This window comes from Streptomyces sp. NPDC001100, from assembly GCF_053598575.1.
The window spans coordinates 224,001-280,752 of record NZ_JBSFKO010000001.1; the positions used below are offsets into that span (position 1 = coordinate 224,001).

The 56,752-nt window shown below is 70.7% G+C and carries 47 protein-coding genes and 1 pseudogene (2 of these 48 only partly in view); 21 read left to right on the plus strand and 27 right to left on the minus strand.

The window, feature by feature from the left end; genetic code table 11:
- The 4 genes from ACWDEW_RS01050 to ACWDEW_RS01065 form a co-directional block, all read left to right on the plus strand.
- On the plus strand, window positions 1-213 hold the 3' end of the coding sequence (locus ACWDEW_RS01050; RefSeq protein ID WP_019071248.1) for a nitrilase-related carbon-nitrogen hydrolase. Its footprint begins 630 nt before the window's first position; the window shows 213 of its 843 coding nt (coding positions 631-843); the start codon falls outside the window, past its left edge; the stop codon is at window positions 211-213.
- A gap of 137 nt (window positions 214-350) precedes the next feature.
- Window positions 351-1,754: a dihydropyrimidinase gene (hydA, locus tag ACWDEW_RS01055; protein WP_450508352.1), complete on the plus strand. Its 1,404-nt coding sequence runs from the start codon at window positions 351-353 to the stop codon at window positions 1,752-1,754.
- An 11-nt stretch (window positions 1,755-1,765) separates the two neighbouring features.
- Window positions 1,766-2,785: a TIGR03842 family LLM class F420-dependent oxidoreductase gene (locus ACWDEW_RS01060; RefSeq protein WP_450508353.1), complete on the plus strand. Its 1,020-nt coding sequence runs from the start codon at window positions 1,766-1,768 to the stop codon at window positions 2,783-2,785.
- A gap of 128 nt (window positions 2,786-2,913) precedes the next feature.
- The gene (locus ACWDEW_RS01065) at window positions 2,914-4,461 is read left to right on the plus strand and encodes an NCS1 family nucleobase:cation symporter-1 (protein ID WP_450508355.1); all 1,548 of its coding nucleotides are present in this window, start codon (window positions 2,914-2,916) and stop codon (window positions 4,459-4,461) included.
- Between the two features lie 27 nt (window positions 4,462-4,488).
- Here the strand turns inward: ACWDEW_RS01065 and ACWDEW_RS01070 are convergent, their stop codons facing one another.
- Together ACWDEW_RS01070 and ACWDEW_RS01075 are read right to left on the minus strand one after the other, a co-directional pair.
- Window positions 4,489-5,160, minus strand: a complete 672-nt coding sequence (locus tag ACWDEW_RS01070) for a hypothetical protein (protein ID WP_450508357.1) — start codon at window positions 5,158-5,160, stop codon at window positions 4,489-4,491.
- A 163-nt stretch (window positions 5,161-5,323) separates the two neighbouring features.
- Window positions 5,324-6,319 (minus strand): carboxymuconolactone decarboxylase family protein, encoded by a 996-nt coding sequence (locus ACWDEW_RS01075; protein WP_450508359.1) that lies wholly within the window; start codon window positions 6,317-6,319, stop codon window positions 5,324-5,326.
- Between the two features lie 166 nt (window positions 6,320-6,485).
- On the opposite strand from ACWDEW_RS01075, the gene ACWDEW_RS01080 reads away from it, so the two are divergent.
- From ACWDEW_RS01080 to ACWDEW_RS01090, 3 genes are read left to right on the plus strand one after another with little or no spacing between them, the layout of a single operon-like run.
- Complete coding sequence (locus ACWDEW_RS01080) at window positions 6,486-7,601, plus strand: sensor histidine kinase (RefSeq protein WP_450508360.1); 1,116 nt, start codon at window positions 6,486-6,488, stop codon at window positions 7,599-7,601.
- Window positions 7,598-8,305 carry a response regulator gene (locus ACWDEW_RS01085; RefSeq protein ID WP_450508362.1) on the plus strand — a complete coding sequence of 236 codons (708 nt, stop codon included), beginning with the start codon at window positions 7,598-7,600 and terminating at the stop codon, window positions 8,303-8,305. Before ACWDEW_RS01080 ends, ACWDEW_RS01085 begins: the two co-directional genes overlap by 4 nt.
- Window positions 8,302-9,129: a class I SAM-dependent methyltransferase gene (locus tag ACWDEW_RS01090; RefSeq protein ID WP_450508363.1), complete on the plus strand. Its 828-nt coding sequence runs from the start codon at window positions 8,302-8,304 to the stop codon at window positions 9,127-9,129. Before ACWDEW_RS01085 ends, ACWDEW_RS01090 begins: the two co-directional genes overlap by 4 nt.
- Here ACWDEW_RS01090 and ACWDEW_RS01095 read toward each other — a convergent pair.
- The 7 genes from ACWDEW_RS01095 to ACWDEW_RS01125 form a co-directional block, all read right to left on the minus strand.
- Complete coding sequence (locus ACWDEW_RS01095) at window positions 9,104-11,335, minus strand: alpha-galactosidase (RefSeq protein ID WP_450508365.1); 2,232 nt, start codon at window positions 11,333-11,335, stop codon at window positions 9,104-9,106. The two genes, ACWDEW_RS01090 and ACWDEW_RS01095, sit on opposite strands and share 26 nt — an antisense overlap.
- 94 nt (window positions 11,336-11,429) lie before the next feature.
- Complete coding sequence (locus ACWDEW_RS01100) at window positions 11,430-12,791, minus strand: ABC transporter substrate-binding protein (protein ID WP_450508367.1); 1,362 nt, start codon at window positions 12,789-12,791, stop codon at window positions 11,430-11,432.
- Complete coding sequence (locus tag ACWDEW_RS01105; RefSeq protein ID WP_450508369.1) at window positions 12,788-13,825, minus strand: acetylxylan esterase; 1,038 nt, start codon at window positions 13,823-13,825, stop codon at window positions 12,788-12,790. Before ACWDEW_RS01105 ends, ACWDEW_RS01100 begins: the two co-directional genes overlap by 4 nt.
- Window positions 13,819-16,236, minus strand: coding sequence for a glycosyl hydrolase family 95 catalytic domain-containing protein (locus ACWDEW_RS01110; RefSeq protein WP_450508371.1), 2,418 nt, complete (start codon window positions 16,234-16,236; stop codon window positions 13,819-13,821). Before ACWDEW_RS01110 ends, ACWDEW_RS01105 begins: the two co-directional genes overlap by 7 nt.
- A gap of 32 nt (window positions 16,237-16,268) precedes the next feature.
- Window positions 16,269-17,207 (minus strand): carbohydrate ABC transporter permease, encoded by a 939-nt coding sequence (locus tag ACWDEW_RS01115; protein ID WP_450508373.1) that lies wholly within the window; start codon window positions 17,205-17,207, stop codon window positions 16,269-16,271.
- Window positions 17,208-17,218: 11 nt separating this feature from the next.
- A complete protein-coding gene (locus tag ACWDEW_RS01120) occupies window positions 17,219-18,244 on the minus strand; it encodes a carbohydrate ABC transporter permease (protein WP_450508375.1) in 1,026 nt (341 codons plus the stop codon).
- 71 nt (window positions 18,245-18,315) lie between these two features.
- On the minus strand, window positions 18,316-20,385 hold the full coding sequence (locus tag ACWDEW_RS01125; protein ID WP_450508377.1) for a fibronectin type III domain-containing protein: 2,070 nt from the start codon (window positions 20,383-20,385) through the stop codon (window positions 18,316-18,318).
- A gap of 368 nt (window positions 20,386-20,753) precedes the next feature.
- On the opposite strand from ACWDEW_RS01125, the gene ACWDEW_RS01130 reads away from it, so the two are divergent.
- Window positions 20,754-21,908 carry an ROK family protein gene (locus tag ACWDEW_RS01130; protein ID WP_450508378.1) on the plus strand — a complete coding sequence of 385 codons (1,155 nt, stop codon included), beginning with the start codon at window positions 20,754-20,756 and terminating at the stop codon, window positions 21,906-21,908.
- Window positions 21,909-22,905: 997 nt separating this feature from the next.
- Here the strand turns inward: ACWDEW_RS01130 and ACWDEW_RS01135 are convergent.
- The 7 genes from ACWDEW_RS01135 to ACWDEW_RS01165 all read right to left on the minus strand — a co-directional run bounded on the left by ACWDEW_RS01135 (window position 22,906) and on the right by ACWDEW_RS01165 (window position 33,320).
- Window positions 22,906-24,111 carry a globin domain-containing protein gene (locus tag ACWDEW_RS01135; RefSeq protein WP_450508380.1) on the minus strand — a complete coding sequence of 402 codons (1,206 nt, stop codon included), beginning with the start codon at window positions 24,109-24,111 and terminating at the stop codon, window positions 22,906-22,908.
- Between the two features lie 335 nt (window positions 24,112-24,446).
- Window positions 24,447-25,214, minus strand: coding sequence for a respiratory nitrate reductase subunit gamma (narI, locus tag ACWDEW_RS01140; RefSeq protein ID WP_450508381.1), 768 nt, complete (start codon window positions 25,212-25,214; stop codon window positions 24,447-24,449).
- A complete protein-coding gene (gene narJ, locus ACWDEW_RS01145; RefSeq protein ID WP_450508383.1) occupies window positions 25,211-25,876 on the minus strand; it encodes a nitrate reductase molybdenum cofactor assembly chaperone in 666 nt (221 codons plus the stop codon). The genes narI and narJ overlap by 4 nt, the downstream gene beginning before the upstream one ends.
- A complete protein-coding gene (gene narH / locus ACWDEW_RS01150) occupies window positions 25,873-27,588 on the minus strand; it encodes a nitrate reductase subunit beta (RefSeq protein ID WP_450508385.1) in 1,716 nt (571 codons plus the stop codon). Before narH ends, narJ begins: the two co-directional genes overlap by 4 nt.
- On the minus strand, window positions 27,588-31,277 hold the full coding sequence (locus ACWDEW_RS01155) for a nitrate reductase subunit alpha (protein WP_450508387.1): 3,690 nt from the start codon (window positions 31,275-31,277) through the stop codon (window positions 27,588-27,590). Before ACWDEW_RS01155 ends, narH begins: the two co-directional genes overlap by 1 nt.
- Before the next feature lie 295 nt (window positions 31,278-31,572).
- Entirely contained in the window at window positions 31,573-32,049 is a 477-nt protein-coding gene (locus tag ACWDEW_RS01160; RefSeq protein ID WP_450508389.1) for a hemerythrin domain-containing protein, read from the minus strand.
- A gap of 53 nt (window positions 32,050-32,102) precedes the next feature.
- Entirely contained in the window at window positions 32,103-33,320 is a 1,218-nt protein-coding gene (locus tag ACWDEW_RS01165) for an MFS transporter (protein ID WP_450508740.1), read from the minus strand.
- A gap of 752 nt (window positions 33,321-34,072) precedes the next feature.
- Between ACWDEW_RS01165 and ACWDEW_RS01170 the strand changes: the two are divergent.
- The 5 genes and pseudogenes from ACWDEW_RS01170 to ACWDEW_RS01190 form a co-directional block, all read left to right on the plus strand.
- Window positions 34,073-34,327, plus strand: a pseudogene (locus ACWDEW_RS01170) (tyrosine-type recombinase/integrase); the annotation flags it as partial.
- Window positions 34,328-34,382: 55 nt separating this feature from the next.
- On the plus strand, window positions 34,383-36,182 hold the full coding sequence (locus ACWDEW_RS01175; RefSeq protein ID WP_450508391.1) for a gamma-glutamyltransferase family protein: 1,800 nt from the start codon (window positions 34,383-34,385) through the stop codon (window positions 36,180-36,182).
- A 121-nt stretch (window positions 36,183-36,303) separates the two neighbouring features.
- Complete coding sequence (locus ACWDEW_RS01180; RefSeq protein ID WP_450508393.1) at window positions 36,304-37,146, plus strand: inositol monophosphatase family protein; 843 nt, start codon at window positions 36,304-36,306, stop codon at window positions 37,144-37,146.
- A 112-nt stretch (window positions 37,147-37,258) separates the two neighbouring features.
- Window positions 37,259-38,668 (plus strand): phytoene desaturase family protein, encoded by a 1,410-nt coding sequence (locus ACWDEW_RS01185; RefSeq protein ID WP_450508394.1) that lies wholly within the window; start codon window positions 37,259-37,261, stop codon window positions 38,666-38,668.
- 5 nt (window positions 38,669-38,673) lie between these two features.
- Window positions 38,674-39,183, plus strand: a complete 510-nt coding sequence (locus tag ACWDEW_RS01190; RefSeq protein WP_450508742.1) for an O-acetyl-ADP-ribose deacetylase — start codon at window positions 38,674-38,676, stop codon at window positions 39,181-39,183.
- 38 nt (window positions 39,184-39,221) lie between these two features.
- Here ACWDEW_RS01190 and ACWDEW_RS01195 read toward each other — a convergent pair whose 3' ends face one another.
- From ACWDEW_RS01195 to ACWDEW_RS01215, 5 genes are all read right to left on the minus strand, one after another.
- Entirely contained in the window at window positions 39,222-40,256 is a 1,035-nt protein-coding gene (locus tag ACWDEW_RS01195) for a 2Fe-2S iron-sulfur cluster-binding protein (RefSeq protein ID WP_450508396.1), read from the minus strand.
- Entirely contained in the window at window positions 40,253-41,506 is a 1,254-nt protein-coding gene (locus tag ACWDEW_RS01200) for an aromatic ring-hydroxylating oxygenase subunit alpha (RefSeq protein WP_450508398.1), read from the minus strand. The genes ACWDEW_RS01195 and ACWDEW_RS01200 overlap by 4 nt, the downstream gene beginning before the upstream one ends.
- Window positions 41,507-41,556: 50 nt before the next feature.
- The gene (locus ACWDEW_RS01205) at window positions 41,557-43,611 is read right to left on the minus strand and encodes an oxidoreductase (protein ID WP_450508400.1); all 2,055 of its coding nucleotides are present in this window, start codon (window positions 43,609-43,611) and stop codon (window positions 41,557-41,559) included.
- A gap of 162 nt (window positions 43,612-43,773) precedes the next feature.
- The gene (locus ACWDEW_RS01210; RefSeq protein ID WP_450508402.1) at window positions 43,774-44,559 is read right to left on the minus strand and encodes an IclR family transcriptional regulator; all 786 of its coding nucleotides are present in this window, start codon (window positions 44,557-44,559) and stop codon (window positions 43,774-43,776) included.
- 106 nt (window positions 44,560-44,665) lie between these two features.
- The gene (locus ACWDEW_RS01215) at window positions 44,666-46,525 is read right to left on the minus strand and encodes a M1 family aminopeptidase (protein ID WP_450508404.1); all 1,860 of its coding nucleotides are present in this window, start codon (window positions 46,523-46,525) and stop codon (window positions 44,666-44,668) included.
- A gap of 292 nt (window positions 46,526-46,817) precedes the next feature.
- Between ACWDEW_RS01215 and ACWDEW_RS01220 the strand changes: the two genes are divergently transcribed.
- Genes ACWDEW_RS01220 through ppk2 form a run of 3 tightly spaced genes read left to right on the plus strand, consistent with a single transcriptional unit; the run spans window position 46,818 to window position 49,154 of the window.
- Window positions 46,818-47,972 (plus strand): anion permease, encoded by a 1,155-nt coding sequence (locus tag ACWDEW_RS01220; RefSeq protein WP_450508406.1) that lies wholly within the window; start codon window positions 46,818-46,820, stop codon window positions 47,970-47,972.
- Between the two features lie 17 nt (window positions 47,973-47,989).
- The gene (locus ACWDEW_RS01225; RefSeq protein ID WP_362984257.1) at window positions 47,990-48,223 is read left to right on the plus strand and encodes a hypothetical protein; all 234 of its coding nucleotides are present in this window, start codon (window positions 47,990-47,992) and stop codon (window positions 48,221-48,223) included.
- 40 nt (window positions 48,224-48,263) lie between these two features.
- Window positions 48,264-49,154, plus strand: coding sequence for a polyphosphate kinase 2 (ppk2, locus tag ACWDEW_RS01230; protein ID WP_450508408.1), 891 nt, complete (start codon window positions 48,264-48,266; stop codon window positions 49,152-49,154).
- A 24-nt stretch (window positions 49,155-49,178) separates the two neighbouring features.
- Here ppk2 and ACWDEW_RS01235 read toward each other — a convergent pair whose 3' ends face one another.
- A complete protein-coding gene (locus tag ACWDEW_RS01235) occupies window positions 49,179-49,565 on the minus strand; it encodes a luciferase domain-containing protein (RefSeq protein ID WP_450508410.1) in 387 nt (128 codons plus the stop codon).
- A gap of 113 nt (window positions 49,566-49,678) precedes the next feature.
- Entirely contained in the window at window positions 49,679-50,965 is a 1,287-nt protein-coding gene (locus tag ACWDEW_RS01240; RefSeq protein ID WP_450508412.1) for an aminotransferase class I/II-fold pyridoxal phosphate-dependent enzyme, read from the minus strand.
- A 147-nt stretch (window positions 50,966-51,112) separates the two neighbouring features.
- On the opposite strand from ACWDEW_RS01240, the gene ACWDEW_RS01245 reads away from it, so the two are divergent.
- The gene (locus tag ACWDEW_RS01245; RefSeq protein ID WP_450508414.1) at window positions 51,113-52,591 is read left to right on the plus strand and encodes an AlkA N-terminal domain-containing protein; all 1,479 of its coding nucleotides are present in this window, start codon (window positions 51,113-51,115) and stop codon (window positions 52,589-52,591) included.
- Between the two features lie 31 nt (window positions 52,592-52,622).
- Entirely contained in the window at window positions 52,623-53,108 is a 486-nt protein-coding gene (locus tag ACWDEW_RS01250) for a methylated-DNA--[protein]-cysteine S-methyltransferase (protein WP_450508416.1), read from the plus strand.
- Here ACWDEW_RS01250 and ACWDEW_RS01255 read toward each other — a convergent pair.
- Together ACWDEW_RS01255 and ACWDEW_RS01260 are read right to left on the minus strand one after the other, a co-directional pair.
- On the minus strand, window positions 53,105-53,833 hold the full coding sequence (locus ACWDEW_RS01255; RefSeq protein WP_450508418.1) for an SIR2 family NAD-dependent protein deacylase: 729 nt from the start codon (window positions 53,831-53,833) through the stop codon (window positions 53,105-53,107). The two genes, ACWDEW_RS01250 and ACWDEW_RS01255, sit on opposite strands and share 4 nt — an antisense overlap.
- A gap of 43 nt (window positions 53,834-53,876) precedes the next feature.
- Entirely contained in the window at window positions 53,877-54,188 is a 312-nt protein-coding gene (locus ACWDEW_RS01260) for a hypothetical protein (protein ID WP_450508420.1), read from the minus strand.
- 66 nt (window positions 54,189-54,254) lie between these two features.
- Here ACWDEW_RS01260 and ACWDEW_RS01265 point away from each other — a divergent pair, with 66 nt between their 5' ends.
- Entirely contained in the window at window positions 54,255-54,455 is a 201-nt protein-coding gene (locus tag ACWDEW_RS01265) for a type II toxin-antitoxin system VapB family antitoxin (protein ID WP_019071284.1), read from the plus strand.
- A gap of 27 nt (window positions 54,456-54,482) precedes the next feature.
- On the opposite strand, the gene ACWDEW_RS01270 is transcribed toward ACWDEW_RS01265, so the two are convergent.
- Window positions 54,483-54,980, minus strand: coding sequence for an NUDIX domain-containing protein (locus tag ACWDEW_RS01270; protein ID WP_450508423.1), 498 nt, complete (start codon window positions 54,978-54,980; stop codon window positions 54,483-54,485).
- Between the two features lie 132 nt (window positions 54,981-55,112).
- On the opposite strand from ACWDEW_RS01270, the gene ACWDEW_RS01275 reads away from it, so the two are divergent.
- The gene (locus tag ACWDEW_RS01275; RefSeq protein WP_450508425.1) at window positions 55,113-55,430 is read left to right on the plus strand and encodes a hypothetical protein; all 318 of its coding nucleotides are present in this window, start codon (window positions 55,113-55,115) and stop codon (window positions 55,428-55,430) included.
- Here the strand turns inward: ACWDEW_RS01275 and ACWDEW_RS01280 are convergent.
- On the minus strand, window positions 55,427-56,500 hold the full coding sequence (locus tag ACWDEW_RS01280; protein WP_450508427.1) for an ADP-ribosylglycohydrolase family protein: 1,074 nt from the start codon (window positions 56,498-56,500) through the stop codon (window positions 55,427-55,429). The two genes, ACWDEW_RS01275 and ACWDEW_RS01280, sit on opposite strands and share 4 nt — an antisense overlap.
- Window positions 56,501-56,690: 190 nt before the next feature.
- On the opposite strand from ACWDEW_RS01280, the gene ACWDEW_RS01285 reads away from it, so the two are divergent.
- Window positions 56,691-56,752 carry the start of a glycerate kinase gene (locus tag ACWDEW_RS01285; RefSeq protein ID WP_450508744.1) on the plus strand. 1,057 nt of this gene lie beyond the right edge of the window, so 62 of the gene's 1,119 nt are visible here — the first part of the coding sequence; the start codon lies at window positions 56,691-56,693; its stop codon lies beyond the right edge, outside the window.

Here is a 56,752-nt window from a genome sequence, read left to right on the forward strand (position 1 = left end):
GTCGGCGTAGAGGAGTTGGGCGACAACGACTTCTACGGCACGACCTACTTCGTCGACCCGGAGGCCCAGTTCGTCGGCGAGGTGGCCAGCGACAAGGAGCCCGAACTGGTGGTCCGCGACCTGGACTTGGCCAAGCTCCGAGAGGTCCGCGACCGCTGGCAGTTCTACCGCGACCGCCGCCCGGACGCGTACGGCCCGCTGACCGCACCGTAAGACAGGCAGGGCTTTCGCGCCCCTGGGGAGCGCAGCTCCCTCAGGGGCGCGGGGCAGCGTCCATTGGCGGCTTCGCCGCGGGGCGCGCCCAGCCCCCACCGACCCGCACCAGACCACAATCCAGCGGAGTCAAAACAATGAGCACCCGTACCGTTATCCGCGGCGGCCTAGTCATCACCGCGTCCGACGAACTCCACGCCGACGTCCTGATCGAGGGCGGCCGCATCGCCGCCCTCGCCACCTCCGGTACGCCGACGGCCGACGCATGGACCGCCGACCGGGTCATCGACGCCACCGGGAAGTACGTCATCCCGGGCGGGGTCGACGCCCACACCCACATGGAGATGCCGTTCGGCGGCACCAAGGCCGCCGACACCTTCGAGACCGGCACCCGGGCCGCCGCCTGGGGCGGTACGACGACCATCGTCGACTTCGCCATCCAGAGCGTCGGCGGAGCCCTCCGCGAGGGTCTCGACGCCTGGCACGCCAAGGCCGAGGGCAACTGCGCCATCGACTACGGCTTCCACATGATCGTCTCCGACGTCAACGAGGACACCCTCAAGGAGATGGACCTGCTGGTCGAGGAGGGCGTCACCTCCTTCAAGCAGTTCATGGCCTACCCGGGCGTCTTCTACAGCGACGACGGCCAGATCCTGCGCGCCATGCAACGCGCCGCCGACAACGGCGGGTTGATCATGATGCACGCCGAGAACGGCATCGCGATCGACGTCCTCGTCGAGCAGGCGCTGGCCCGCGGCGAGAGGGACCCCCGCTACCACGGCGAGGTCCGCAAGGCCCTCCTCGAAGCCGAGGCCACCCACCGGGCGATCAAGCTCGCGCAGGTCGCCGGAGCACCCCTCTACGTCGTGCACGTTTCGGCCATGGAGGCAGTGGCCGAGCTGGCCAAGGCGCGCGACGAGGGCCTGCCCGTCTTCGGCGAGACCTGTCCGCAGTACCTGTTCCTCTCCACCGACAACCTCGCCGAGCCCGACTTCGAGGGCGCGAAGTACGTGTGCAGCACGCCCCTGCGCCCCAAGGAGCACCAGGCCAAGCTCTGGCAGGGCCTGCGCACCAACGACCTCCAGGTGGTCTCCACCGACCACTGCCCCTTCTGCTTCGTCGGTCAGAAGGAGCTCGGCCGGGGCGACTTCTCGAAGATCCCCAACGGCATGCCGGGCGTCGAGAACCGTATGGACCTGCTCCACCAGGGCGTCGTCGACGGACACATCAGCCGCCGCCGCTGGATCGAGATCGCCTGCGCCTCCCCGGCGCGGATGTTCGGCCTCTACCCGAAGAAGGGCACCATCGCCCCGGGCGCCGACGCCGACGTCGTCATCTACGACCCGCATGCCGAGCAGACCGTATCCGCCGAGACCCACCACATGAACGTCGACTACTCGGCCTACGAGGGCAAGCGCCTCACCGGCCGCGTCGAGACCGTCCTCTCGCGCGGCGAACTCGTCATCACCGAGCGGGAGTACACCGGGCACGCCGGCCACGGCGTCTACACCCCGCGCTCCACCAGTCAGTACCTCAACTAGGAGTGGCGCACATGGACTTCGGACTCGTCCTGCAGACCGACCCGCCGGCCTCGCGGGTCATCAGCCTGATGAAGCGCGCCGAGCGCAACGGCTTCACCTACGGCTGGACCTTCGACTCCGCCGTGCTGTGGCAGGAGCCGTTCGTGATCTACAGTCAGATCCTGGCCAACACCACCAAGTTGACGGTCGGCCCGATGGTCACCAACCCGGGCACCCGTACCTGGGAGGTCACCGCCTCCACCTTCGCCACCCTGAACGACATGTTCGGCAACCGCACGGTCTGCGGCATCGGCCGCGGCGACTCCGCGATGCGCGTCGCGGGCCGCACCCCGAACACGCTGGCCCGGATCAGCGAGGCCATGAAGGTCATCAGGGCGCTCGGCTCCGGCCAGGAGGCGGACCTCGGCGGCACGGTCATCAAGTTCCCCTGGGCCAAGGAGGACGCCCAACTCCCGGTCTGGATGGCCGCGTACGGCCCCAAGGCGCTGAAGATGACGGGCGAGGAGGCCGACGGCTTCATCCTCCAGCTCTCGGACCTCTACCTCACCGAGTACATGGTGAAGGCGGTGAAGGACGCGGCGATCGCCGTGGGCCGCGACCCGTCCGAGGTCAAGATCTGCGTCGCCGCCCCGGCCTACGTCACCGAGGACGACTCGCCCGAGGCGCTGGCCCACGCGCGCGACCAGTGCCGCTGGTTCGGCGGCATGGTCGGCAACCACGTCGCCGACCTCGTCTCCAAGTACGGCGAACACTCCGCCGCCGTACCCGACGAACTCACGGACTACATCAAGGCCCGTGAGGGGTACGACTATTCGCACCACGGCCGTGCCGACAACCCCGACACCGCCTTCGTGCCCGACGAGATCGTCGACCGGTTCTGCATCATCGGATCGGCCGAGAAGCAGATCGAAAAGCTCAACGCCCTGCGTGAGCTGGGCGTCGACCAGTTCGCCGTCTACGACATGCACGACGCGCAGGAGGCCACGATCGACGCGTACGGCGCGACGATCATCCCGGCCGTCAACGCCTGAGCCGTACCAGAAGACCCGCTCAACTCCCCGTCCCCCCACTCCAGTTCTCCCCCTCCCCACCGTCCTGGGGAGGGGGGCCGGAGCCTCCGCACGGCCTTTCCGGACCCACCTCATTGATTGGCCTGCCCATGACCGACACCGCTCCCACGGCCATAGAGCCGACCGCTCAAGTCACCCTCGCCGACGGGCGGGTGGAGATCGCCCCGGGGTCCCCGCAGCCCAGCGGGCCGTACGCCAACGACGATCTGCTGCCGGTTCCCGTCGAGAAGCGCACCTGGACCACCTACAACTTCTCCGCGCTGTGGGTCGGCATGGCCCACAACACGGCCTCCTGGACCCTGGCTTCGGGGCTCATCGCCGTGGGCATGGACTGGAAGCAGGCGGTGTTCACCATCGCCCTGGCCAACCTGATCGTGCTCGTGCCGATGCTGCTCACCGGGCACGCGGGACCGAAGTACGGCATCCCCTTCCCGGTCTTCGCGCGCGCCTCCTTCGGTGTGCGCGGCGCCAACCTCCCCGCTGTCGTACGGGCGTTGGTGGCCTGCGGCTGGTTCGGCATCCAGACCTGGATCGGCGGTGAGGCGATCTTCTTCCTCGCCGGCAAGCTGATCGGGGACAGCTGGGCCAACGCCTCGCAGATCGGCGGGTACGCCTGGACGATGTGGCTGTCGTTCGCGCTGTTCTGGGCGCTCCAAGTGGCCATCATCTACCGGGGCATGGAGACCATCCGCCGATTCGAGAACTGGGCGGCGCCCTTCGTGCTCGTCGGCGCGTTCGTGATGCTGTGGTGGATGAGCAGCAAGGCCGGCGGCCTCGGCCCGCTCTTCGACCAGCCCTCCAAGCTCGGTTGGGGCGGCAGCTTCTGGAAGCTGTTCTGGCCCTCGCTCATGGGCATGATCGGCTTCTGGTCCACGCTGTCGCTGAACATCCCCGACTTCACCCGCTACGGCAAGAGCCAGAAGGCCCAGACATGGGGGCAGGCGCTCGGTCTGCCGACCACCATGACCCTGTTCGCGTTCCTGTCGGTGCTGGTCACCTCCGGTTCGCAGGCCGTCTACGGCAAGGCGATCTGGGACCCGGTGCAGCTGGCCGCCAAGACGGACAACGTGGTCGGTCTGCTCTACGCGCTGGTGACCGTCCTGGTGGCGACCCTGTCCGTGAACATCGCGGCCAACCTGGTCTCGCCCGCCTTCGACTTCTCCAACGTCGCGCCCCGGAAGATCAGTTTCCGCACCGGCGCCCTGATCACCAGCGTCCTCGGTGTGGTGATCTTCCCGTGGAAGCTGTACTCCGACCCGCAGGGCTACATCTTCACCTGGCTCGGTCTGGTCGGCGGTCTGCTCGGCACGGTCGCCGGCATCCTCATCGCGGACTACTGGATCCTGCGCCGCGGCAAGCTCGACCTCACCGACCTGTACAAGGCGGGCGGCCGGTACTGGTACGACAGCGGCTGGAACTGGCGGGCCGTCGTCGCCTTCCTGGTGGGTGGCGTGCTCGCCGTCGGCGGCGCCGACTTCCACCCGCTGATCGACGGCCGTCCCGTCCCGGCCCTGTCCTCCCTCGCCGACTACGGCTGGGCGGTGGGCCTGGGCACGTCGATGGTGCTCTACGTGGTGCTGACGCTGCTGACCCGGAAGGAGTCGGCGCCGCAGGAACCGACGCCCGTCGAGGCGTAGGACTCGTCGGGTCGGAGGGCGCCGGGGCTAGCTTGCCTTGGCGCCCTCCAGCGCGGTCACCGCTTCCCTCGCGGCCTTGATCGCGCCCTTGTTGATGACGTCCGTGCTCGGCGCCTTCTTGTTCTCGAAGTCGCTGCCGTTGTACGTGATGGTCACCAGCGCGTTGCCCGCGCGGACGACGACCGTGCCCTCACGCGTCTGCTGCTTGTCCTCTGTGGTGAGGTTCACGATGGAGTAGGCCGCGTCGCCGAGCCCGGGCACCACCCCGCCGCCGCTCTTCTCCGTAGTCGTCTCGGTGTACGACTTTTTCGCCGCTTCATCCGATTCCGTGATCTCGTACGACACGTCTAGCCAGCGGTAGTCGTACCCCTTGAGCGCGTTCCACGAGCAGGTGCGGCGCACCTTCGTGTCCGTCGACGGGATCTCCTTGCCGGCCGTCTTCGCGCCCGGAACCAGTGACTTGAGCGTCGCCGCCGTCACACTCCCGCACGGGGCGGGGGAGGTGGAGTACGCCCTGGCCACGGGCGCCGTCGACGGGGCCGAGGTCCCGGACGGGGTGCCGGAGTCGGGCGTCGACTTGTGATCGGCGGTCGTCGTCGCGGCGAACGGGCCGGACGTCAGGGCCCAGCCCATCGCGGCGAGCACGACGACCGGCGACAGACGCGCGGTGAGAGCGAGCGGCAGAGGAAGAGAACGCAAGTCGCACTTCTCGTGGGGGAAGGGTGCGGAGCGGGTCCGCACTGCGGACGGGGACGCCAGTGTCACATGACTCCCTGTGAGGCGGAAGTACGAACTCGCTCCGTGCCTGTGCGGTGACAGTGCCTGACTGCGGACGCGTTGTGTGTCCTCTTATGTCCGTCCGTCAGGCGCGAGCGGCGGGCACGCCCATCGTCGTCTCGATCCGTTCGACGGCGGCGAACGCCCCGTACGCGACGAGCCGCACGAGACTCTCGTCACTCCGTGACGGCTCCCGCCAGGCGGCCACGTCCTCCTCAGCGATCCGGTACGGCGCGAGCGCGGCCAGTACCGCCAGCCGCGCCGCCGGCCGCTCCCGCCGGCTCGGGAAGCCGCGCAGCACGACCGGCGGATGCCCCCCGTCCCAGGCCCACAGCGTCTCCCGTACGAGGGTCAGGTCGTCCGCGTCGAGCAGATCCGCGCCCGCGAGCGCCGCCGTGCGCAGGGCGTCGTAGGCCGGACCCACCGCGGTTCCGGCCGCCCAGTCCGGACCGGGGCCCGGCGTGTCGAGCAGGGGGAGCGCCGCTCCCGGTACGGCGCTGCGGCGCACGGTGCGGGCCACGCTGCGGCCGGCGAGGCTGCGTACGGCCCGGAAGCGCTGGGCGTTGCCCGGCAGGAGCTGTTCGGTCAGCAGGGCCGACACGATGCGGTTGATGAAGTGGAAGGCGAGGGCGGTGCCCAGGTAGGCGGGTGCCTGCTCGGGCGGGAACGGGTACGGCGCCAGGGCCGCACCCGGGACCCGGGTGCGGCGGCCCCAGTCGAGCACGCGCGCGTGCTCCTCGTTCTCCGGTGTGCCGCCGCGCGCCAGGTGCTCGGCGAGGGCGTGGTCGCCGGTGGCGTGCAGCAGGACGGTGTGCGCGTCCGCGCAGAACGGGCACTTGTTGGCGAGCGAGACACCGAGGGCGGCCAGCTCCTTGCCGGTGCGGCTGCCGGTGCCCGCGATCAGCGACTCCCGCATCAACGCCCAGGCGGGGGCGAGGAGTTCGGGCGCGGAGGACAGGACCACGAAGGTCGGGGGCCGCTCTATTCCGAAGTCGACGGCGATCTGCTCGAAGACTTCGGCGGTGCGGCCCGTGGCGGACTTCGGCGACGGGGGCCGGGTGTGACGGAAGGATGTGGTCATGGCAGCAGCGTGCGCCGCCCGGGTGCCTGCGGTCGTCGTACGGCCGGAGGTAGTCGACGCTGCGTCGGCCGGGTGGCGCGGGCCCGGAAAGTACTGCGTGGGGAGTAGTCCAGGAGTTGTCCACAGGGCTGACGCCCCCGTCGGCGCGGCGGTCTACTGTGCGGTCATGAGCGGGTACCCGGTCGATGTGACCCCACGCAGGCGCCTCGCCGACGCGTCCCTCGCGGTCGTCATCGGCGCCCTCGTCGTGACCGTCGCCGCCTTCGACACGGACACCACCGCCGTCGACTACGCGCTGATCGCCCTGGCCTCGGCGGCCCTGGCGTTCTACCAGACGGCTCCGCGCGCGGTCCTCGCCGTGACCACGGTGGGAGAGGCGGCCTACGTCCTGCACGCCCACCCGGGGCCGGTCGCCGCGCTGCCCGTGCTCGCCGCCATGCACACGGCGGCCCGGGTGGGACACCGCGGCTGGTCGGCCGGGGCGGGCGGGCTGTTCCTGGCCGCGTACTTCGCGACGGGACCCACGACCCAGCAGGTGGTCGAGCGGACCGCGCTCATCGCCGGCTGGTTCCTGTGCGCGGTGGTCACCGGCCTCGCCGACCGCAACTGGCGGGCGTATCTGCGCCAGACCGAACAGCGCGCCCTGGAGGCCGAACGGACCCGCGAGGAGGTCGCGTTGCGCCGCGCGGGTGAGGAACGCCTGCGCATAGCGCGGGAGTTGCACGACTCCCTCACCCACAGCATCTCGATCGTCAAGCTCCAGGCGGGCGTCGCCGTCCACCTCGCCCGCAAGCGCGGCGAGGAGGTGCCGCCCGCGCTGCTAGCCATCCAGGAGGCGGGCGGCGAGGCGATGCGGGAACTGCGGGCCACCCTGGAGATCCTGCGCACCACCGAGGAGCCCACCGGCACCCCCGAGCTGCTCGTCGAGCGGGCCTGCGCGGCCGGTCTCGCCGTCGAACTCGCGGTGACGGGCGAAGAGCGCCCCCTCACGGCGACCGTCGACCGCGCGGTGTACCGCATCGTCCAGGAGGCCCTGACCAACGCGGCCCGGCACGCGGGCCCGGCCAAGGTCAGCGTCCAACTCGACTACGGCGACGAGGACTTGACGATACGGGTGGAGGACGACGGGGCGGCCGACCCCGGCTGTCCGCCGAAGCCGGGCATCGGACTCACCGGCATGCGCGAGCGCGTCACGGCCCTGGGCGGCACCCTGCACACCGCCCCGCGCGCGGAGGGCGGCTTCGCGGTGCGGGCCGAACTGCCGCTGGGGGAGGCGGGATGATCCGGGTCGCGGTCGTGGACGACCAGGCGCTGATGCGCGCGGGCTTCCGCGCCCTGCTCGACGCAGAGGACGGCATCGAGGTGGTGGGCGAGGCGGCCGACGGCGAACAGGGCGTGGCCCTCGTCCGCGCGCAGCTGCCCGACGTCGCGCTGATAGACGTACAGATGCCGGTGATGACGGGCATCGAGGCGACCCGCCGCATCGCGGCCGACCCCGCCCTCGCCGCGGTCCGGGTCGTCATCCTCACCAACTACGGCCTGGACGAGTACGTCTTCGAGGCGCTGCGGGCGGGCGCCAGCGGCTTCCTCCTGAAGGACACGGACCCGGCCGACCTGCTCCAGGCGATCGGGATCGTCGCCGGCGGCGAGGCCCTGCTCTCCCCGTCGATCACCCGCACCCTGATCGGCGAGTTCGTCTCCCGGCCACCCGACCGCTGCACCGCCACCGGCCTGGAACACCTCACCCGCCGCGAACGCGAGGTCACCGCCCTGGCCGCGCGCGGCCTCACCAACGAGGAGATCGCCGGCCACATGGTCATCAGCCCGTTCACGGCGAAGACCCACATCAGCCGGGCCATGACCAAGCTCGGCGCCCGGGACCGGGCCCAACTCGTCGTGTTCGCCTACGAGTCGGGACTGGTGACGGCCCGCGCGCCGGAATCCCGTTGCGAGCCGGGCACGCCGGATCACACCCTGGAGCGGTGACCGAGACGACACGCGCGCAACACCCCGCCGTCCGTGTTCCCGAGGAGATCCTCGCCTACTACGCCGAGGGCAACGAGGACGCCCGCCTCAGACAGGGCTCCGACCGCCTGGAGTTCTGGCGGACCCAGGACGTACTGCGACGCCTGCTGCCCGCAGCCCCCGCGAAGCTCCTGGACGTCGGCGGAGGGAGCGGCATCCATGCCGAGTGGCTCGCGCTGGACGGGTACGAGGTCGAACTCGTCGACCCCGTACCGCTGCACGTGGAGCAGGCGGGCCGGCTTCCGGGGGTCACCGCCCGCGCCGGGGACGCCAGGGCACTGCCCGCCGAAGACTTGTCGTACGACGTGGTGTTGCTGCTGGGACCGCTCTACCACCTGCCCGAACGGGTCGACCGTGTACGTGCGTTGAGCGAGGCGCGTCGGGTGGTGCGGCCGGGTGGACTGGTGGTCGCGGCGACCATCAACCGGTTCGCGGGACTGCACGACATGCTCAGGCAGGAGTTGTACTTCATCGACCCGCACCGCGCGCGGATCGACCGCGAGATGGAGGAGGGACGCCACGACTCCGAGGACGGCGGCCACTTCACGACCGCCTACTTCGCCCAACCCCACGAGGCCCCCGAGGAGTTCGCGGAGGCCGCACTCACCGTCGACGGTCAGTACGGCCTCGAAGGCGTCGCCTGGCTGATGGGCGGCATCGAGGACTGGCTGGACGACCCGGACCGCCGCGAGGCCGTCCTGAAGGCCAGCCGCCACATCGAGTGCGAGCCCACCCTGCTCGGCACCAGCGGCCACCTCCTCACCGCGGGCAGACGGCCCCGCTGACCGCGCGCCTCGCCGCGTCCGGTCGGCGGGCCGTCCTCGTGAGTTCGAGGAGCAGGGCCTGCTCGGGGTTGAGGTTCGGCAGGGGCAGGCCGGCGACGGTGAGCACCGAACCGGGCAGGGACAGCCCCTTGTCGAGGGCCGCGGACAGCCAGGCCGGTTCCGCGATCTCGTGGAAGGACGGCAGGCCCAACTCGGCACGCACCCGGACCCGGTACGTCGTCTCGGGGTCGAGGCCGGGCAGTTGCACTCGGCCGTACTGGCCCTCGGGGGACGTGGCGAGCCGCGCCCAGCAGTACAGCGCGGCCGACCCGTCGTACGCCACGACTCCGTGCAGCAGCGTCGACTCGTCGGTGAGGTCGGCGCGGACCGTGCGGCCGCCGTGCAGCAGCGGGCGCAGTTCGCGGTGGAGGGCGGTCCAGGCGGTGAGGCGGGCGAGTTCGTCCGGGGTGCAGCGGGTGAGGTCCTGTTCGATGCCCGCGTGGCCGAACAGGGCCGTGGTCAGGCGGAGTCGGTCGGAGCCGACGCGGTCGGTGGTGTGGCTGGTGCGCGGGCCCACGTGCGTGCCGACCAGTTCGGGGGGCAGTAGTTGCGCGGTCCAGCGCTGGATGGTCTGGCGTTCCACCGGGTCGTTGCAGTCCGAGGCCCAGACCCGGTCGGTCCGCTCCAGGATGCCCAGGTCGACCCGTCCCCCACCGGCGGCGCAGCTCTCGATCTCCAGCGCGGGATGGCGTTCCCGGAGCGCGTCGATCAGCCGGTAGAGGGCTATGACCTGGGCGTGCGCCACGGGACGGTCGGCGGCGGAGTGCACGGTCTCGTGGAGTTCCCGGTTGTGGTCCCACTTGAGATACGCGATGGCGTACTTCTCCACCAGCGCGTCCAGTGCGTCCAACAGGTACTGCCAGGCATCCGGGTTGGCCAGGTCCAGCACATGCTGATGGCGCGCCGCCGGGCCGATCCCACGGGCCGGGCCCAGCACCCAGTCGGGGTGCTCGCGAGCCAGGTCGGAGTCCAGGTTGATCATCTCCGGTTCCACCCACAGCCCGAACTCCATGCCGAGTGACCGCACATGGTCCACCAGCGGGTTCAGTCCCTCGGGCCACACCACCGGGTCGACGGTCCAGTCGCCCAGCCCGGCGTCGTCCGAACGACGGCCCCGGAACCAGCCGTCGTCCAGCACGAACCGCTCGACACCGACCTCGGCGGCCCGGTCGGCCAGCCGCAGCAGCCGGTCCAGGTCGTGGTCGAAGTACACCGCCTCCCAGCTGTTGAGGATCACCGGGCGGGGGCCGCGCGGATGCGTGGGGCGGGCCCGGAGCAGGGTGTGGAAGCGGTCGGCGAGCCCGTCCAGGCCCTGGTCGGACCAGGCGAAGTGACAGACCGGAGCGGCGTACGACTCGCCGGGCGCGAGCCGGATCTCCCCGGCCCGCAGGAGCTCGCCGCCGCCGAGCACCCCCGCATGGGCGCCCGCGCCCTCCGGCAACTGCTCGGCCAGATACCGCTGGTCACCGCTCCACGCCACGTGGACGGCCCAGACCTCCCCGTCGCGGAAGCCGAATCCGGGCATGCCCACCGCCATGACGTACGGCGAGTCCACTCCCGGCTTGCCCCGCCGCACCTCGCGGGCATGGGTGCCGAAGCCGAGCGGCCGCCGCTGCGGTGAGCGCTCCCGGCTCCACTTGCCGGTGAAGTCGAGGACCTCGGCCGCCCGGCGCGGCAGCGGCAGCAGCGTCGTGACGCCCGCCAGGTCGTACGGCGCCGGGTCGGCGTCCGGTCGGCGGATGAGCGTGGTCCGGACGCCCAGTACCCCGGAGGGCTCCAGAACGTAGGAGAGGGCGACGTCGAGTCCGGTGCCGGGGTCGGTGAGGTGAAGGGTCAACTCCCCGCCCGTAGAGCGTGGTTGGTACGAGCTGTCGGTCAGTGTCAGCCGGGGTGCGGCGAACGCGCCGGCGAGATGGCCCTCCTGGGCCGGGGTGCCGGACCAGGCGTCGGCCTCGGTGGGCCAGACGGTGAACCGGCGCGGGATGTCGACGGAGTTGTTGAGCACGGCGGGTTCGCCGGTCAGGGCGAGCGCGGCCAGGGCGTCCTGCGGGAGGTCGCCCAGGTCGGCCCCCCAGTGCAGCACCCGGGGCACCGGCTCGGTGAGCTCCACGACGAGGGCGGTGCCCGCCGCGCGCAGGATGTGGATCCGCGCCGTGGTGTCCGGCATGAAGAGTCCTTTCCGAGCGCCCGGTGCCACCGGACGGGCCCGGCTCAGTGGGCCCGTCCGGCGGCCGGACAGGGGGTACGGAGGAGTGGTGGGGTCACTTCTTGGCGAGCAGCTGCTTGCTCTGCTTCTGCATGTCCGTGAAGACGGAGTCGCTCTTCTGGCCGGCGAAGTAGGCCTGGAACAGCGGCTGCAGGGCGTCCTGGAGGGCCGCTCCGTTGCCGTAGACCGGGGACGGGTAGAGGACCTTGTCCTTGATCATGTCCGTGAAGACGGACAGGTCGACGCCCGTCTTGGCCAGCGCGGCGGCCGAGGCGTCCATGGAGGCCGGGATCGACGGGAAGAAGGTGCCCGTCAGGGAGGCCTTGGACTGGCAGGCCTCACTGCCCATGTACGAGACCCACTTCCAGGCCAGGTCGGGGTTCTTGGTGCCGGCCCAGATGTTGTTGCCGTTGGAGTTGCTCAGCACGGACCTGGTCTTGCCGTCGGGGCCGTAGGGAGTGGGGGCGATCCCGACCTTGACGCCGGGGATCTTCACGAAGGTCGAGGCCTCCCACGAACCGCCGGTCTCCATCGCGACCTTGCCGGAGGAGAGCAGGTCGACGTCGCTGACGCTGTCGGTGAACTGCCCGATCTTCGGCGCGTACCCCTTGTCGGTCAGGGAACGGATCCAGTCCATGGTCTTCACGAAGCGCGGGTCGGAGTAGTTGAACACCGTCGGCCAGCTGGCCTTGTCGCCCAGCCGCCAACCGGTGGTGCTGACCAGCGGGCTCCAGGTGGTCTGGCCGATGAAGTCCTTGGCCGCGATCTCTCCGTAGCCGTAGGTCTTGACGTGGGACTTGTCGAAGCCCTTCTCGTCGCCGCGGCGCCCCTTGGTGTCGATCGTCAGGTGGGCGATCGTCTTGCCCAGCGTGCCGCCGTTGTCCGGGTTCCAGTTCAGCGCGTCGACGTCCTTCTCGGTGTACCCGGCCTTCTTGACGGCGTCCTGGTTGAAGTAGAGGCCGGCCGCCGCCCAGTCGAGCGGCAGGGCGTACTGCTTGCCGTCGGTGAACTTCCAGGCGTCCACACCCACCGAGAACCGGGACAGGTCGAACTTGTCCTTCTTGATGTAGTCGTCCATCGCCAGCAGTTGGTGCTGGGAGGCGTACGCCTGGAAGAACTGGACGCTGTTCTGGAAGGCGTCGGGCGCGCTGCCGGCCACGAATCCGGCGGTCAGCTTGGTGAAGTAGTCGTTCACGTTGTACTGCGTGATCTTCACCTTGGTGCCGGGGTTGGCCTTCTCGAAGTCCGTGGCGCACACCTTGTACGCGGCGGCCTGCTTGTCGTCCCAGGTCCACCAGTTGACGGTCTTGGAACCGCCGGCGGCGGAGGAGCCGTTGGAGCACGCGGAGAGCAGCGCGGCGAGCGTGAGCGTGGCGCCCAGCGCGACCGTCTTCCGAACTCCCTTGATTCGTCTCATTGTTCCTTCTTTCGGGATGACGCGGTCGGTGCGGGGGACGGCCGCACCAGCGGATGGGACGACGTTTTGAGGAGGGCGCCGAACGCGCCCAGTGCGACGGCCAGGTCCTCGGGCCCGCCGGCGTCGTGGCCGTTGAACTCCCACAGCCGCAGCTCCTTCTGGCCGGCGTAGGCGTGGTAGGCGGCGATCGCGGTGACCGGCGGGCACACCTCGTCGCGCAGCCCGGCGGAGAACCAGGCCGGGGCGTTCGCGCGGCGGGCGAAGGCGAGTCCGTCGAAGTAGCCGAGGGTGTCGAAGGTCTGCTCCACCCGGTCACGGTGGGCCCCCAGATAGCCGACGATCTCGGCGTAGGGCTCGGCGGAGGTGAGCCGGGTGGCGTGCCGGATGTCGCAGAGGAACGGCGACTGGAAGTGCGCGGCGGCCAGATCGGGCACCAGTCCGGCGACCGCGAGGGCGATGCCGCCGCCCTGGCTGGGGCCGACCACGGCGACCCGGTCCGGGTCGACGAGATCGGTGCGGGCACGCAGCGCGTCCACGGCACGGACGGCGTCGGTGAACACCCGCCGGTAGACGTAGGTTTCCTTGTCCTCGATACCCCGGGTGAGGAATCCGGGATGCGCCGGACCGCTGCCGACCGGGTCGGGGGTCGCGCCCCCGCCCGCCCAGGCGCCGCCCTGGCCGCGCGCGTCCACCAGCAGATGCGCGTACCCGGCGGACGCCCACAGCAGGTCGTCGATCGGGGCGCCGCGCCCACTGCCGTAGCCGTGGAACTGGACCACGGCGGGCAGCGGGCCGCCGCGCTGCCGGGGCATCCGCAGCCAGGCGCGGACGGGATGGCCGCCGAAGCCGGGCAGTACGGCGTCGAAGACGTCGACCGTCTCCAAGCCGGTGGCGACCCCGGTCAGTTGGAGGGAGGCCTCCTGTCCGGCACGGGACTCGGCGAGGGTGCCCTTCCAGAAGGTGTCGAAGTCGGCGGGTTCGCGGTACGCGCTGCGGTAGGCGAACAGCTCGGGAACGTCCTGTTCGCTCAGCACGGCACCGGCTCCCCTCGGGGCCGCAGACCGGCGTCCAACTCGACCCGGTGACCGGCCGGAAGCAGCAGCTCGGTCGTGCGGTCGCGGTACCGGATCCGCACGGGCTCACCGGAGTCACCCGCGTGCCTGCGCACGGTCGCACCGGTCAACTCGCCCTCGTTCCAGGCGAAGTCGACGGCCAGACCGCCCCGGCAGCGCAGGTCGCGGGCCTCGCCCTCGGCCCACTGCACAGGCAGCGCGGGCAGCAGGTGGAGGGTGCCGGTGTGGCTCTGCACCACCATTTCGGCGACGCCGGCCATCAGTCCGTAGTTGCCGTCGATCTGGAACGGCGGATGCGTGGAGAACAGATTGGGCAGCAGCCCGCCCCAACGCGAGCCGTCCACAGGCGCGTCCACCCCGGAGTCGCCGTCAAGTGGCCGTACGGCTTCGAGGAACAGCGAGCGCGCGGTCCCGGCATCGCGCAGCCACGCCCGCAGAGCGATCTTCCAGGACCACGACCAGCCCATCGCCCCGGGCCCGCGCCGGTCCATCGACTCCCTTGCCGCGTCGGCCAGTTCGGGTGTCGCGTCGGGATCGATCAGGCCCAGCGGATGTACGGCGATCAGGTGCGAGAGGTGACGGTGGTGCGGGTCGGCCTCGGTCAGGTCCTCGGCCCACTCATGGAGCAGTCCCTCCGACGAGACCGGCAGCGGGCGCAGCCGGGGCAGCGCCGCGCGTATCTCGCCGGTCAGTGGAGTGTCCAGCCCGAGCAACTCGGCTGCCGCCAGGGTCCGTTGGAAAGTGGCCCGGATCAGCGCCAGGTCCATGGCGGCGGAGCGGGTCAGGGACCTCGGGACGCCGTCGGCCAGGAACAGGTTCTCCGGCGAGGTCGACGGCAGGGTGTCCAGATGCCCCGAGCCGTCGTCGACGAGCCAGTCGAGCAGGAACTCGGCGCAGCCACTGAGCAACGGCCAGGCCCGTTCCCGCAGGAAGACGAGGTCGCGGGTGAACTCGTAGTGGTCCCAAAGGTGTTGGGACAGCCATGCGCCGCCCATCATCCACAACGCCCACGAGGGGTTGCCGTGCCCCATACCGACCGGCAGCGCCCATCCCCACGGATCGGTGTTGTGGTGCGCCACCCAGCCCCGCGCGCCGTACAACTCCCTTGCCACGTGCGTGCCTTGGCCAGCCATGCGGTCGAGCAGGTCGAACAGGGGCGCGTGACAGGCGCTGAGCCCGACCGTCTCCGCGCCCCAGTAGTTCATCTGGGTGTTGATGTTGATCGTGTAGTTGGACGACCAGGCGGGGCGCAGCTCGGCGTTCCAGATGCCCTGGAGGTTGGCCGGGGGGCCGGTGTGCGGGCGGGAGGCGGTGGCCAGGAGGTGGCGGCCGAGCTGGAACAGCACGGTGGCGGTGAGGAGTTCGTCGTCGCCGCCGAGGATGTCGCGGGCGACGTCGTAGGTGCCGGAGCGGCTCGGCCCGACGCGCAGGGACGTGCCGCCCAACAGGGCCCGTACGTCGGCCTCGTGGTCCTTGAGGAGACGGTCGGCGCCCTGTGCGAGGGCCCGCGCCGCGAGCTCGCCGGCCTCGGCCAGATGGGCGGCGCGGTCCACGGCCGGGGCCCCGCTCCAGTCGCGGTGCGCCGCGGTGGAGCTGGCGAGGGTGAGCAGGACGTGCGAGGCGCCGCTGACGTGCAGGTCTCCCCCGTCGTCCACGGTCGTCGTGCCGTCGGTTCCCACGGCGAGCGCGAGGGCGCCGAAGGGGTCGTAGCCGTCGACGGGACCGTCCGCGTAGCGCAGCGGTTCCGCGACCCCCGGCTCGTGGGCGGGAGCGCCGTCCACGGGTATCTCGATGCCCAGGGCGATCCCGTCGGGGGCGGCCGAGCGGAGCAACTCCCGCAGCGGGGTGGACAGTTCGACGGACAGGTCGACCGAGCCGCCGTCCACGTCCAGCGTCACGCACAGCGCGCCGGTGACGGCGTCGGCCCAGACCCGGCGCCGTACCGTCGTCCCGTCGAGGTCGAAGCCGTCCTCGGCCACGGCGGTGTCGAGGTCGAGCGTCCGGCCGCGGTAGGCGGCGCGCTCGCCGCCCGGCACCGTCAAGTGCAGGTCGGCGTACGGCAGATACTCCTGGGTGTAGGGCCCCTCGAAGGTCATGAGGAGGGACTCGGCGCGGTCCTGGTCGCCGGTGCGCAGTGCGGCGCGGACCTCTTCGAGCCGCTCCGGACCGGCCCCCCGCGCACGGAGTGCGGCGAGGGCGGTGGCCGGTCCGGCGGGGGTGCCGGACCAGACGGTGGAGTCGTTGATCTGGATGCGGGTCCGGCCGGTGCCGCCGAAGACCATCGCGCCGATCCGGCCGTTGCCTACCGGGGCGGCCTCGGTCCAGGTGGCGGCGGGCGCGGGCCAGCTCAGCACCAGGTCGCTGGAGTGCATGGCGGTGTCGTCCAATCGCGGGGTACGGCCGGTCACTTGAGGCCGGAGAAGCCGATGGAGTTGACGATGCGCTTGCCGAAGGCGACGAACAGCAGCAGCATCGGCAGGGCCGCGACCAGGGCGGCGGCCATCAACCCGGCCCAGTCTGGGGCGGCTTGGGGCGAGGACTGCTTGAAGACGCCGAGCGCGAGGGTCAGTGGCTGCACGTCCTGGCTGTTGGTGATCAGCAGCGGCCAGAAGTAGTCGTTCCAGGCGTTGACGAACATCAGCAGCGACACGGTGGCGATCGGCGCGGACGACATCGGCAGGACGATCCGGAAGAAGATCCGCAGCGGGCCCGCACCGTCGAGGATGGCGGCCTCCTCGACCTCGTTGCTCAGGCCGAGCATGAACTGCCGCAGGAAGAACAGCGTGAACGCCTGGAAGAGCGCTCCGGGCAGGATCAGTCCGGCGAACGTGTTGGTCAGTCCGAGGTCTTTGACGAACACGAAGTTGGGCAGCAGCGTGAAGACGCTGGGCACCATCAGCGCGGTGATCAGGATGTTGAACACCAGGTTGCGGCCCCGCCAGTGCAGCCGGGAGAACGCGTAGGCGCCGGCCGAGGCGAACAGCACGATCAGCACGGTCTGCACGGACGCGTAGATCAGCGAATTGCGCAGGTACAGCGCGATGTTGATGGCCGCGCCCGAGCCGCCCTGGGCCTGTGCCTCGGCGGTGGAGGCGATCCCGAGGACGCGTTCGAAGGCACCCCAGGTGAAACCCACCGGCAGCGGCGAGGACGGGTGCGTCGACAGCTTGTAGTTGTTGGACAGCGCGGTGCGCAGGATCCAGTAGAACGGGAAGAGCGTGACCACGACGACGATGCCCAGATAGGTCCAGGCGACGATCCTGCCGGGGGAGAGGCTTCTGCGGTTCTTCCGGGGCCGGGGCTGCGCGGTGGCCGCCCGGCCTGGGGCGAGGGTGACTGCCATGACGGGCTCCTTCAGCTCAGGTCGGATTCGTTGGCGCGGGCGAGCCGCAGCTGGGTGAAGGTGACCGTGATGAGCAGGGCGAACAGGGCCAGCGAGAGGGTGGCGGCGTAGCCGAAGTCGAACTGGCGGAAGGCCTTGCTGTAGATGTACATCTGCAGCACGTTCGAGGCGTTCGCCGGGCCGCCCTGGGTGGTGACCTGCACGATGTCGAACACCTGGAAGGAGTTGATCACCGTCAGGACGACCACCATGACGAGGATGGGCCGCAGCAGGGGCACCGTGAGGCGCCGGAACATCTGCGCCTCACTGGCGCCGTCGACCCGGCCGGCCTCGTAGATGGTGGACGGAATGGTCTGCAGTCCGGCGAAGATCAGCAGGGAGTAGTAGCCCATCCACTTCCAGATGCTGATCGCGGCGAGGGACGGGACGGCCCAGGCGCTGCTGCCGAAGAAGAGGATGGAGTGGCCCGTCAGATGCTGCAGGACGAGGCTGACGACACCGAGGGACGGGTCGAGCATCCACTGCCACACCAGCGCGGCGATGACGTTGGAGATCAGGAACGGCAGCAGGATCACGCCGCGCAGCGCCGACGACTTGGTCACCCGGTGCAGCACCACGGCCGTCACCAGGGAGGCCAATGTGCCGAAGACGACGGCCAGGATCACGAAGTAGACGGTGACGAGCAGGGAGTGCCAGAAGACGTCGTCGCCGAACATCTGGTGGAAGTTGGCCAGTCCCACCCAGTTCGGCGGGGTGAGGACATGGAAGTCGGTGAAGCTGAGGTAGATGCCTCGGAAGGTCGGATAGGCGTAGAAGACCGCGAATCCGACGACGGAGGGAATGATCAGCAGGAGGGCGACCGGCAGGTCGCGGCGTCGGGCCGCCGCGGACCTGGTCGGCGCGTGTCGGCTCGCCCTGCGGGCCGAACGGGTCGTGCGGACACGGGGGGTCGAGCCGGGGCCGGTGGCCGTGGTGGTCACCGCGGCGGACGGCGGTGGGGTCGGCGTCTTGGGCTCGCCCTGTGATGTGACCACCACGGAACTCTCCTCGGATGTCGGTCGGTTGGCGGCTGGTCAGGTCGGAGGGACGACGGTCGGAGGGACGACGGTCAGAGGGTGATGCGGTCCACGTCGGAGGCGTAGTCCGAGGCGTTGCCGAAGATGATCGTGTTGTCGCCGGCCTTCAGCTGGACGGGCACCGTGATCGAGCTCGGCTGCCCCCAGTTGTTGTCGTTGCTGCCGGGCAGGAACTGCTGGAACGAGGTGTCACCCGTGCCGATGATCATCGTGCGGCCGGTGGAGCCGTCGGTGTAGTCGAGCTTCATCAGGTAGGTGCCGTCGCGGGGCGCGGTGACGTGGTTGACCGCCAGGGTTCCGGTGCCTCCGAGGTTGCCGACCTTCTTGCCGCCGGAGCACGCGGAGCAGTCGCCCACGGAGGCGTTGCCGGTGAGGGTGTTCCCGGAGGCCTCGGCCTCGTAGGACACCGGTCCGCCGGCCGCCGGGGTGGTGACGTCGACTCCCTTGCTGGGGGCGGACTTCCGTCCCTTGGCGTCGTGGGCGACCACGGTGAGGGAGTAGGCGGTACCGGCCTGCAGACCGCTCACGGAGGCGGAGGTGCCGGTGACGGTGGCCTTCTTCGTACCGTTGGCGTACACGTCGTAACCGGTGGTCTTCGTACCGGAGTTGACCGCGCTCCAGGCGAGCGAGACGCTGCCGGCCGTCGACGCGGTGCCGTGCACGTTGAGCGGCACACCCGGGTGGCTGCCGGTCGCGGCGGGCGTGATGCGCAGCAGTCGCGAGCCGTGCGGGGCCAGGTTGTCGGTGAACCTGCCGCTGACCGAGCCGAGGTTCTTGTGGCTCCACAGGTCACGGACCTTGGCCTTGCCGCTGATGCCGAGGTCGCTGAAGTCGGCGGTCACGTCCGAGTAGCCCTTGCCCAGGTTGAACAGGGCCACGGTGTAACTGCCGTCCGCGTTGCGGGCGTACCAGGTCTGCTGGGGCGTCCTCTGGCTGACCGGCCTGGCCGGGTTGCCCGCCTGGTCGACCGCGATGACCTCGTCGTTCGTGAGCAGCTTCAGGCCGTACTTGTCGAGCTTGGTGAGGTCGTCACCGATGTACAGCGGCGCGGCCTCGATGGCCCACAGGGTCATGTAGCTCTGCCGCTCGGTCTGGTTGACGCCGTCCATGACGTCCGAACCCACGTCGAGCGAGTCGAGGTTGTTCCAGTGGCCGGGGCCGGCGTCGTCGATCCACGGCACGACGTCGTTCCAGCGCGCCTTGACGGAGTTGTTCCACGTCACCAGCGTGTCGCAGTAGCACTCGACGTCCGTGTCGACGCGCCAGCCGTTGGAGTTGGCCTTCCAGACGTCGGCCTGGTTGTGGCTGAGCGACCAGGACAGGGTGAACTCGATGGGCCGCCCGGTGTTCTTCAGGGCGGTGTGCCAGGCCTGGATGTCGGGGACGTTGTTGTGCGCCGCGTCGCCCTGGTTGGAACCGGGGCCCACGCCGTCGATCTTGAGGAAGTCGACGCCGAAGGAGGCCAGTTGGTCGGCCTCGGACTGGATGTACTTGGTGGTGCAGGGGCTGGAGAAGTTCAGCTGGTAGGAGACGTCGTCCCAGCCGCTGGTCTTGCGCAGGTCCGGGTAGACGATGTCCTTGGTGGTGCAGCCCGGCGCGTTGTAGATCGGCGTCTTGCCGTCGTTGTACGCCTGCTGGTAGAGGCCGACGGCCAGATACAGGCCGAACTTCAGTCCCTTGCGGTGGAGTTGGTCCGCGAGGTACTTCATCCCGTGCGGGAACTTCGTCAGGTTCGGGGTCGGCCGGGCGTAGGCGTCGCCCTTGGCGTCGTTCCAACCGGCGTCCACGTTCACGTAGTTGTAGCCGTGCGACTTCAACTTCGAGGACAGCACGTCCGCCTGCTGCAGGACGTGCGCCTCTGTGAGCCAGTCCCCGCCGTAGCCGGGGAAGTTGGTGGATTCGACGCTCCAGGTGCTGTAGCCCATGTAGGGCTTGGCGGCCACGACGGGCGTGGTCGTGGCGGTCGTGGTACCGGATGCCTGGGCCCCCGAGGCGTCGGCGGCGGTCGCGGCCCGCGCGGAGGCGGGCACGACGAGCGCCGCCGTCAGCGCGGTGAGGCAGGTGAGAGTTCTCAGGCGTGTGGGTCGAGCTGGACGAGGCATGTGTTCACTCCGTCAGGGCGCGGCTGCAGGCGGGGTTCCCGCCTGAGGTGTCGAGGTGCGGGGAGCCGCTCGGTGGTGGTCGTCCCGGGACATCACCGAGGGGGTTCGCTGGGACCAACGGGCGAGTGGGTGGGGGCCACACACTCCTCACCGGCGCAGACCGTCCCGTCCGCCCCGACGAGGAGTGCGGCGAATCTAGGCTTAGTTTCCTTCCAGCGTCAACATAGTTAGGGCCTAGAAAACTCCGACCTTTGTGTGGCCGGGTGGGGGGTTTGGGCCACCTGCTGCCGAATGACCTGCAGTTTCAGGCCCATAGGGCCGATGAATATCCCTTGTCTTACTTTCCAAAGGAAAGGTAACGTGGCCTCATGACCCTCGCCGACCAGCCGCCCGCGGCCGCACTCGTCCTGCAGACCCTGCTCCAGCACGGTCCGCTGAGTCGCGCCGAGATCGGCCGGCGGACCGGGCTGACTGCCGGAGCCGTCACCAAAGTGGCCAGCTCGCTGATGGCCGACGGCTGGATCGCCGAGGGCGGCCGGCCCGCCACCGAGCGGACGAACGGCCGCCCGGCCACCCCGGTCGAAGTACGGCCAGAGCGCGCCCTGTTCGCCGGTGTGAAGGTCACCGGCGAGGAACTCATCGGTGTGCTGGCCGATCTGACGGCCCGTCCGCTCGCCTCCCGGCGCGTCCGCCTCGACTCACGCGACGTGGGCACCGTGGTGCTGGCCATCGCCCGCCTGGTCGGCGAACTGCGCGCGGCGGCGCACCTGGAGGGCACCGCCGACCTCCACGGTGTCGGGGTCACCATCTCCGGTGACGTGGACAGCCAGTTGGGCACGGTCCAGTACTCGCCCTTCCTCAACTGGCGCCGGGTGCCGCTCGCCCAGCTCGTCGAGACGGCCACCGGGACACCCACGGTCATCGAGAACGACGTACGGGCGCTGACCGTGGCCGAGCAGTGGTTCGGCGCCGGCGTCGGACTGTCGATCTTCGCCCTGGTCACCGTCGGCGCCGGCATCGGCGCCGGGCTCTGTGTCGCCGGCCGGGTGGTCTCCGGCGCGCACGGCGTGGCGGGCGAGGTGGGACACCTGCCGGTGAGCGGCACCGACCGGGTCTGCACCTGCGGCAACACAGGGTGCGTGGAGGCGGTCGCCTCCACCCACGCGATCGTCGAGCAGGCCCGACAGGCCACCGGCGACGCGGAGTTGACCATGGACGGCGCGATCCGCCTCGCGCACACCGGCGACCCCGCCGTCCGGGCCGTCTTCGCCCGCGCCGGTCACGCCGTGGGCCTCGCCCTCGCCTGTGTCGCCAACCTCGTCGGACCGGAGCGGATCATCATCTCCGGCGAGGGTGTCGCCTCCTACGACCTCTTCGCCGACCACATCCGGCAGGCCTTCGTGGACCACGCGTTCGGTGCCGCCGTGGACTGCGATCTCGTGGTCCGTCCCCTGCCGTTCGAGGAGTGGGCGCGCGGTGGGGCGGTGGTCGCGGCCCAGCGCGTGTTCGCTCCCGCGAAGTAGGCGGTGACGTGTGCACGCCTTCGGTCGATAGTCTGCTGCCCGATCAGGACGACCGGGACGACCACGTGTGCGACCGCAGAGGTGAGACATGTCCTTCACCACCCGCCCCACCCTCCAGGGCACCTTCGGCATGGAGGCCCCGGGGGTGGGGCGCCGACCTGTGGATTCAGAGCCTATTGAGCCTCTGACCTGTGGGAACGTGTCTTTCGGCGTCTTTTACAGGGGTGCCGGTTTGTGCCGCTCAAACTCCCCAGAGCCTCCCCGAGCGGCGATAAACTCCCCAGCCGCTCCCCAGGGGAGCGGCTGGGGAGGATCCGGCGCGGTGCCGCCTGCCTGCGATTATGGGCTGCGCGGGGGCGGTTTCAGGGTGGGCTCCACGGCGACTGCAGGCTCCTGATGGGGATCCTTCCTCGGTAAAAAAGCAAGGGAGGATGTGCCGACACGGCCATCGCCGCAGATGCCTCAGCGGCCTCGCTTGGATAGCCGGGGTCGGTGTCTGAGAGCCGGTGCAGAGTCCCAGGCTCATGGCCGAGCCGGACGGGAGGCCCGCCGTTCCACCCTGCGCCGTGATGCCCGCGCCGCGGCTATCACTGCCAGAGCCGGGCGGTGGACTACAGGTGAGTCGATGGTGCCCCGAAGGGTTCGCCGGAAGGCCCGGCCGTACCTGACCGTGAATGCAGACGGCTGTCGAGTGAAGTTGTGGCCTGGTGCGGGATGCGGCCTTCGGCGTGCGGGCAGGTAGCGGCGGCCCGGGCAGTGGTGATCATGCCGACCGCCGCGACGGTCTGGAACAGCGCCCCGGAGTGTGCAAAGCGCACGCTCGGACGCACCTGCAACCCGGCAGGGTCACGACCGAGGACGGCGCGGGACGCGGCGGCGGGCGGGCGGCACCCCATTCCGAGGAGTCGGCATGGACGTCGTAGTTCCTCCAGGCCAAGGCCATGCTCGGTCCGTCCTCCCCTGGGAGCAGTCACGTCACCGATGATGCGGGGCGGTTTCAGTCCTCCACGTGGGCCAGCCACAGGTCGGGGCCGAAGACCTCGTAGCGGATGTGGCGGGCGGGAATGCCCGCCTTCAGCAGCTGGGTGCGTACCGCGCGCATGAAGGGCAGCGAGCCGCACAGGTAGACGTCGGCGTCGGCGGGCAGGTCCAGGCCGGTGAGGTCCATCAGGCCGGGGCGGGAGCCCGGTTCGCTGGTGGCGTCCTGCTCGTACCAGAACTGGGCCCGAGCGGCCGGGAGTTCACCCAGGGCGCGGTCGGTGTCGGCGCGCAGGGCGTGCTCGGCCGGGGAGCGGTCGGCGTGCAGCATCCATACCGGCCGGGTGGCTCCGGTGGCCGCGAGGTGTTCGAGCATGGCGACCATCGGGGTGCAGCCGATGCCCGCGGAGACGAGCAGCAGCGGAGTGTCGGCGTCGTCGAGGACCACGTCGCCGAAGGGTGCCGACAGGGTCAGCTCGTCTCCGGCGCGCACGGTGCGGTGCAGGTGGTTGGAGACCTCGCCCTCGGGGGCCCCGGCCACGCCCGCGACCTGCTTGACGGTGATGCGGCGTGTCCGGTCGCCGGGGGCGTTGGACAGGCTGTACTGGCGGGTCTGGTGGACCCCGTCGGGCATGAGCGCCCGGACACTGACGTACTGGCCGGCGCGGGCCGGTGGCAGGGGGCCGTCGTCGGCAGGGCGCAGCAGGAAGGAGGTCACGTCCGCGGTCTCCTCCCGGCGCTCCACCACGATCCACTGCCGCCACGGCTTGCGGGGATCGACCTGTGCCTGCTGGTAGAGACGGGCCTCCTGGGCGATGAGGGCGCCGGCCATCAGCCAGTACACCTCGTCCCAGGCGGCGGCCACCTCCGGGGTGACCGCCTCGCCCAGTACGTCGGCGATGGCACGGAACAGGTACTTGTGGACGATCGTGTACTGCTCCTCGGTGACGCCGAGCGCGGCGTGCTTGTGGGCGATCCGGGCCAGCAGGGCGTCCGGCCGGGCGTCGGGGTCGGCGAGCAGCGCCTGGGCGAAGGCGGCTATGGATCCGGCCAGCGCCCTGCGCTGCTCGCCGCTGGCCTGGTTGCCGCGGTTGAACAGCCCGTCCAGCAGCTCGGGCCGTTCGCCGAACATCGTGGCGTAGAAGCGGGTGGTGATCTCGTCCAGGGCGCCACCGACTGCGGGCAGGGTGGCACGGACGACAGCGGCCGACTCGGGCGAAAGCATGGGACTCCTTCAGGGTGCGGGAACGCCGGGAACGGGACGCACCTTCACCACAGGGGCCGGTGGGGGAGCAGATCCGCCCGTCCCGTCGATGATCTCGGCGCCCCTGGCGGCGCCGACAGGGCCGAACTTCCCTCGTTGCGGAGCCCCTCGGCCCGCGATGAGACCACCGGGCGGTCCCTTGCCCGCTCGCCCGGCCCCGGTCGCGGACCGGTGAACCGTGGATCGGCGGGCGTGGGCCGTATGTCGCCCCGTGACCGTGCCGGCCACGGCACCCGCCGTGACACGGTGCCGCCGTCACGGGCAGGATCACCGCGCGGTGGCCGACCAGCCGTTCATCACCCCACGCGTTCCCAGCCGCGACGTGGCGGGCGGGCGCCGAGCCGGGTGTCGCGGCTGCGGTAGACGATGTAGGGGCGGGTCAGGTAGCCCAGCGGCGCGGTGAGCATGTGGACGAGCCGGGTGAACGGCCAGGCCGCGAACAGCAACAGGGCGCTGAGCGCGTGCAGTTGGAACAGCACGGGGACACCGGTCATCAGGTCCGGGTCGGGCTGGAGGTAGAAGAGGGAGCGAAACCAGGGGGAGATGGTCTCGCGGTAGTCGTATCCCCCGCCGACGACGTTGGCGGCCACCGTGGCGGACAGACCGAGCGCGATGGTCAGGGTCAGCGAGACGTACATGGCCTTGTCGTTGCGGGTGGTGGCGGAGAAGACCGGGCCGACGGTGCGGCGCCGGTAGATCAGGATGGCCAGCCCGCCGAGCGTGGCGACGCCCGCCATCGTGCCGAGTACGACCGCGCCGATGTGGTACGTGTGCTCGCTGACGCCGACCGCCTCGGTCCAGCCCTTGGGGATGACCAGGCCGCCGATGTGGCCGAGGAGCACCACGAGGATGCCGAAGTGGAACAGCGGACTGCCGATGCGGAGCAGCCGCCTCTCGTACAGCTGGGAGGAGCGCGTGGTCCAGCCGAACTTGTCGTAGCGGTAGCGCCAGATGTGGCCCAGGACGAAGACGGCGAGCGAGACGTAGGGCAGGACGGCCCACAACAGGGTTCCGCCGGTGCCTGCCTGGGCCGCCAGGGTGAGGGGCTGCGCGGGCGCGGTCATCGGGGTCCTCCTACGACGGGGTCGGGCAGGAACACGGGGGATGCCGCGTACGGGTCGAGGCCGACCTGCTCCTCGGGCGGGCCCTGCGCGGCCAGGCGCATGACGGCTTCGCGATCGTCGCCGGCCAGGGCGGGCAGGGTGGCGGAGACGGAGTCCAGGACCTGCGCCCAGGGCGAGCCGTCGTCGGTCAGGGCCAGGCGCAGGAGCTCCAGGCCGGCACGGTGTTCGATCAGCAGGTCGTGTCCGGCCGCGGGGTCGGTGGCGGCGAATTCGAGGACGACGGCGAGGTGGTCGGGCAGTTCGTCCTCGCCCAGGCGCCAGCCGGCCGCGGCGTAGGTCTGCTTCAGCCGCAGCAGGCCGATGCCGCGCTTCCGGGTGTCGCCGTACGCGTAGTACGTCAGGTACGGGCAGCAGCGTTTGCGGTGGTCGAAGGTGGCGACATAGGCGGCGGCCAGATCGGCGCGGGTGGTCTGCTCGGCGTGTGCGGTGAAGCGGAGCAGGGGGCGGCCGACCGGTCCCGGCAGGGCGGCGGCGACCCGGTCGGCCAGGGCCAGGCGCTGCTCGAACTGTTCGTCGGGGTAGTCGAGCAGCAGGGACTGGGCCTGCCAGGCGTGGGGGTGCCAGGGCTGGGTGCGGGCGGTGCGCGTGGGCTTCCTCTTCATGGCTTCGGCTCGGCTTTCCCGTCGGCCTCGCTGCCGTCGGACGGTCTGTCCGGGAACAGGCCGGACGGGGAGCCCTTGCCGTCCCAGCTGAGAAGGTTGACGCGGGTGGCCTTGTCGGTGGGGGCGGCCGGAGTGTCGGCCGTCTGCCGGTCACGCAGGACATGGAAGTTCTCCACCGCGATCGGAACGGCGCCGCCGGAAGACTCGCCGAAGGGGCCGGAGCCTCCCATGCCGGGGCCGCCCTCGTAGTCCAGGCTGCACTCGGTGGCGATCTCCTCCAGTTTGTGGGCCTGTTCGGCGTGCGCGGGCGGAATGACGTACCGCTCGTCGTACTTCGCCAGGGCCAGCAGCCGGTACATGTCGTACATCTGCTCCTCGCCCATCCCGACCGCCGCCGGGATGGACGTGTCCGGCTCGCGGCCGAGGTTGATGTCCCGCATGTACGCGCGCATGGCGGCCAGGCGGCGGAGCACCGCGTCGACCGGTACCGGGTCGCCGGCGGTGAACAACTGGGCGAGGTAGTCGACGGGGATGCGCAGGGATTCGACGGCGGCGAACAGGTTGCGGTGGTCCTCGGCGTCCTCGCCGGTGTCGCGGACGGCGTCGACCACCGGGGACAGGGGCGGGATGTACCAGACCATGGGCAGGGTGCGGTATTCCGGGTGCAGCGGAAGCGCCACCTTGTAGGTGTTGATCAGGGCGTGGACCGGGGATCGCTGGGCGGCCTCGATCCAGTCCCGGGGAATGCCCGCTTTCTCCGCCGCCCGCACGACCGCGGGGTCGTGCGGGTCCAGGAAGACCTGCCGCTGGGCCTCGTACAGATCCGTGTCGTCGGGGGTGGAAGCGGCTTCCAGCACCCTGTCCGCGTCGTAGAGGACGAGGCCGAGGTAGCGCAGCCGGCCCACGCAGGTCTCGGAGCAGACGGTGGGCAGGCCGACCTCGACGCGCGGGAAGCAGAAGGTGCACTTCTCGGCCTTGCCGGTGCGGTGGTTGAAGTACACCTTCTTGTACGGGCATCCGGTCACGCACATGCGCCAGCCCCGGCAGCGGTCCTGGTCGACCAGGACGATGCCGTCCTCCTCGCGCTTGTAGATCGCGCCGGAGGGGCAGGAGGCCGCGCAGGACGGGTTGAGGCAGTGTTCGCAGATGCGCGGCAGGTAGAACATGAAGGTCTGCTCGAACTCGAACTTGACCTTTTCCGAGACCTGGTTCAGCAGCACGTCCTTGTCGCCGTGGTCCACGGAGCCGCCGAGGTCGTCGTCCCAGTTCGCCGACCAGGCGATCTTCATGTCCTTGCCGGTGATCAGGGACTTGGGGCGGGCGACGGGGGTGTGCTCCTGCAGCGGCGCGTTCGTCAGGGTCTCGTAGTCGTACGTCCAGGGCTCGTAGTAGTCGTCGAGGGACGGCAGCACCGGGTTGGAGAAGATCGTGATCAGCTTCTTGAAACGGCCGCCCGCCTTCAGCGTGAGGTTGCCGCGTTTGTTGAGTTCCCAGCCGCCGCGCCACTTCTCCTGGTCCTCGTAGCGGCGGGGGTAGCCCTGGCCGGGACGGGTCTCGACGTTGTTGAACCACACGTACTCGACGCCGGTGCGGTTGGTCCACGCCTGCTTGCAGGTGACCGAGCAGGTGTGGCAGCCGATGCACTTGTCGAGGTTCATCACCATCGCCATCTGGGCCATGACACGTCCGATGGTGGCTTCGCCACGGGGCATCAGTACGTCACCTCCTGGTTGGTGCGACGGCGGACGACGGTGACCTCGTCGCGCTGGTTGCCGGTCGGGCCGAGGTAGTTGAAGGCGTACGTCAACTGGGCGTAGCCGCCGATCAGATGGCTCGGCTTGATCAGCAGCCGGGTCAGGCTGTTGTGGATGCCGCCGCGCCGGCCGTTGGTCTCGGTGCGGGGCACGTCGATCAGGCGGTCCTGGGCGTGGTGCATGTAGACGGTGCCCTCGGGCATGCGGTGCGAGACCACCGCGCGGGCGGCGACGACGCCGTTGCGGTTGACCGCCTCGACCCAGTCGTTGTCGTGGACGCCGATCTTCGCCGCGTCCTCCTTGCTCATCCAGATCGTCGGACCGCCCCGGGACAGCGACAGCATGAACAGGTTGTCCTGGTACTCGGAGTGGATCGACCACTTGTTGTGCGGGGTCAGGTAGCGCACGGTCACGCCGAGTTCGCCGGTGTCGCCGACGCGTGGCTCGCCGAACAGGGCGTTCATGTTCAACGGGGGCCGGTATACCGGCAGTTGCTCTCCGAGGGCGGTCATCCAGTCGTGGTCGAGGTAGAAGTGCTGGCGGCCGGTGAGGGTGTGCCAGGGCTTGAGGCGCTCGACGTTGATGGTGAAGGGGGAGTATCGGCGCCCGCCGGTCTCCGAGCCCGACCACTCGGGTGAGGTGATGACCGGGACGGGAGCGGCCTGAGTGTCGGCGAAGGTGATCCGTTTCCCCTCGTGCTCGGCCGCGAGATCCGCCAACTGCCTGCCCGTACGCGCTTCGAGGGTATGGAAGCCCTGGGTGGCGAGGTGTCCGTTGGTGGTGCCGGACAGGGCGAGGATCGCCTCACAGGCATCGGTGTCGCGGGCGATCGAGGGCCTCCCGTCGGCCACTCCGCCCCGCACGGTGCCGTTCTTGTGCCGCAGGTACTCCAGTTCGCGGCCGACCTCGAAGGTGACACCCTTGGTGGTGGCGCCCAGGGAGTCCAGCAGCGGGCCGAGCGCGGCCATCTTCTGCGCCACCGCCCCGTAGTCGCGTTCGACGGTGACGAGTTTCGGCATGGTGCGGCCGGGCACCGGTTCGCACTCGCCCGCCTTCCAGTCACGCACCGTCCCGTGCGGGTTGGCCAGTTCGTCGGGGGTGTCGTGCAGCAGCGGCGCGGTGACGACGTCCCTCCGTACGCCGAGATGACCGGCGGCCTGTCGGCTGAACTCCTTGGCGAGGGTGTGGAAGGCGTCCCAGTCGGTACGGGTCTGCCAGGGCGGGGAGATCGCCGGGTTGAAGGCGTGCACGAAGGGGTGCATGTCGGTGCTGGACAGGTCGTGCTTCTCGTACCAGGTGGCGGCCGGCAGCACCACGTCGGAGAAGACCGTGGTGCTGGTCATGCGGAAGTCCAGTGTGAGCAGGAGGTCGAGCTTGCCCTCGGGGGCCTCCTCCCGCCAGACCACGTCCCGCGGGCGGGCGTCCGGCGGCGCCTCGGTCGCCCGGACCGCGTGGTCGGTGCCGAGCAGGTGTTTCAGGAAGTACTCGTTGCCCTTGGCCGAGGAACCCAGCAGGTTGGCCCGCCAGATGGTCAGCACCCGGGGGAAGTTCTCGGGTGCGTCCGGATCCTCGCCCGCGAACCGCAGCCGCCCGGCCTTCAGTTCGTCCACCACGTGCTCGGCGGCCGGGCGGCCCGCGGCGGCGGCCTCGTCGGCCAGGTCCAGCGGGTTGCGGTCGAAGGTCGGGTACGACGGCATCCAGCCCATCCGGGCCGACTGCGCGATGACGTCCGCCGTGGTCTTCCCGGCGAACGGGCCGTCCCGGCCGGGACCGGCCGCCGCGAGGGTGTCGGCGGAGAACGGGTCGTAGCGGAACTGGTCGGCGTGCAGGTACCAGTAGGCGGTCTGGATCATCTGCCGGGCCGGCCGGTTCCAGTCGGCGGCGGTCGCGATCGCCGAGTAACCGGTGATCGGACGGACCTTCTCCTGCCCGACGTAGTGGGCCCAGCCGCCGCCGTTCACCCCTTGGCAGCCGGTGAGGGTGGTGAGGGTCAGGAAGGCGCGGTAGATGGTGTCGGAGTGGAACCAGTGGTTGGTGCCCGCCCCCATGATGATCATCGAACGGCCGCCGGACTCCTCGGCGTTGGCAGCGAACTCCCGGGCGACACGGGCCGCCCGCTCGGCGTCCACGCCGGTGATCGCCGCCTGCCAGGCCGGGGTGTACGGCTCCGTCGCGTCCTCGTACGAGGACGGCCAGCGGCCGGGCAGGCCGTCGCGGGCCACCCCGTACTGGGCCAGCAGCAGGTCGTACACCGTGGTCACCAGACGTCCGGCGACCCGCCGTACCGGCACTCCGCGCCGCAGCCGGTCCGCACTGCCGTCCGGAGCGTCGAAGCGCGGCAGTCCGACCGTGACCGGCACCTCGCCGCCACCCTCGGCCGACAGCAAGGGATCGGTGTCGCCCAGGTCGAGGTTCCATTTCCCGGCCCCGGCCTCGCCGTAGCGGTCGCCGAGCGTGCCGTTCGGCACCACCGGCTCCCCGGTGGCCGCGTCCAGCAGCACGGTACGGAACTCCGCGTGCTCGGCTTCGGCGGCCTCGCCACCGAGGTCGGCGGCGGTCAGGAACTTGCCCGGCGTGCAGGTGCCCGGCTCGTCCTCGGCCTCGTCTAGGACGACCAGGAAGGGCAGGTCGGTGTACCGCTTCACATAGGAGGCGAAGTGCTCCGTCTGCCGGTCGACGAAGAACTCCTTGAGGATCACGTGCCCCATGGCCATCGCCAGGGCCCCGTCGGTGCCCGGCTGGGCCGCCAGCCACTCGTCGGCGAACTTCACGTTGTCCGCGTAGTCCGGCGACACCGCGACGACCTTCTGTCCCCGGTAGCGGGCCTCGGCCATCCAGTGCGCGTCGGGCGTACGGGTGACCGGCAGGTTCGAGCCCCACATGATCAGATAGCCGGCGTCCCACCAGTCCCCCGACTCGGGCACGTCGGTCTGGTCCCCGAACACCTGCGGCGAGGCCACCGGCAGGTCGGCGTACCAGTCGTAGAAAGAGAGCATGACGCCGCCGAGCAGCGAGTAGAAACGTGCTCCCGCCGCATGCGACGCCATCGACATCGCCGGGATGGGCGAGAACCCGGCCAGCCGGTCCGGCCCGTACTCCTTGATCGTGTGCACGTGCGCGGCGGCCACCATCTCCACCGCCTCGTCCCAACTCGCCCGTACCAGACCGCCCTTGCCGCGCGCCGCCTTGTAACGGCGGGCGCGTACGGGGTCGGAGACGATGTCCGCCCAGGCCGCCACCGGATCGCCGAGGCGGGCCCTGGCCTCCCGGTACATCTCCAGCAACACGCCGCGCACGTACGGGTAGCGCACCCGTGTGGGCGAGTAGGTGTACCAGGAGAACGCGGCCCCGCGCGGGCAGCCGCGCGGCTCGTACTCGGGGCGGTCCGGTCCCACCGAGGGATAGTCCGTCTGCTGGGCCTCCCAGGTGATGATGCCGTCCTTGACGTACACCTTCCACGAACAGGAGCCGGTGCAGTTCACCCCGTGGGTGGAGCGCACCACCTTGTCGTGCGACCAGCGGTCCCGGTAGAAGTCGTCCGCCTGCCGGCCGCCCTCGCGGTGCAGGGTGCGCAGATCCTCGGAGACCTCCGCCCGGCTGAAGAAGCGGCGGCTGCGCACCAGCGCCTCTGCCAGTTCACCGTCCATGCGCGCTCGTGCCCGACTGTCTCTCGTGCCCAACGTGCCACTCCGCTCCGGGCGTTCAGGCCCGTTCGAGACGTGTTCCAGACTGGCGCACCCGACTGTACGGGCGCTGTCCGGCGAAAGGTCGACAACGACGCGAGGATCGTGCGGAGCCCGGCCGGCGGGGATCGTCTCCGCGCCGAATCGGCCACCCGGGTTCCGCGCGGTCGAGCCGGAAGGCGCCCAGGGGCGGGACGGTCCGGCCGATGAGAGGGGGGAAGCGGCCCGGCCTGCCCGGTGGTGGGCCTTGGACGGCCCATCAGACAGCCGGCCGGGACAGGGTGCTGCCTGCCTCCGCGCGCACGGCCTCCACCGCTTCCCACTCCGCGGTGGCGAGGTTCGCGAGCGCGGCCGGGAAGACGCCGTCCTGCTCCTTGAGAATGTGGTCACGCAGCATCGCCATCGTCTCGATCAGCCGGTCCGGCCAGGCCGGGTCCGAGGGCGTGACACCGTCGGCTGCCTCGGCCAGCACCGCTTCGACGCGGCGGTGCTCGGCTTCCAGAGCGGAGATCTGCTCGGGGAAGTCCCCGGCCAACGCGGGGAACAGGCCCTGCTCCTCGACCTGCGTGTGAGGGCCGAGCACGATGGCGATCCGGCGGGCGACCCGCGCCAGCCCTTCCAGGTCACCGTCCTCGCGGGCGGGACGGAGATGGCTGATCAGCCGGACGACCTCGTCGTGCTCGCGGGTCAGTTCGTCGATCGACGCCAGCGACTGGCAGCCGCAGTACTCACACACGGTGCTGCTCCTTACCTGTTCGAGATCCGTCCGTGGTTCCCGGCGGCCGGTCCTCACACCGTGGTGGGCGCCGGGCCGGGCCGACGTCCATGTCCGGTACGACGCGGAGCCGGGACGCCGCCCCGGGCGACGGCGGAGCGGACACCGGTGAGGGTGAAGCCGAGTGCTGCCGCGGCCACCAGCGCGAGCAGGGCGAGACCGGCCGCGTAGGAGCCGTACTTCCCGTACAGCGAGCCCATCACCAGCGGCGGGAGGAAGCCGCCCAGGCCGCCCGCGGCACCGACGACGCCGGTGACCGAGCCGACCCGGTTCGCCGGGGTCAGCAGGGCGACCAGGGCGAACGTCGCCCCGCTGCCCGCGCCCAACGCGGCGGCCATGGCCAGGAAGGCGACGGTGCCCACCGGTGCCAGCGCCGGAGTGAACGACTGCACCACCGCCCCGGCCGCGACGGCGGCCAGCGACGCGGCCAGCACCCGGACCGGGCCCAGTCGGTCGGACAGCCAGCCGCCGATCGGACGCATCGCCACGGCCAGCAGCACGAACCCCGCCATGCGGTTCGCGGCGTCCCCCTGTGTGAGCCCGTAGCCGGTCTTGAGATAGGTGGGCAGGTAGACGGAGAAGGCGACATAGCCACCGAACGCGACCGCGTACAGGGCGGACGCCTGCCAGGTGATGCCCAGCCGGGCTGTCGCTGCCAGGCGATGCGTCAGCGGCTCCGTCGGCACGATCCGGCCGGGCGCGTCCCGCAACAGCAGCCCGGCGGTCGCCGCGTACCCGGCCAGGACCGCGGCCGTGATCAGGAACGGTGTCGACATGCTGTGCGCATCGACCAGCTTCACGGTCGTCAGGGCACTGATGGCGGTGCCGCCCATGCCGGTGCCGAACACCCCGATGGCCAGCCCCCGCCGCTCGGGCGGGAACCAGGCGTTGACGAAGGGCACACCGACGGCGAAGGCGGTGCCGCCGATACCGAGGAAGAATCCGCCGGCCAGCAGCGCGGCGAAGGAGGAGTGACCGGCCAGGCCGAGGTAGAGCACCGGCACGATGGTGGCCGCGGACACGATCGGGAACATGACCCGCCCGCCGAACCGGTCGGTCAGCGCGCCGACCGGAATCCGGCCCAGAGAGCCGACCACGACCGGCACCGCCACCAGCAGCGACTGCTGGAAGGAGCTCAGCTCCAGGACGTCCTTGAACCGCGGCCCGAGCGGGCTCAGCAAGGCCCACGCCCAGAAGTTGACGGCGAAACCGACCGTGGCCAGGGCCAGCATCAGCCATGCCCGGCCGGACACGGGCACCCCTGAAGCCGACCCGTCACCCTGCTTCGTCGACGACTGGACCATGGTGTCCGTCCTTTCCCTCACTCACTCCAAGTCCCCGGTGACACGGAGGTCGCCTCGGAACCACGGGCTCCGCGCCGCACCCACCCAGCCACTGTCCGCACCCGAGCACCTTGGCGACATGGGCCATGGGGCCCTAGTTCCAGGCACTCGGTTCCGGGAGCGGCTCCGGCCCACCCGCTCTCCGTCGGCCCGCGCGGGCCCCTCACCGCCCGCGCCGCTCCCCGGACGGTGCGGTCGCATCGGGCTCCTACCGGGACACGGCAGATGAGGGCCTACCAGCACTACCCCCTGCCATCGCCTTCGGGGACGATGACCCGATGGCCTCGAACGGCGCCTTCACGCACTCGTCGACCGGCCGGAGTACCGCACCGCCGGCCAACGTGCCGGTCGGCCGTGCGGTGAACACCCGGCATGCGCCGCCCGCGGCCTCCCTGCCGGCTCTTCGCCGGACTCGGGCACCTCTGTCCCGTCGGGCATCTCAGCCGGCTCCGATCCCGCCGGGCGTCTCAGCCGGCCCCGACCCGTCCACCTCGGCCGCAGCGGTGAGTGGTCCGCGTAGCGAAACCGGGCGCCGGCTCCCGCCGTCGGCGCCGCGGCAGCGTCCTCTTCCCACCACCCGCATGGCGAACCGGCGGTCGTCGACCAGATCTACGGAGACTTGAACCCATGCAGAAGCGTGGCAATGGCAAGCGGCCCAGAAGGACGAGTTCCATGTGCTGAGGCACACGTACGCGTCCCTCGTGCTGGAGGCAGGAGAGTCGGTCGTAACCCTCGCCAAATGGCTGGAGCATTCGTCCCCGACCACCACCCTCGACCACTACGCCCACTTCATGCCGGAGGCGGGGAAAAAGGGGCGCAGGGCGATCGATAGCCTGCTCGGGGAGCGGACCGAGGAGAGCTCTGGTCCGAACTCCCCAGATTCTCCCCAGGACTGATCCTGAGCGCCCATCGGTTTGGCCGATACGCGGAAACAGCAAGGTGAGAGGCCATATGTTCACTACCCGCCCCACCCTCCAGGGCACGTTCGGCATGGTGTCCTCCACCCACTGGCTGGCCTCGCAGTCCGCGATGGCCGTCCTGGAGGACGGCGGCAACGCCTACGACGCCGCCGTCGCCGGGGCCTTCGTCCTGCACGTCGTCGAGCCGCACCTCAACGGCCCGGCGGGCGAGGTGCCCATGCTCCTCGCCCCGGCGGGCGGCGAGGTCCGGGTGTTGTGCGGACAGGGCGTCGCCCCCGCCGGGGCCACGATCGACCACTACAGGGGACTCGGTCTGGATCTCGTACCCGGCACGGGCCCCCTCGCCGCGGCCGTCCCCGGCGCCTTCGACGCCTGGATGCTGCTGCTCCGCGACCACGGCACCAAGTCCCTCGCCGACATCCTGAAGTACGCCATCGGGTACGCCGAGGACGGGCACGCGTGCGTGGAGAACGTCGGCGCGACCGTCGAGACCGTACGGCAGCTCTTCGAGACGGAGTGGACCTCGTCGGCGGACGTGTACCTGCCCGACGGGAAGCCGCCCCGCCCCGGCGAGCTGTTCCGCAACCCCGTCCTCGCCGCCACCTGGAAGCGGCTGCTCGCCGAGGTCTCCGGGGCAGGGGACCGCGAGGCCCAGATCGAGGCGGCACGGGAGGTGTGGCGGTCCGGCTTCGTCGCCGAGGCGCTCGTACGGCAGTCCGGCCGGCCCACCATGGACACCAGCGGCGAGCGCCACACCGGCACCCTCACGGCCGCCGACCTGGCCTCCTGGTCCGCGTCCTACGAGGCCCCCGCGACATACGACTGGAACGGCTGGACACTCTGCAAGGCCGGCCCCTGGAGCCAGGGCCCGGCCTTCCTCCAGCAACTCGCCCTCCTTCCGCCCGAGTTGCCCGCCTACGGGTCCGCCGACTACGTCCACCTCCTGATCGAGGGCTGCAAGCTCGCGATGGCCGACCGGGAGGCCTGGTACGGGGACGCGGGCGAAGAGGCCGTACCGCTGGGGGAGTTGCTGTCGGCGGACTACAACGCGGCGCGGCGCGAGCTGATCGGGGAGAAGGCCTCGCACGAGCTGAAGCCCGGTAGTCCCGGAGGGCGTGTTCCCCGGCTGAGCGGGCACGCGCGCGTGGTGGCGCCCGTCGAGTCCGGCTTCGACCCGATGGGGGCGGGGGAGCCGACCGTCGCGCGGGTCACGGCCGACGGCGGCACCCGGGGCGACACCTGCCACCTCGATGTCGTCGACCGCTGGGGCAACATGATCGCGGCCACACCCAGCGGCGGCTGGCTCCAGTCCAACCCGGTGGTGCCCGAGCTGGGCTTCCCCCTGGGCACCCGGCTGCAGATGGCCTGGCTGGAGCCGGGACTGCCCAACTCCCTTGCGCCGGGCCGCCGTCCGCGCACCACGCTCACCCCGTCCATCGCCCTGAGCGACGGAGTGCCGGTCATGGCGTTCGGCACACCCGGCGGGGACCAGCAGGACCAGTGGCAGCTGCACTTCTTCCTGGCGGTCGCCACGCGCGCGAAGGCCCGCGGCGGGCTCGACCTCCAGGGCGCGATCGACGCCCCGAACTGGCACAACGACAGCTTCCCCGGCTCCTTCTACCCGCGCGGCATGCGACCGGGCAGTGTGACCGTCGAGTCCCGCATGGACGAGGTGGTGGTGGAGGAGCTGCGGCGGCGCGGCCACGACGTGACCGTGGGGGACGCCTGGTCGGAGGGACGGCTGTGCGCGGTCGCCCGGGACCCGGCGACCGGGATCCTCTCGGCGGCCGCGAATCCGCGGGGCATGCAGGGGTATGCCGTCGGACGCTGACGCGGACCCTGATGTGCCGGGTGATTCGGACGGTGATCGCGAATCCGGGTGTTCATGATGATTCCACCCGGAGTGCACCGGGCGGGTGGGGATTGTCAGTGGCCCGTGCTCTCATGGAGGCATGATCGAAGACACTGAAACCATCGACGAGTTTCTCGTTCAGCACACGGCCGACGTCGAGGACGCGATCCGCAGGGCGGCGGCGGCCGAGATCATGCCCCGCTTCCGGCAGCTCGCCGCGCACGAGATAGACCAGAAGAGCGGCCCGCACGACCTGGTCACGGACGCCGACCGCAACGCCGAGCGGTATCTGACGAAGGTGCTCGGCTCCCTCCTGCCCGGCTCCGTCGTGGTCGGCGAGGAAGCGGTGCACGCCGACCCGGAGACCTACGAGGTGCTCCAGGGCGACGCCCCGGTCTGGATCGTCGACCCGGTCGACGGGACCCGCCAGTTCGTGCGCGGCGAGACCGGCTTCTGCACGCTGGTCGCGCTCGCCCGGCAGGGCGAACTGCTCGCGTCCTGGACCTACGCCCCCGCCCGCGATCAACTGGCCACGGCGGTGAAGGGCGGCGGTGCCTTCCTCGACGGCGTCCGGCTGCACCCCGGAGCCCCGGACCCCGCCCGGGACCTGGACGTGGCCACCTCCCACCCCGACTACACGACGGACGCCCAGAAGCGTGCCCTGCTCGGTCTGTGGGCGGACGGGGTGCGCACGCGCCCGTGCGGCTCGGCCGGACTGGAGTATCTCGCCATCGCCCGGGGCGAGTTGGACGCCACGGCCTTCTCCTGGGAGGCCGCCTGGGACCACGCGGCGGGTCTGCTCCTCGTCGAGGAGGCGGGCGGCGCCCACCTCACGCTCACCGGAGAGCCGTTCCGCATCACGGGCGGCAACGCGCTGCCGTTCACGGCGGCCCGCGACGCGGCGACCGCCCGGCGCGTCATGGAGCTGCTGCGGGCGTCCTAGGGTCACGGGTTCCGCACACTGGACGGACCGGCCCCGGGGTTGTCGGTCCCGCGGCATATCCTGACCCCGAGTGGCCATGGGCTGACGAAGAAGGGGTCCGAAGGTGCCGTCGATGCTCGATGCGGTCGTGGTGGGTGCGGGGCCGAACGGACTGACGGCTGCCGTGGAGCTGGCCCGGCGCGGCTTCTCCGTGGCCGTGTTCGAGGCACGGGACACCGTCGGCGGCGGCGCCCGCACCGAGGAGCTCACCCTCCCCGGCTTCCGGCACGACCCCTGCGCGGCGGCGCACCCGCTGGGCATCAACTCGCCCGCGTTCCGCGCCCTGCCGCTGGAGCGCTACGGCCTGGAGTGGCTGCACGCCGAGCTGCCCATGGCGCACCCGTTCACCGACGGCAGCGCGGCCGTGCTCTCCCGGTCCGTCGCGGAGACGGCCGCCTCCTTCGGGCCGCGCGACGCGGGGACGTACCGCAGGCTGGTCGAGCCCTTCCTTCCCAAGTGGGACAGCCTGGTCCGCGACTTCATGTCCCTGCCGTCCACCTCGCTGCCCCGCGACCCGGTCACCCTCGCCCGCTTCGGTCTGGCCGGACTGCCCCCGTCGACCTGGCTGACCGGCCGCTTCCGGGACGAGCGCGCCAAGACCCTGTTCGCCGGACTGGTCGGCCACGTCATGGCCCCGCTCAACGGCTTCGCCACCGGTGCCATCGGCCTGGTCTTCGCCCTCGCGGCACACGCGCGCGGCTGGCCGGTGGCGCGCGGCGGCTCCCAGTCCATCTCGGACGCCCTGGCCGCCTACCTGAAGGACCTCGGCGGCGAGATCCACACCGACTACGAGGTCAAGCGCCTCGACGACCTCCCCCCGGCCCGCGCCTACGTCTTCGACACCTCGCCCACGGCCCTGGCGAAGATCGCGGACTTGGGCAACTACTACGAGAACTTCCGCTACGGCGCGGGTGTCTTCAAGATCGACTACGCCCTCGACGGCCCGGTGCCCTGGACCGCCGAGGAGGCGCGCACCGCCGGCACCGTACAGATCGGCGCCGACAGCACGGAGATCGGCAACGCCCTGCGCGCCGCTTCCCGCGAGAACCGCGCCCCCGACCGACCCTTCATGATCACCGTGCAGCCCAGCATCGTCGACCCCACCCGGGCGCCCGCCGGCAAACACGTCTTCTGGGCCTACGGCCACGTCCCCAGCGGCTGGACCGGCGACCTCACGGACGCCCTGGAACGCCAACTGGAGCGCTTCGCCCCGGGTTTCCGCGACCGCGTCCTCGCCCGCGCGACCGCGGGCCCACCCGAACTCGCCGCCCGCAACGCCAACTACGTGGGCGGCGACATCGGCACCGGCGCGGTCTCCGGACTCCAGATCCTGCTGCGTCCCAAACTCTCCCTCTCTCCCTACGGCACCCCGCACCCGGCCGTCTTCATCTGCTCCTCGGCGACCCCGCCCGGACCCGGAGTGCACGGCATGTCGGGACACAACGCGGCGAAGGCCGTCTGGCGCAGACTGAGGCAGTCATGACCACCATCACCACCATCAGGCTCGTCCAGGGCGACATCACCCGCCAGACCGCCGACGCGATCGTCAACGCGGCCAACTCCTCACTCCTGGGCGGCGGAGGCGTGGACGGCGCGATCCACCGCCGGGGCGGCCCCGCGATCCTGGAGGCCTGCCGAAAGCTCCGCGCCTCGCACTACGGCAAGGGCCTGCGCACCGGCCAGGCGGTCGCGACAACGGCCGGCGACCTCGACGCCCAGTGGGTGATCCACACCGTGGGACCCGTCTACTCCCGCGAGGAGGACCGCTCGGCCCAACTCGCCTCCTGCTACCGCGAGTCCCTGCGCGTCGCCGACGAACTCGGCGCCCGCACGGTCGCGTTCCCCGCCGTCTCCGCCGGGATCTACGGCTGGCCGACGGACGACGCGGCGCGGATCGCCGTAGAGACCGTGCGGGCCGCGGAAACGTCGGTCGAGGAGGTCACGTTCGTGCTGTTCGACGCGACGGCGTACGAGGCGTTCGGCCGGCAGGTCGGCTGACCGACGGTCGTGGCCCGTCTGCTGTTGGAGGACGGTCCTCAGGCGTCGATCACCACGTCCTCCAGCGGCTTCGAGCAGCAGAGCAGGATCTTGTTCTGGGTGATCTCACGTGGCCGGATGCCCCCGTTGTGCCGCATGTCGACGGAGCCCGAGAGCAGGGTCGTCTTGCAGGTGCCGCACATGCCCTGCGCGCACGAGGCCGGCAGGCTGAGGCCGGCTCGGGACGCGGCGGCGAGGAGCGAGGTGTCGGCGTCGCACTCGACGGTGCGCCCGCTGCGGGTGAACTCGACCTTGAAGCCGGTGTCCGCGGAGCCGGCGGGGGAGGCGTCGGCCTGCGGGGCCAGTGCCTCGAAGGTGAAGCTCTCCTCGTGGTAGTGGTCCATGTCGAGGCCCGCCTCCGACAGCATCCGCCGTACGGCGGCCATGTAGGGGGCGGGGCCGCAAGTAAAGACCTCCCGTTCGAGGAGGTCCGGCGCGATCTGCCGGAGCGTCTCGATCGTGAGCCGGCCGCGATGTCCGCCCCAGGGTGCGTACGGGCGGTCCTCCTCGCAGATGTGGACGATCCGGATGTTGGGCGCGGTCGCGGCGATGAGGTCGAGTTCGTGCCGGAAGACGATGTCCGCCGGGGTGCGCGCGCTGTGCACGAAGACCACGTCGGCGGGGTCCGCGAGGTCGTACAGCGTCCTGGTCATCGACATCGACGGCGTCACTCCGACGCCCCCGGACAGGAAGAGATACTTGGGCGCCGGATACCGGGCCGTGGAGAAGTCGCCGAGCGGTCCGTGCGCGCGCACGGTGTCGCCCGGCCCGAGGTGGTCGTGCAGCCAGTTCGACGCGAGCCCGCCCGGTACGCGCTTCACCGTGATCGAGAGCAGGAAGGGGCGGGTGGGCGGTGAGGAGATGGTGTAGCAGCGCTGCACCGGCCGGCCGTCGATGTCGAGGGTCAGGGTCAGGAACTGGCCCGGGTCGTGCCGGAACAGCCGGGGCTCGGCGTACTCGAACACGAACGTGGAGACGTCGTGCGTGAGCGGGTGCACCTGACGGCAGACCAGTAGCTCCTCGGTCTCGCTCATGGCAGGAGCTCCAGGTGTGCCGTGAGCCGGTTCACGTACCAATTGACGAACGCCTCGACCTGTTCCTCCGTCGGGCCGTACGGGCCCGGCAGATAGGCCGGACTGCTGATGCCCCGGTGGGCGCGGGCGACCAGTACCGCGTCCTGGTCGTTCGTGGCCTGCCACACCTTGGTGAGGGTGTCGAGGTCGTAGTCGATCCCCTCGACGGCGTCGGCGTGCACGAGCCAGGTGGTGCGGACGAGGGTGCGGTCCGGGCCGAGCGGGATCACGGAGAACGTGATCGCGTGGTCGGCCATGAAGTGGAACCAGGAGTTGGGCTGGATGTGCATGGACAGCCGGCCCAGACGTGCGGTGGGGAAGTCCGCCAGGAGGCGTTTGCACGCGGCCGTGCCGTCGGGGGTGTACGACTCCCCGGCGAGGTCGAGGGGTTCGCGCTGGATGCGGAAACCGGTGGGGCGGGTGTCCAACTCCTCGATCTCGGCGTAGGGCAGGCCCAGGGAGTCGTAGGTCTCACGGGCCTCGGCGTCGGCCACGAGGAAGCGCTCGTAGGCGGGGCGCAGCGCGGGCGGGATGTCTTTCTCCTGGTAGCCGTAGATGGGGAAGTAGCAGGCCTGGAGCTCGGGATGGCCCACGCAGTGGTAGCACTCCCGGTTGTTCTCCATGGTCAGTTTCCAGTTGCCGTTCTCGACCAGGTCGATCTGCGTGGCGACCTTCGCCTCGGCCAGGCGGTGCGGTGCGAGGTACGGTTCGATGCGGGCGGCGACCTCGTCGAAGTCCTCCGGCGGTTTCTGGGCGAGGCAGATGAAGACCAGCCCGGCCACCGTGCGGGCGTGGACCGACCGCAGCCCGAAGCAGGACGGGTCGAAGCCGGGCGCCTGGGATTCGGCGTACAGCAGCTTGCCGTCCACGCCGTACGTCCAACGGTGGTATCCGCAGACGATGTTGCCCACCGAGCCGCGCTCCTCGTTGAGGATGCGCGCCCCGCGGTGGCGGCAGACGTTGTGGAAGGCCCGGACGTCCTCGTCGTCGTCGCGCACGACGATGACCGAGTATGACCCGAGGTCGACCGTCACGTAGTCGCCGGGCTCGGGAAGCTCCGCCTCGGCGGCCACGAACAGCCAACTCCGGGCGAAGACGGCCTCGATGTCGAGGTCGAAGAACTCCTCGCCGACGTAGAACGGGGCTTCGAGGCTCTGGCCTGCGGGACGGCGGGCGACGAGGTCGCCGACGTCGGGGGTCGCTTGCTTCATCTCATCTCTCCGGTACGACTGGGGAGTTGACGTGAGGACGGGGGTGGCGCTCAGACCGGCAGGCACAGCCGCAGCGCGTCGTGGATCGCGGCGTGGATGTTGCGGGAGGCCACGGCGTCACCGACGCGGAAGAGCTGGTAGCGGCCCGCCTCGTTGCGGACCACGGACTGCGGCTCGCCGGCCAGCAGGGCGCGGTGGTCGACCTCGCCGAAGTTGCTTGAGCCGGGGAGGAGTTCGACGTACAGCTCGTCCGCCGGCAGGGTGCCGTGCTCCACGACCACGTGATCCACGACCCGCTCGGTCTCGGCCTCGGTGTACTCGCTGTAGAGGGTCGCGGCCAGCCGTCCGTCCGCGGTACGGCGCACGGAGCGCAGCCTTCGGGCGAGTGTGATGGTGACGTCGTGCGCGGTGAACGCCCGTAGATAGGCAGGGGAGTTCATGCTGCCGACGTCGGGGGCGAGGGCGCGCTCCGGGGTGACGTACTCGATGTGGAGGCCGGGCGACGCGGCGAGGACCTCCACGGCGTCCATGGCGGGGTAGCCGCCGTGGTCGTCGTAGACCAGGATCTCGCCGCGCGGGCGCCGCAGCGAGCCCGTCATCACGTCCCAGGTGTCGGACACCAGGCCCTCGCCGGCGGTGAGGAAGCTGCGGTTGGGCATGCCTCCGGTGGCGACGATCACGAGGTCGGGGTGTTCGGCGAGGACGTCGTCGGGCTCGGCGTACACGCCCAGGCGCAGGTCGACGCCGAGGATCTTGCACTCGGCGAGGCGCCAGTCGACGATCTGGATCAGGTCGGCCCGGCGCGGGTTCGACGCGGCGAGCCTGATCTGTCCGCCGGGCTGGTCGCTCGCCTCGAACAGGACGACGTCGTGCCCGCGTTCGCCCAGCACCCGCGCCGCCTCCAGCCCGGCCGGTCCCGCTCCGACGACAACTGCCTTCCTGCGGCCGCCGGTTGTGCGGGAGACGAGGTGGGGCAGGTGGAGTTCGCGGCCGGTGGACGGGTTGTGGACGCACTTGGTGTCGCCCGAGTCGTAGATCGCGTCGAGACAGTAACTCGCCCCGACGCAGGGCCGGATGCGGTCCTCCTGGCCTGCCCTCACCTTGGCGACCAGGTGCGGATCGGCGATCTGCGCACGGGTCATGCCGACCAGGTCGAGCAGTCCCTCGCGCAGGGCGTGCCGCGCGGTGGCGACGTCGGCGATGCGGGCCGCGTGCATCACGGGGACGGAAAGGTGTCGTTTGATCTCTCCGGTGAAGTCCAGGTACGGGCCGAGCGGGGTGCCGATGGACGGGATGGCCTTCGCCAGGGACGCGTCCCGCTCGATGGAGCCGTGGATGGTGCTGAGGAAGTCGATGCCGTCGGCGGCGTATTGGCGGGCGGCCGTGATCGCCTCGTCGAAAGTGAGGCCGCCCGGTTGCGCCTCGTCCAGCGACATCCGGATCCCTACGATGAAATCCGGGCCGACGGCTTCGCGCACTGCCCGGATCACCCGGCGCGGAAACGCCATGCGGTTCTCCGGGCCACCGCCCCACTCGTCCTCGCGGTGGTTGGTCGCGGGAGAGAGGAAGCTGTCCAACAGGTGGCCGTACGCCTCCAGTTCGATGCCGTCGAGACCGCCCTCCCGGCAACGGACCGCCGCGGAAGCGTAGTCGGCGACGATCCGGTCCAGGTCCCAGGACTCGGCGGCCTTCGGGAAGGCGCGGTGCGCGGGTTCGCGCAGCGGCGAGGCGGACACCACCGGAAGCCAGTCGCCGGTGAAGTTGCTGGTGCGGCGGCCGAGATGGGTGACCTGGCACATCACGGCGGCCCCGGCCTCGTGCACCTCGTCGGCGAGCCGGCGCAGCCACGGGACGATGTCGTCGCGGTACAGGAGCAGGTTGCCGAACGCCGGCGGGCTGTCGGGCGAGACGACCGCCGAGCCGCCGATCATCGTGAGACCGACCCCGCCGCGCGCCTTCTCCACGTGGTAGGCCCGGTAGCGGTCCTTGGGCATGCCGTCCTCGCCGAACGCCGGTTCGTGAGAGGTGCTGACCACACGGTTGCGCAGGGTGAGGTGCTTGAGCCGGAAGGGCTGGAGCAGGGGATCCAGGATGGCTGAGGGCACGGCTGCTCCTCGAAGGATGCTGTGGCGCGTCTGTTTCGCGATGCAAAACAGCATCGCCATACGAGACAAATGGTGGAGCTGGGCATCCCCGGCCGTCAATAGGCCGCCGTGTTAACTCGCCGTGCGCGCAGCGCTCATCCGCGTTTCACGCAGCCTCGGCGCTCATCCGCGTTTCACGTGGCCCCGGCGCCAGGAGATCTTCGCGGCGGCAGCCAGCAGCTGCTCCGCGAGACCGGGCACGGTGTCCTCGTTGAGCCGGAAGGTCGGTCCGGACAGCGTCACGGCCCCGATGACCTTGCCGTCCAGCGCGCGGATCGGGGCGGCGATGGCGGCCAGTCCGATCTCGTGCTCCTCGCTGGTGGTGGCGTAGCCCCGCTCGCGGACCGTCTCCAGTGCCGCCGCGAGGGTCGTCGGGTCGACGATGGTGTGCGGGGTGTACTTCTCCACCCCCTCGGCGAAGTTCTCCGCGACCTGGTCCGGGGTCATGTGCGCCATGAAGAGCTTGCCCGCCGCAGTGGCGTGCAGCGGGGCGCGCCGGCCGACCCAGTCGATGCTCTTGATCGCCGCCGCGCCGATCGCCTGGTCGATGGTGATCACGTCGTGTCCGTCATGGATCGCCACGTTCACGGTGTCGCCCACGGCCGCGGCCAGTTCCTGGCAGACGGGCCGGCTCAGCAGGGACAGGTCGTTCACCTTGCTCGCCCCGGCGGCGAGTTCGACCATCGTGTACCCGATGCGGTACCGCCCGCGCTCGGTGTCCTGCTCGACCAGGCCCCGTGACTCCAGGGTCGCCAGCAGCCGGAACACGGTCGACTTGTGGATGCCCAGTTCCTCGGCGATCTCGGTCACGCCACTGGGACCCCGCGTGGCCAGCACCTGGAGGATCGACACCGCCCGGTCGACGGACTGCACCGAGTGATCACGTGGGCGGCTTCCGCTGCTGGTCATGGCGGAAGGGTAATCGAGGGGACGACACTCGCCGCGAGCCTGTGGTCCGACCGAGACGGGGGGTGGCGGTGCGGTCGGTCGACCGCACCGCCACCCCCTCCTTCCGTCAGCCGATGATGCGGTGCGTCGTCCAGAACGAGCTCAGGTCCGTGGTCGTCGCGGCCTGGGCCGCCGCCTTGAACTCGGCCGTGGTCGAGACGCCGTACCAGTGCGAAGTGGCGTAGTCCTTCAGGAGTTTGGCCATCACCGTGTCACCGAGGGTGCGGCGCAGGTCGTGCAGGGCGCACTTGCCGTAGCCGTAGACGACGGTGGAGTAGCGGGACGAGTGGGCGTCCCAGTAGGCCATCGAGTTGGTGATGTTCTCCGCCGACGACGCCCAGGAGACGCTGTTCCAGCAGTTGGTGCCGGTCAGGCCCTGGGCCAGGTCGGTGGCGTAGTCGGTGAACGCCTCGTCCAGCCACGGGCTGTTGTACTCGTCGTCGCCGACGATGCCGTAGAACCACTGGTGGCCGATCTCATGGGTGAGGGCCGTGGTGCTGACCAGGTCGAGGACGAACCCGGGGTACTCCATGCCGCCGAACCAGAAGTTGTTGTCGATGACGGCGTCCAACTCGCCGTACGGGTAGGCGCCGAAGCGTCCCGCGTGGGCGTCGACCGCGGACTTGGCGGTGGTGAGCATCGACTGGGCGTTGGCGGAGCTGATGCCGGTCACCGAGTAGATGTTGATCGGGGTGCCCGCCGTCGACGTACCGGAGATCTTGGTGAACGGGCCCGCCGCCCACGCGAAGTCGCGCACCTTGGACGCGGTGGCCGTGGTCACCGTACGGCCGCTGGTGCCGGGGGTGTCGACCGAGGTGCCGGTGGCCGGGACCAGCAGGGTGGTCGGGTGGTCCAGGGTCACCTTGAAGTCGGCGGCCAGGGAGTAGAAGGACTCGCCGTTGTTCGTGTACGGGTCCAGGTGCCAGCCCGAGCCGTCCTTGATCGCGAGGACCGGCAGCGCGTTGCCGATCATGCTGAACGCGCCGTCGTAGCCGAACCGGTCGGCGCCGCTGGGGACGGTGATCCCCAAGTCGAAGCCGATGGTGGTGGATTGACCCTGTGCGAGCGGGGTCGGCAGCGCGATCTGGAGGGCCGTGCAGGCGACCGAGAGGGCGCCCGAGGTGCCGCCGGTGACGTTCGTGACGGTGATCGGCGGGGCGGAGCAGGTGCCGTGGTAGTTGTCCCACAGCCGCAGGTACACCTCGGTGAGCGGGGTCGCCGAGGCGTTGGTGAAGGTCGTGCTCTCGTGGCCGGTCCAGACCGTGCCGGCGGTGTTGCTGCTCAGGCTCACGGTGTACGCCGGGGCGGCCGGGGTGCGCGTGGAGTCGGCCGGCGGGGCCGTGTCGCCCGAGGTGTTGAGGGCGATGTCGTCCAGGACGAAGCTCGTCTGGAGGCTGGAGTCCTCGACGCCGGAGAAGGCGAGGCTCACCGTCTGGCCCGCGAACGACGACACGTCGAACGACTTCTGGACGTACCCGGTGGCCTTGTTCAGGTTCGAGTAGGTCGCGAGCGTCGTGCTGCCGATCTTTGCCGTGAGCTTGTCGTACGCGGTGGACGAGGTCGTCTCGGCGGTGTCGATGTGCAGCCAGAAGGTGAGGGTGGCGCTGCTGCAGCCGGACGGGATCGTCACGCTCTGGGAGAGCGTGTCGGTGTGCGTGCCGCCGGTGCCGTCCAGCCAGGCGAAGCTGGTGCCGCCGTGGGCGCTCTGGCCGGTGCGGCTGGTGACGACGGTCGTCGAGGACTGGGTCCAGGACGAAGTACCGCTCTCGAAGTCGCCGTTGGTGACCACCTGCGCCGGGGTGCAGGCGGCGGCCACGGGGGCCGCGGACGGTGCCGCGGCGGCCGGGGTGACGGGGAGCGAGAGGGCGGCCACTGCCGCGACGGCGAGGACGCCGGCGGCGAGAGCCTTGTGGGGGGTCGGTCTCACACGGAACTCCTTATACGGCGGCCGGGATTCCGGCCTGCTCGGTGGCCGCCCGGCCGGACTGGGTGTGCCGGCGGACGGCCTCGGGAACGCGCGTAGCTGTTGCGTGATCGCGGGGGAAGCTTCGCAGATTTGACCGGTCCATGCCATAACAAGAAGGAAGTGTGCGCATGGAGTGGAGGAAGGTGCGAACGGAGTCCGGAGAGTGCTGTACACACGCCCACGTTGACCGGGCCATGCCTGTAATTGGCCTCCGGTTGGCCGAATGTACGCCTTCGGTTGCTTCCATCGAGCGATGGACCACATCACGTTCCTCGTGGCGGTCGTCATCGTCACGGCCTTGGCCTTCGACTTCACCAACGGATTCCACGACACCGCCAACGCGATGGCGACGTCCATCGCCACCGGGGCGCTGAAGCCCAAGACGGCGGTTCTGATCAGTGGGGCTCTCAACATCGTCGGCGCCTTCCTGTCCACGGAAGTCGCCAAGACGATCTCCGGCGGCATCGTCGACGACACCCTGGTCACGCCAGGGATGATCTTCGCGGGGCTCGTCGGCGCGATCCTCTGGAATCTCCTCACCTGGCTGCTCGGGCTCCCGTCGAGCTCCTCGCACGCCCTCTTCGGTGGCCTGATCGGTGCCGTCTGGGTCGGCGCGGGCACCAGCGGGGTCCACTTCGACAAGGTCGTGGAGAAGATCCTGATCCCCGCGGTGGCCTCCCCGCTCGTGGCCGGAATCGCCGCTCTCCTCGCCACCTACCTCGCCTACAGGATCACCGCCCGGGCCCGCAAGGACTCGGTCACCAAGGGTTTCCGGATCGGCCAGATCGCCTCGGCCTCGCTGGTCTCCCTGGCGCACGGCACGAACGACGCGCAGAAGACGATGGGCGTCATCACCCTGACTCTGATCTCCGTGGGCGCGCTCGGCCACGACGCCGGTCCGCCGGTGTGGGTCATCGCCTCGGCGGGACTCGCGATCGGCCTCGGCACCTACATCGGCGGCTGGCGCATCATCCGCACGATGGGCAAGGGCCTCACCGACATCCAGTCCCCGCAGGGTTTCGCGGCCGAGGCCGCCTCCACGACCGTCATCCTCACCTCCGCCCACCTCGGCTTCGCGCTCTCCACCACCCAGGTCTGCTCCGGCGGCATCCTGGGCGCCGGCCTGGGCCGGCGCCTCGCCGAGGTGCGCTGGGGCACGGCGGGCCGCATGGTCATCGCCTGGCTGGTCACCCTCCCGGCCGCCGCCGCGGTCGGCGGTCTGTCCGCGACCGTCGTCAAGCACGGCGGCAACCTCGGTACGGCCCTGATCGCCCTGATCGCCGCCGCCGTGGCCGGATTCATCGTGATCGCCTCGCGCCGCAACCCCGTGCACGCCGACAACGTCAACGAGACCCACGAGGTCACCATCCGCGCCGAGGCGTCCACGGACGTCCGTACGGCCGCCTGAATCAAGGGAGTTGAGCCATGAGCCTGGACTGGAACGCCCTCGGTGAGGTCTTCGCGGTGAGTGTCGGAGTGACCGTCGGTGTGGTCGTCGTCTTCGCGCTGGGGGTGCTCGGCATCGCCCAGGTCGAGACCGCCCGCGAACAGGACGGCGGCACCCACGCGCTCGGACTTGCCCAGGCGGGGTTGTGCTTTCTCGCCTGCGCGGCTGTCGTGGCCTACGGCATATATCTCATCGTGCCGCAGTTCCACTGAATGCCGCTGATCAACCGAACACATCGAGAAGGAGGCCGGGATGACCGAACTGTTGTCGGGGCTGCGCGTCGACTACACGGACCAGGACGACCCGGTGCTGATCCGGCCCGACGGCAGCCCGGTGGACACCTGGCGCGAGAACTACCCGTACGAACAGCGCATGGAGCGCAAGGAGTACGACTGGCACAAGCGGCTCCAGCAGATCGAACTGCTGAAGCTGCAGCGCTGGATCAAGGAGACCGGCCGCCGGCTCGTCATCGTCTGCGAGGGGCGGGACGCGGCCGGCAAGGGCGGCACGATCAAGCGGTTCACCGAGCACCTGAACCCGCGCGGCGCCCGTGTGGTCGCCCTGGAGAAGCCGAGCGAGCGCGAGAGCGGTCAGTGGTACTTCCAGCGCTACGTCCAGCATCTGCCGACTGCGGGCGAGATCGTGCTGTTCGACCGGTCCTGGTACAACCGGGCCGGCGTGGAGCGCGTGATGGGGTTCTGCTCGGACGACGAGTACCGCCGCTTCATGCGCCAGGCCCCGCTGTTCGAGCGGATGCTGGCGGACGACGGCATCGACCTGATCAAGTTCTGGTTCTCCGTCTCACAGGGTGAACAGCGCACCCGGTTCACGATCCGCCAGGTGGATCCCGTACGGCAGTGGAAGCTCAGCGCGATGGACCTGGAGTCCCTGGACCGCTGGGACGACTACACGGCCGCCAAGGTCGCCATGTTCCGGGAGACCGACACCGAGCAGGCCCCCTGGACCGTGGTGAAGAGCAACGACAAGAAGCGGGCCCGCGTCGAGGCCATGCGCAGCGTGCTGGCCCGCTTCGACTACGCCGACAAGGACGAGGAGGTCGTCGGCAGCCCCGACCCGCGCATCGTGGGCGCGGCGGCGACCTTGCTGGAGGCGGGGGAGGACGACACGGCGGCGGTGTTCTAGGGGCGAGGTCCTTTTGGACCGGTCCTAGTCGCCGTCCCGCGGCACGAGTGTCACCCGGTGGAAGTTGCAGCCGGTCATGGGCGGGTTCCCGGCAGGGGGCCCGCCCGCGTGTGCCTTGAGGGCGACGCTGACCAGGCTCAGCAGCAGGTCGACGTCCGTCTCGCAGTCCAGGTGGACGGTCACCCAGCGGGAGCCGGGGATGATCCGGATCGCCGTCGACTCGCTGAGATCATGATGGAACCGGAGGATGGCCCCGACGGTGAGATGCAGGTCCACGTCGTGGTCGGAGTGGAAATGCACGATCTCGCTGTGCACGGACCGCAGCGCCCGCCCCGTGCCGCAGCTGGCCGGACCCGGAACGAGGTCGGGCCAGCCTGTCAGTCGCTGCATGGCTCTCTCGGCCAGGGTCATGTGCCCATCGTGGACTGCTCACCGCCTCGCAACCAGAGGTTGAGCGATTTGTAACCGGCGCGTGAGGTACCGCACACCTGTGGAGCATCCGGTGTGCGGTGCCTCGCGCCGGGTCAACTCGCGTCCGCCACCAGCTTTTCGTAGCCCACGAGCCGTACACAGGTGGCCACCCCGTCGATGATCTCCTCGATCTCCGAGGCGTCCGGGAAGGACGGGGCGATCCGGATCGTACGGTCCCGGGGATCGTCGCCGTACGGATGGGTGGCGCCCGCCGGCGTGAGGGCGAGCCCGGCGTCCGCCGCGCGGCGCACCACCTCGCGGGCGCAGCCGTCGGGGACGTCGAGGGTGATGAAGTAACCGCCCCTGGGCGTGGACCAGGTGGCGAGACCGGTGTCTCCCAGCCGGTCGGCGAGGATGCGCAGCACGGTGTCGAACTTCGGCCGCAGCAGCTCGCGGTGCTTGCGCATATGGGCGCGCACCCCCTCGGGATCGCGCAGGAACATCGCGTGCCGCAGCTGGTTGACCTTGTCGGGTCCGATGGAACGCTTCGCGCTGCAGCCGCGCAGCCAGGCCACGTTGGCCGGGGACGAGCCGAAGAACGCCACGCCCGCACCGGCCAGCGTGATCTTCGAGGTGGAGCCGAAGACGAAGACCCGGTCGGGGTGCCCGCTGTCGGAGCAGGCCACGAGGATGTCGGCGATCTCCACCTCCTCGTCGGTGAGGTGGTGCACGGCGTAGGCGTTGTCCCAGAAGATCCGGAAGTCGGGGGCCGCCGTCGGCATCGCGGCGAGCCGTCGTACGACCTCGTCGCTGTAGCAAGTGCCGTCCGGGTTGCTGTACTTGGGCACGCACCAGATGCCCTTGACCGCCGGGTCCTCGGCGACCAGCCGCTCCACCACGTCCAGGTCGGGACCCTCGGCGGTCATCGGCACCGGGATCATCTCGATGCCGAACCGCTCGCACAGCGCGAAGTGCCGGTCGTAGCCGGGGACCGGGCACAGGAACGCGATCCGCTCCTCGTCGGCCCAGCGGCGCGCGGCCCCGGGAAGCGTGCCGAGCAGCGCGTGCACCAGGCAGTCGTGCATCAGCTCCAGGCTGGAGTTGCCCACGGCGAGCAGTTGCCCGGCCGGTACCTGGAGGAACCCGGAGAAGATCTTCCGGAGCTCCAACAGCCCGTCCGCGCCACCGTAGTTGCGGCAGTCCGTGCCGTCGGCGGCGGTGTAGCGGCCGTCGGGCAGCGAGAGCAGTTCGGCGGAGAGGTCGAGCTGTCGCGCGGAGGGCTTGCCGCGAGTGAGGTCGAGCGACAGCTTCTTCGTGAGGAGGGCTTCGTAGTCGCTCCGGGCCGCGTCGAGGCGGGCCGGGAGGGAATCGGCGCTGTGCGAGGGTGAGGGAGGGGTCACGGAGGTCGACGCTACAAAGCCGCGTCTCGCACCACAAACCGATAAGCCCGGCCTCCACCCGCACGGACCCGGACGAGGGCCAGGCCACGCGACGTCGATGTCGGATTCCCGCCAGCCCCGGACCGGACCGTATCGGATGCTGGACACATGCAGAACGGGATGCACACCGACACGGAGCGCTGCGTGCGCGCGGTCCAGTCCAAGGACGCGCGCTTCGACGGCTGGTTCTTCACGGCCGTCCTCACCACCCGCATCTACTGCCGGCCCAGCTGCCCGGTCGTACCGCCCAAGCCCGAGAACATGACGTTCTACCCGAGCGCGGCGGCCTGCCAGCAGGCGGGGTTCCGCGCCTGCAAGCGCTGCCGCCCGGACACCAGCCCCGGCTCCCCGGAGTGGAACCAGCGGGCCGACCTGGTCGCCCGCGCGATGCGCCTGATCGCCGACGGAACCGTGGACCGCGAGGGCGTCCCCGGCCTCGCCGCGCGCCTCGGCTACAGCACCCGGCAGATCGAACGCCAGCTCCTCGCCGAACTCGGCGCCGGTCCGCTCGCCCTGGCCCGCGCCCAACGCGCCCAGACGGCAAGGCTGTTGATCGAGACGACCGCGCTCCCGATGGCGGAGATCGCCTTCGCCGCCGGCTTCTCCTCGATCCGCACCTTCAACGACACCGTGCGCGAGGTCTTCGCGCTGACGCCGAGCGAGTTGCGCAACAGGCGCCCGAGGACGACCGTCCTCACCCCCGGCACGCTCACCCTCCGCCTGCCGTTCCGCGCCCCGCTCAACCCCGACAACCTCTTCGGCCACCTGGCGGCGACCGCCGTACCGGGAGTGGAGGAGTGGCGGGACGGCGCGTACCGCCGCACCCTCCGCCTCCCCTACGGCCACGGCATCGCGTCCCTCACCCCCCGTTCCGACCACATCGCCTGCCGCCTCACCCTCAGCGACCTGCGCGACCTGCCGGTGGCCATCAGCCGCTGCCGCCGCATGCTCGACCTGGACGCGGATCCGGTCGCGGTGGACGACCAGCTGCGAACCGATCCCGTACTGGCGCCGCTGGTGGACAAGGCGCCGGGCCGACGCGTCCCGCGGACGGTCGACGAGGCCGAGTTCGCCGTACGGGCCGTACTCGGCCAGCAGGTCTCCACGGCGGCGGCCCGCACCCACGCGGCCCGCCTGGTCACCGCCCACGGCGAACCGGTCGACGACCCCGGGGGCGGCCTGACCCACCTCTTCCCGTCCCCCGAGGCACTGGCGGCGGTGGCTCCCGAATCCCTGGCGATGCCGCACACCCGCCGCACCACCTTCACCACCCTGATCACCCAACTGGCCGACGGAACACTCCACTTGGGAGTGGAGAGCGACTGGACGCAGACACGAGCCCAGCTCCTGTCCCTCCCCGGCTTCGGCCCCTGGACGGTCGACGTCATCGCCATGCGCGCCCTCGGCGACCCCGACGCCTTCCTCCCCACCGACCTCGGAATCCGGCGCGCCGCCCAGGAGTTGGGCCTCCCGTCGACCCCCGCCGCGCTCACCGCACGGGCGGCGGCCTGGCGGCCCTGGCGGGCGTACGCGGTCCAGTACCTGTGGGCGACCGACACCCACCCGATCAACTTCCTCCCCGCATAAGGGAATCGCAGACAAGCGGAGTACGGACGACATGAAGCACCACACCGTGATCGACAGCCCCTACGGCCCACTGACCCTCGTCGCGGACGACGACGGCACCCTCTGCGGCCTCTACATGGTCGACCAGCGCCACCGTCCCCCGGAGGAGAACTTCGGCACCCCGGACGACACCCCCTTCACCGAGGCGACCGCACAACTACAGGCCTATTTCGCTGGCGAGTTGAAGGAGTTCACCCTCGAACTGCGCCTGCACGGAACCCCGTTCCAGCGCACGGTCTGGGACCAGCTCCGCCGCATCCCCTACGGCGAGACCCGCTCCTACGGCGACCTCGCCGACGCCCTCGGCAACCCGGGCGCCTCCCGCGCGGTCGGCCTCGCCAACGGCAAGAACCCCATCGGGATCATCGTCCCCTGCCACCGGGTCGTCGGCGCGAACGGCAGCCTCACGGGCTACGGCGGCGGCCTGGACCGCAAGCAGCGGCTGCTGGACTTCGAGAGCGGGGCGGCGCTCTTCTAGCTGCCCCGCAGGGTCCGCAGAAGCTCGGGCAGAGCCGTCCCGATCGGCTCCCGTACGACCTCGTCGGCGAGTTCGTCGTAGGGCGTGGGCTCGGCGTTGACGATGATCAGCCGGGCCCCGTGGTCGGCGGCGACACCGGCGAGCCCCGCGGCGGGCTGCACCTGCAGACTGCTCCCGACGGCGATGAAGACCTGGCATGCCTTGGCGATGGCGGCGGCCTCGCCGAGGACGACGGGGTCGAGCCGCTCGCCGAAGAAGACGGTCGCCGACTTCAGGATCCCGCCGCACTCCAGGCACGGCGGATCCGCCTCACCGGCCGCGACCCGGGCGAGGGCGTCCTGCATCGGCCCGCGCGCATGGCATCCGGTGCAGCTGAACTCCCGTGCGGTGCCGTGCAGTTCGAGCACCTTGCGAGCGGGCAGGCCGGCGAGCTGGTGGAGCCCGTCGACGTTCTGCGTGATCACCCGCACGGGTACGCCGGACTTCTCCAGCTCGACGACCGCCCGGTGCGCGGCGTTCGGCTCGGCCTGGAGCGCGCGGTTGTCGCGCCGCATCTGCCAGGACCGGCGCCGGATCTCCGGGTCGCCCATGTAGTACTCGTACGTCACGAGTTTCTCGGCCTCGGGATCCCGCCGCCACAGCCCGTTGGGACCACGGTAGTCGGGGATCCCGGAGTCGGTGGAGATGCCCGCGCCACTCAGGAGGGCGACGAGAGGCTTGTTCATGGGCCGAGGGTAGGTCGCCCGGGCGGCGGGAGGCGAACGGATATCAGCCGCTCGTCGCCCATCGGATCGCCGCGATCGCGCCGGCCGGTACGGCCGGGCCGGTCCACCACCAGCCCGTGATCCGCCGCACGGACGGCAGCGAGCACACCGCCGCCACCGCGCCGGCGGCACCCATCGCGAGGACGCACGAGAGGACGATCCCGGCGTACGCGTCGTCGTCCCAGGGCCCGGACGGGCGGATGGTCAGCGCCGTCCAGCAGCCCAGCGCGGCGGCGAGGGTGAGCAGGACGAGCGGTACGGCGAGGACCAGACGCAGGCAACCGCGGTCGTCGTCCACGGGGGTAGGACTGGTCATCGGTGCGGTGGGCTCCTTGCCTCGTGCGGATGTTCGGGGCGCGCCGTCGGGTGCTAGCGTCCACGCATGGCCAAGGTGAACGTCTCGCTCGACGCAGCGCTCGTCGTGGAAGTCATGGTCCTTGCCGGCGTGAGCAACCCGCAGGACGCCGTCGAGCTCGTCGTCCGCGACTACATCCAGCGCGGCCACCGCACCGAGGCCAGGGCCGAGGCACGCGACGACGCGCGGCGCGAGGTGGACGTGAAGCCCCGCGAGGTCGAGGGCTGAGAGCCGGCGGGGCAGTCGGGAAGGGGCTCAGCCCACCCGCCGTCCGTTCTCCAGCTCCGCCGTCCCCGCACCCTCCGCCAGCACATCGAGGCCGACCAGGACCCGAAGCCCCAGGGAACCCGGCAGGTACTCGGTGAGTTCCGTGCGCGGGACGAGGCGCCAGGACAGGAGTTCCTCCTCCTGGAGGCGGATCGACTTGAGGTCGTTCGCGGTGAGGACACCGCCGTCGTAGAGGTAGGCCACCAGCGGCGGGTATTCCGGTCCGTGGTAGATCCAGTCGACGGCGAGCAGCCGGCCGAGTTCGACGTCGAGGCCGATCTCCTCCAGCGTCTCGCGGCGCGCGCCCTGGCGCGGTGTCTCGCCGTCGTCCGACTCGATGGTGCCGCCCGGAAGGGCCCAGCCCTCACGGTAGTTGGGCTCGACGAGCAGGACGTTGCCCTCGGTGTCGCGGAAGAGCGCGGCGGCCCCGGCGATGATGCGGGGGAGACCCGCGAGGTACGTGGCGAAGTCTGGCGTGGTGGTCATTCAGGAAGGGTAACCAGCCCGCGCAGCCGCCTCTCCGACTCGCTGCCCGGCTCCGGGAAGTGACAGACCAGGCTCAGCCAGGGCGCCTCCTGCACCGCGAGCCGTACGAACGACACCTCGATGTCACCCGCGATGACCTCACCGGCCGCGGCCGGTCAACGCTTCCTGGTCACCGGGGAGTTCGTGTGGATGGAGGACATCGCACGCACCCTGCGCGACGGCCTCGGCGAGTACGGCCGTACCGTCTCCACGCGCCGCCTCCCGGACTTCGCCGTCCGCCTCGCCGCCCGCTTCCTGGACCGGTCCCTCCGCGAGATCACCCCCGCGCTCGGCCGTCGCAACCGCCACAGCACGGAGAAGGCGCGCCGCGTCCTCGGCTGGGAACCGCGCCCCGCGCGTGAGGCGGTCCTCGACTGCGCCCGGAGTCTCATCGAGCACGGGGCCGTCTAGCGGTCCGCGACCGCCAACCGCACGGTCCGCTCGGCCAGTTCACTGATCCGCACTCCGTCGAACCCGAACACCGCACTGCGCACGGTGTCTTCGAGCGGGTCCTTCCACTGCCCCGGGATCGCCTCGGCGCCGTTCAGCACCCCGGCGACCGAACCAGCCGTCGCGCCGTTCGAGTCGGTGTCGAGGCCACCGCGGACGGTGAGCGTGATGGTGCGGGTGAAGTCCCCGTCGCCGTACAGGAGTCCGGCGGTCAGGACGGCCGCGTTGGGGATCGTGTGGATCCAGCCGAGGCCCGCGGTCTCCTCGGAGAGTGTGGTGAGTGTGTCCTCCCAGGTCATCCGGGTCTCGTGCAGCGTGAGTACCCGGCGCACGGTGCGCGCGAGGCGGCAGCCCGGCGGGATCACGGTCAGCGCCGTGTCCAGCGCGTGCCGCACGGTCGGCGCGGTGAACGCCGCCGAGATCAGCGCGGCGGCCCACATCGCGCCGTAGACACCGTTCCCGGAGTGCGACAACACGGCATCCCGGCGCGCCAGTTGAGCCGCTCGGCGCGGGGCGCCCGGGCTGGTCCAGCCGTAGATGTCGGCGCGGATCAGGGCGCCGATCCACTCCTGGTACGGGTTGTCGTACGTGGCCGTCAGCGGCGGCTTGAGTCCGTTCGCGAGGTTGCGGTAGGCGGCGCGCTCGGCCGTGTAGGTCTGGAGGTACGGCAGACGCAGCAGCCACAGTTCGCCGACCTGCTCGGTGCTGAAGCCGAAGCCGTGGGTCTCCAGGAGGTCGAGGCCGAGGACGGCGTAGTCGACGTCGTCGTCACGGCAGCTGCCGTGGATGCGGCCGCGCACGCACCGCTGCCACTCGGGGCGCAGCTCGACTCCGTCGTCCTCGCCGGCCGGCTCGGGCAGGTAGTCGGTGAGCGGCAGGGCGGCGGCCCGCCGGAGGTAGCGGTCGATGCGGTCGCGGGTCCACAGGTCGCCCTGCTCGACCGGCTTGCCGAGCATGTTGCCCGCGATCCGGCCCAGCCAGCCCCCGAGGATGCGGTCCGCGAGTGCCGGTTCGGTGCGCACTGGGGTCATGTCTCCGGTGTACCCGATTCCGGACGGGGCAGTGGCACAGGGGGCGCTCAGCCCGGTCCCAGCGTTCGGGCGGCGCATGACGGCGAGGGCGTCCGGCGGTTAAGGTCGCAGCGGCGCGACTGGCCCTCAAGGGCCCGTAGAGCAAGGGGATCGCAAGGTGGCGGACGCTGCACAGAGGGGCACCCACAGGGTGCTCGTCGCCGCGGACAAGTTCAAGGGGTCGCTGACGGCCGTGCAGGTCGCCGAGCGGGT

What these genes read in the sequence shown, in the direction of transcription:
- hydA (WP_450508352.1), top strand. Translation starts at nt 351, where the DNA reads ATGAGCACCCGTACCGTTATCCGCGGCGGCCTAGTCATCACCGCGTCC.
- ACWDEW_RS01060 (WP_450508353.1), top strand. Translation starts at nt 1,766, where the DNA reads ATGGACTTCGGACTCGTCCTGCAGACCGACCCGCCGGCCTCGCGGGTC.
- ACWDEW_RS01065 (WP_450508355.1), top strand. Translation starts at nt 2,914, where the DNA reads ATGACCGACACCGCTCCCACGGCCATAGAGCCGACCGCTCAAGTCACC.
- ACWDEW_RS01075 (WP_450508359.1), bottom strand. Translation starts at nt 6,319, where the DNA reads ATGACCACATCCTTCCGTCACACCCGGCCCCCGTCGCCGAAGTCCGCC.
- ACWDEW_RS01080 (WP_450508360.1), top strand. Translation starts at nt 6,486, where the DNA reads ATGAGCGGGTACCCGGTCGATGTGACCCCACGCAGGCGCCTCGCCGAC.
- ACWDEW_RS01085 (WP_450508362.1), top strand. Translation starts at nt 7,598, where the DNA reads ATGATCCGGGTCGCGGTCGTGGACGACCAGGCGCTGATGCGCGCGGGC.
- ACWDEW_RS01095 (WP_450508365.1), bottom strand. Translation starts at nt 11,335, where the DNA reads ATGCCGGACACCACGGCGCGGATCCACATCCTGCGCGCGGCGGGCACC.
- ACWDEW_RS01100 (WP_450508367.1), bottom strand. Translation starts at nt 12,791, where the DNA reads ATGAGACGAATCAAGGGAGTTCGGAAGACGGTCGCGCTGGGCGCCACG.
- ACWDEW_RS01110 (WP_450508371.1), bottom strand. Translation starts at nt 16,236, where the DNA reads ATGCACTCCAGCGACCTGGTGCTGAGCTGGCCCGCGCCCGCCGCCACC.
- ACWDEW_RS01115 (WP_450508373.1), bottom strand. Translation starts at nt 17,207, where the DNA reads ATGGCAGTCACCCTCGCCCCAGGCCGGGCGGCCACCGCGCAGCCCCGG.
- ACWDEW_RS01125 (WP_450508377.1), bottom strand. Translation starts at nt 20,385, where the DNA reads ATGCCTCGTCCAGCTCGACCCACACGCCTGAGAACTCTCACCTGCCTC.
- ACWDEW_RS01130 (WP_450508378.1), top strand. Translation starts at nt 20,754, where the DNA reads ATGACCCTCGCCGACCAGCCGCCCGCGGCCGCACTCGTCCTGCAGACC.
- ACWDEW_RS01135 (WP_450508380.1), bottom strand. Translation starts at nt 24,111, where the DNA reads ATGCTTTCGCCCGAGTCGGCCGCTGTCGTCCGTGCCACCCTGCCCGCA.
- narI (WP_450508381.1), bottom strand. Translation starts at nt 25,214, where the DNA reads ATGACCGCGCCCGCGCAGCCCCTCACCCTGGCGGCCCAGGCAGGCACC.
- narJ (WP_450508383.1), bottom strand. Translation starts at nt 25,876, where the DNA reads ATGAAGAGGAAGCCCACGCGCACCGCCCGCACCCAGCCCTGGCACCCC.
- narH (WP_450508385.1), bottom strand. Translation starts at nt 27,588, where the DNA reads ATGCCCCGTGGCGAAGCCACCATCGGACGTGTCATGGCCCAGATGGCG.
- ACWDEW_RS01155 (WP_450508387.1), bottom strand. Translation starts at nt 31,277, where the DNA reads ATGGACGGTGAACTGGCAGAGGCGCTGGTGCGCAGCCGCCGCTTCTTC.
- ACWDEW_RS01165 (WP_450508740.1), bottom strand. Translation starts at nt 33,320, where the DNA reads ATGCTGGCCCTGGCCACGGTCGGTTTCGCCGTCAACTTCTGGGCGTGG.
- ACWDEW_RS01175 (WP_450508391.1), top strand. Translation starts at nt 34,383, where the DNA reads ATGTTCACTACCCGCCCCACCCTCCAGGGCACGTTCGGCATGGTGTCC.
- ACWDEW_RS01180 (WP_450508393.1), top strand. Translation starts at nt 36,304, where the DNA reads ATGATCGAAGACACTGAAACCATCGACGAGTTTCTCGTTCAGCACACG.
- ACWDEW_RS01185 (WP_450508394.1), top strand. Translation starts at nt 37,259, where the DNA reads ATGCTCGATGCGGTCGTGGTGGGTGCGGGGCCGAACGGACTGACGGCT.
- ACWDEW_RS01195 (WP_450508396.1), bottom strand. Translation starts at nt 40,256, where the DNA reads ATGAGCGAGACCGAGGAGCTACTGGTCTGCCGTCAGGTGCACCCGCTC.
- ACWDEW_RS01200 (WP_450508398.1), bottom strand. Translation starts at nt 41,506, where the DNA reads ATGAAGCAAGCGACCCCCGACGTCGGCGACCTCGTCGCCCGCCGTCCC.
- ACWDEW_RS01210 (WP_450508402.1), bottom strand. Translation starts at nt 44,559, where the DNA reads ATGACCAGCAGCGGAAGCCGCCCACGTGATCACTCGGTGCAGTCCGTC.
- ACWDEW_RS01220 (WP_450508406.1), top strand. Translation starts at nt 46,818, where the DNA reads ATGGACCACATCACGTTCCTCGTGGCGGTCGTCATCGTCACGGCCTTG.
- ACWDEW_RS01225 (WP_362984257.1), top strand. Translation starts at nt 47,990, where the DNA reads ATGAGCCTGGACTGGAACGCCCTCGGTGAGGTCTTCGCGGTGAGTGTC.
- ppk2 (WP_450508408.1), top strand. Translation starts at nt 48,264, where the DNA reads ATGACCGAACTGTTGTCGGGGCTGCGCGTCGACTACACGGACCAGGAC.
- ACWDEW_RS01235 (WP_450508410.1), bottom strand. Translation starts at nt 49,565, where the DNA reads ATGACCCTGGCCGAGAGAGCCATGCAGCGACTGACAGGCTGGCCCGAC.
- ACWDEW_RS01245 (WP_450508414.1), top strand. Translation starts at nt 51,113, where the DNA reads ATGCAGAACGGGATGCACACCGACACGGAGCGCTGCGTGCGCGCGGTC.
- ACWDEW_RS01250 (WP_450508416.1), top strand. Translation starts at nt 52,623, where the DNA reads ATGAAGCACCACACCGTGATCGACAGCCCCTACGGCCCACTGACCCTC.
- ACWDEW_RS01255 (WP_450508418.1), bottom strand. Translation starts at nt 53,833, where the DNA reads ATGAACAAGCCTCTCGTCGCCCTCCTGAGTGGCGCGGGCATCTCCACC.
- ACWDEW_RS01260 (WP_450508420.1), bottom strand. Translation starts at nt 54,188, where the DNA reads ATGACCAGTCCTACCCCCGTGGACGACGACCGCGGTTGCCTGCGTCTG.
- ACWDEW_RS01265 (WP_019071284.1), top strand. Translation starts at nt 54,255, where the DNA reads ATGGCCAAGGTGAACGTCTCGCTCGACGCAGCGCTCGTCGTGGAAGTC.
- ACWDEW_RS01270 (WP_450508423.1), bottom strand. Translation starts at nt 54,980, where the DNA reads ATGACCACCACGCCAGACTTCGCCACGTACCTCGCGGGTCTCCCCCGC.
- ACWDEW_RS01275 (WP_450508425.1), top strand. Translation starts at nt 55,113, where the DNA reads ATGACCTCACCGGCCGCGGCCGGTCAACGCTTCCTGGTCACCGGGGAG.
- ACWDEW_RS01280 (WP_450508427.1), bottom strand. Translation starts at nt 56,500, where the DNA reads ATGACCCCAGTGCGCACCGAACCGGCACTCGCGGACCGCATCCTCGGG.